General features: G+C 62.2%; 54 protein-coding genes (1 of these 54 cut by a window edge). 19 read left to right on the top strand and 35 right to left on the bottom strand.

What is annotated here, in order from left to right; genetic code table 11:
* Positions 1-548, bottom strand: partial view of a phosphonoacetaldehyde hydrolase gene (phnX, locus tag P3T25_RS28655; protein WP_154560769.1) — the 5' portion only. Its footprint begins 256 nt before the window's first position; the window shows 548 of its 804 coding nt (coding positions 1-548); the start codon lies at positions 546-548; its stop codon lies off the left edge, out of view.
* Between the two features lie 76 nt (positions 549-624).
* On the bottom strand, positions 625-1,854 hold the full coding sequence (locus tag P3T25_RS28650; RefSeq protein WP_171927295.1) for a 2-aminoethylphosphonate--pyruvate transaminase: 1,230 nt from the start codon (positions 1,852-1,854) through the stop codon (positions 625-627).
* Between the two features lie 118 nt (positions 1,855-1,972).
* Between P3T25_RS28650 and P3T25_RS28645 the strand changes: the two genes are divergently transcribed.
* Entirely contained in the window at positions 1,973-2,854 is an 882-nt protein-coding gene (locus P3T25_RS28645; RefSeq protein WP_171927294.1) for a LysR substrate-binding domain-containing protein, read from the top strand.
* Positions 2,855-2,982: 128 nt separating this feature from the next.
* On the opposite strand, the gene P3T25_RS28640 is transcribed toward P3T25_RS28645, so the two are convergent.
* The 3 genes from P3T25_RS28640 to P3T25_RS28630 all read right to left on the bottom strand — a co-directional run bounded on the left by P3T25_RS28640 (position 2,983) and on the right by P3T25_RS28630 (position 6,407).
* Positions 2,983-3,729: a glucose 1-dehydrogenase gene (locus P3T25_RS28640; RefSeq protein WP_171927293.1), complete on the bottom strand. Its 747-nt coding sequence runs from the start codon at positions 3,727-3,729 to the stop codon at positions 2,983-2,985.
* A gap of 265 nt (positions 3,730-3,994) precedes the next feature.
* Positions 3,995-5,017, bottom strand: coding sequence for a histone deacetylase family protein (locus P3T25_RS28635; protein ID WP_429360151.1), 1,023 nt, complete (start codon positions 5,015-5,017; stop codon positions 3,995-3,997).
* Between the two features lie 79 nt (positions 5,018-5,096).
* On the bottom strand, positions 5,097-6,407 hold the full coding sequence (locus tag P3T25_RS28630) for an MFS transporter (protein ID WP_429360149.1): 1,311 nt from the start codon (positions 6,405-6,407) through the stop codon (positions 5,097-5,099).
* Positions 6,408-6,546: 139 nt separating this feature from the next.
* Between P3T25_RS28630 and P3T25_RS28625 the strand changes: the two genes are divergently transcribed.
* Positions 6,547-7,506: a LysR family transcriptional regulator gene (locus tag P3T25_RS28625; RefSeq protein WP_429360229.1), complete on the top strand. Its 960-nt coding sequence runs from the start codon at positions 6,547-6,549 to the stop codon at positions 7,504-7,506.
* Between the two features lie 404 nt (positions 7,507-7,910).
* Positions 7,911-8,888 (top strand): PDR/VanB family oxidoreductase, encoded by a 978-nt coding sequence (locus tag P3T25_RS28620; RefSeq protein WP_171927290.1) that lies wholly within the window; start codon positions 7,911-7,913, stop codon positions 8,886-8,888.
* 54 nt (positions 8,889-8,942) lie between these two features.
* Here the strand turns inward: P3T25_RS28620 and catC are convergent, their stop codons facing one another.
* The 3 genes from catC to catB2 form a co-directional block, all read right to left on the bottom strand.
* A complete protein-coding gene (gene catC, locus P3T25_RS28615) occupies positions 8,943-9,233 on the bottom strand; it encodes a muconolactone Delta-isomerase (protein ID WP_154560763.1) in 291 nt (96 codons plus the stop codon).
* Between the two features lie 133 nt (positions 9,234-9,366).
* The gene (catA, locus tag P3T25_RS28610; protein WP_154560762.1) at positions 9,367-10,275 is read right to left on the bottom strand and encodes a catechol 1,2-dioxygenase; all 909 of its coding nucleotides are present in this window, start codon (positions 10,273-10,275) and stop codon (positions 9,367-9,369) included.
* Positions 10,276-10,322: 47 nt separating this feature from the next.
* Complete coding sequence (catB2, locus tag P3T25_RS28605; RefSeq protein ID WP_429360146.1) at positions 10,323-11,480, bottom strand: muconate cycloisomerase CatB2; 1,158 nt, start codon at positions 11,478-11,480, stop codon at positions 10,323-10,325.
* Positions 11,481-11,582: 102 nt separating this feature from the next.
* Between catB2 and P3T25_RS28600 the strand changes: the two genes are divergently transcribed.
* Positions 11,583-12,470 carry a LysR family transcriptional regulator gene (locus P3T25_RS28600; protein ID WP_154560760.1) on the top strand — a complete coding sequence of 296 codons (888 nt, stop codon included), beginning with the start codon at positions 11,583-11,585 and terminating at the stop codon, positions 12,468-12,470.
* Positions 12,471-12,557: 87 nt separating this feature from the next.
* Here P3T25_RS28600 and P3T25_RS28595 read toward each other — a convergent pair whose 3' ends face one another.
* Positions 12,558-13,400 carry a LysR family transcriptional regulator gene (locus tag P3T25_RS28595; RefSeq protein ID WP_266240332.1) on the bottom strand — a complete coding sequence of 281 codons (843 nt, stop codon included), beginning with the start codon at positions 13,398-13,400 and terminating at the stop codon, positions 12,558-12,560.
* A gap of 135 nt (positions 13,401-13,535) precedes the next feature.
* On the opposite strand from P3T25_RS28595, the gene P3T25_RS28590 reads away from it, so the two are divergent.
* Both P3T25_RS28590 and P3T25_RS28585 read left to right on the top strand, forming a co-directional pair.
* On the top strand, positions 13,536-14,267 hold the full coding sequence (locus P3T25_RS28590; protein WP_429360143.1) for a glutathione S-transferase family protein: 732 nt from the start codon (positions 13,536-13,538) through the stop codon (positions 14,265-14,267).
* 78 nt (positions 14,268-14,345) lie between these two features.
* Positions 14,346-15,227: an NAD(P)H-binding protein gene (locus P3T25_RS28585; RefSeq protein WP_429360141.1), complete on the top strand. Its 882-nt coding sequence runs from the start codon at positions 14,346-14,348 to the stop codon at positions 15,225-15,227.
* A 40-nt stretch (positions 15,228-15,267) separates the two neighbouring features.
* Here the strand turns inward: P3T25_RS28585 and P3T25_RS28580 are convergent, their stop codons facing one another.
* Together P3T25_RS28580 and P3T25_RS28575 are read right to left on the bottom strand one after the other, a co-directional pair.
* Positions 15,268-16,113, bottom strand: coding sequence for a DMT family transporter (locus P3T25_RS28580; RefSeq protein ID WP_154560756.1), 846 nt, complete (start codon positions 16,111-16,113; stop codon positions 15,268-15,270).
* 140 nt (positions 16,114-16,253) lie between these two features.
* Positions 16,254-17,174, bottom strand: coding sequence for a LysR family transcriptional regulator (locus P3T25_RS28575; protein ID WP_054041527.1), 921 nt, complete (start codon positions 17,172-17,174; stop codon positions 16,254-16,256).
* A 104-nt stretch (positions 17,175-17,278) separates the two neighbouring features.
* Between P3T25_RS28575 and P3T25_RS28570 the strand changes: the two genes are divergently transcribed.
* Genes P3T25_RS28570 through P3T25_RS28560 form a run of 3 tightly spaced genes read left to right on the top strand, consistent with a single transcriptional unit; the run spans position 17,279 to position 20,403 of the window.
* The gene (locus tag P3T25_RS28570; RefSeq protein WP_429360138.1) at positions 17,279-18,562 is read left to right on the top strand and encodes an aromatic ring-hydroxylating oxygenase subunit alpha; all 1,284 of its coding nucleotides are present in this window, start codon (positions 17,279-17,281) and stop codon (positions 18,560-18,562) included.
* Complete coding sequence (locus tag P3T25_RS28565) at positions 18,559-19,059, top strand: aromatic-ring-hydroxylating dioxygenase subunit beta (RefSeq protein ID WP_429360136.1); 501 nt, start codon at positions 18,559-18,561, stop codon at positions 19,057-19,059. Before P3T25_RS28570 ends, P3T25_RS28565 begins: the two co-directional genes overlap by 4 nt.
* Positions 19,060-19,086: 27 nt before the next feature.
* Positions 19,087-20,403: an MFS transporter gene (locus P3T25_RS28560; RefSeq protein WP_429360134.1), complete on the top strand. Its 1,317-nt coding sequence runs from the start codon at positions 19,087-19,089 to the stop codon at positions 20,401-20,403.
* Positions 20,404-20,410: 7 nt separating this feature from the next.
* On the opposite strand, the gene P3T25_RS28555 is transcribed toward P3T25_RS28560, so the two are convergent.
* Positions 20,411-21,901, bottom strand: a complete 1,491-nt coding sequence (locus tag P3T25_RS28555; RefSeq protein WP_429360132.1) for a PAS domain-containing sensor histidine kinase — start codon at positions 21,899-21,901, stop codon at positions 20,411-20,413.
* A gap of 251 nt (positions 21,902-22,152) precedes the next feature.
* Here P3T25_RS28555 and P3T25_RS28550 point away from each other — a divergent pair, with 251 nt between their 5' ends.
* Genes P3T25_RS28550 through P3T25_RS28530 form a run of 5 tightly spaced genes read left to right on the top strand, consistent with a single transcriptional unit; the run spans position 22,153 to position 26,181 of the window.
* The gene (locus tag P3T25_RS28550) at positions 22,153-23,343 is read left to right on the top strand and encodes an acyl-CoA dehydrogenase family protein (RefSeq protein WP_429360130.1); all 1,191 of its coding nucleotides are present in this window, start codon (positions 22,153-22,155) and stop codon (positions 23,341-23,343) included.
* Between the two features lie 48 nt (positions 23,344-23,391).
* The gene (locus tag P3T25_RS28545) at positions 23,392-23,769 is read left to right on the top strand and encodes a hypothetical protein (protein ID WP_074283434.1); all 378 of its coding nucleotides are present in this window, start codon (positions 23,392-23,394) and stop codon (positions 23,767-23,769) included.
* A 20-nt stretch (positions 23,770-23,789) separates the two neighbouring features.
* Entirely contained in the window at positions 23,790-24,305 is a 516-nt protein-coding gene (locus P3T25_RS28540; RefSeq protein WP_266240341.1) for a nuclear transport factor 2 family protein, read from the top strand.
* Positions 24,302-25,432 (top strand): amidase, encoded by a 1,131-nt coding sequence (locus tag P3T25_RS28535; protein ID WP_171927282.1) that lies wholly within the window; start codon positions 24,302-24,304, stop codon positions 25,430-25,432. The genes P3T25_RS28540 and P3T25_RS28535 overlap by 4 nt, the downstream gene beginning before the upstream one ends.
* A 5-nt stretch (positions 25,433-25,437) precedes the next feature.
* Positions 25,438-26,181 (top strand): SDR family NAD(P)-dependent oxidoreductase, encoded by a 744-nt coding sequence (locus P3T25_RS28530; protein ID WP_266240342.1) that lies wholly within the window; start codon positions 25,438-25,440, stop codon positions 26,179-26,181.
* Here P3T25_RS28530 and P3T25_RS28525 read toward each other — a convergent pair.
* The gene (locus P3T25_RS28525; protein WP_171927280.1) at positions 26,171-26,833 is read right to left on the bottom strand and encodes a response regulator transcription factor; all 663 of its coding nucleotides are present in this window, start codon (positions 26,831-26,833) and stop codon (positions 26,171-26,173) included. The genes P3T25_RS28530 and P3T25_RS28525 overlap by 11 nt on opposite strands.
* A gap of 269 nt (positions 26,834-27,102) precedes the next feature.
* On the opposite strand from P3T25_RS28525, the gene hpaC reads away from it, so the two are divergent.
* The gene (hpaC, locus tag P3T25_RS28520; protein WP_429360126.1) at positions 27,103-27,651 is read left to right on the top strand and encodes a 4-hydroxyphenylacetate 3-monooxygenase, reductase component; all 549 of its coding nucleotides are present in this window, start codon (positions 27,103-27,105) and stop codon (positions 27,649-27,651) included.
* 1,036 nt (positions 27,652-28,687) lie between these two features.
* On the opposite strand, the gene hypB is transcribed toward hpaC, so the two are convergent.
* The 19 genes from hypB to P3T25_RS28425 all read right to left on the bottom strand — a co-directional run bounded on the left by hypB (position 28,688) and on the right by P3T25_RS28425 (position 46,425).
* The gene (gene hypB / locus P3T25_RS28515; RefSeq protein WP_171929108.1) at positions 28,688-29,710 is read right to left on the bottom strand and encodes a hydrogenase nickel incorporation protein HypB; all 1,023 of its coding nucleotides are present in this window, start codon (positions 29,708-29,710) and stop codon (positions 28,688-28,690) included.
* Positions 29,710-30,039: a hydrogenase maturation nickel metallochaperone HypA gene (gene hypA, locus P3T25_RS28510; RefSeq protein ID WP_097392783.1), complete on the bottom strand. Its 330-nt coding sequence runs from the start codon at positions 30,037-30,039 to the stop codon at positions 29,710-29,712. Before hypA ends, hypB begins: the two co-directional genes overlap by 1 nt.
* 18 nt (positions 30,040-30,057) lie before the next feature.
* A complete protein-coding gene (gene hypE, locus P3T25_RS28505; protein WP_302273574.1) occupies positions 30,058-31,149 on the bottom strand; it encodes a hydrogenase expression/formation protein HypE in 1,092 nt (363 codons plus the stop codon).
* Positions 31,146-32,417: a hydrogenase formation protein HypD gene (hypD, locus tag P3T25_RS28500; protein ID WP_171929109.1), complete on the bottom strand. Its 1,272-nt coding sequence runs from the start codon at positions 32,415-32,417 to the stop codon at positions 31,146-31,148. The genes hypE and hypD overlap by 4 nt, the downstream gene beginning before the upstream one ends.
* Positions 32,414-33,130, bottom strand: coding sequence for a D-sedoheptulose-7-phosphate isomerase (locus P3T25_RS28495; protein ID WP_154565631.1), 717 nt, complete (start codon positions 33,128-33,130; stop codon positions 32,414-32,416). Before P3T25_RS28495 ends, hypD begins: the two co-directional genes overlap by 4 nt.
* A gap of 30 nt (positions 33,131-33,160) precedes the next feature.
* On the bottom strand, positions 33,161-33,478 hold the full coding sequence (locus P3T25_RS28490) for a HypC/HybG/HupF family hydrogenase formation chaperone (RefSeq protein WP_429360122.1): 318 nt from the start codon (positions 33,476-33,478) through the stop codon (positions 33,161-33,163).
* A gap of 129 nt (positions 33,479-33,607) precedes the next feature.
* Positions 33,608-36,019: a carbamoyltransferase HypF gene (hypF, locus tag P3T25_RS28485; protein WP_429360120.1), complete on the bottom strand. Its 2,412-nt coding sequence runs from the start codon at positions 36,017-36,019 to the stop codon at positions 33,608-33,610.
* Between the two features lie 24 nt (positions 36,020-36,043).
* Positions 36,044-36,145, bottom strand: a complete 102-nt coding sequence (locus P3T25_RS28480; protein ID WP_372342547.1) for a DUF6893 family small protein — start codon at positions 36,143-36,145, stop codon at positions 36,044-36,046.
* A 111-nt stretch (positions 36,146-36,256) separates the two neighbouring features.
* A complete protein-coding gene (locus P3T25_RS28475) occupies positions 36,257-36,808 on the bottom strand; it encodes a hydrogenase maturation protease (protein WP_429360117.1) in 552 nt (183 codons plus the stop codon).
* On the bottom strand, positions 36,805-38,253 hold the full coding sequence (locus tag P3T25_RS28470; protein WP_429360115.1) for a hypothetical protein: 1,449 nt from the start codon (positions 38,251-38,253) through the stop codon (positions 36,805-36,807). Before P3T25_RS28470 ends, P3T25_RS28475 begins: the two co-directional genes overlap by 4 nt.
* Positions 38,250-38,897 carry a DUF6084 family protein gene (locus P3T25_RS28465; protein ID WP_429360113.1) on the bottom strand — a complete coding sequence of 216 codons (648 nt, stop codon included), beginning with the start codon at positions 38,895-38,897 and terminating at the stop codon, positions 38,250-38,252. Before P3T25_RS28465 ends, P3T25_RS28470 begins: the two co-directional genes overlap by 4 nt.
* Positions 38,890-39,525, bottom strand: coding sequence for a DUF5947 family protein (locus P3T25_RS28460; RefSeq protein ID WP_154565637.1), 636 nt, complete (start codon positions 39,523-39,525; stop codon positions 38,890-38,892). The genes P3T25_RS28465 and P3T25_RS28460 overlap by 8 nt, the downstream gene beginning before the upstream one ends.
* Positions 39,522-40,124, bottom strand: a complete 603-nt coding sequence (locus tag P3T25_RS28455) for a NifU family protein (protein ID WP_154565638.1) — start codon at positions 40,122-40,124, stop codon at positions 39,522-39,524. The genes P3T25_RS28460 and P3T25_RS28455 overlap by 4 nt, the downstream gene beginning before the upstream one ends.
* Positions 40,121-41,935, bottom strand: a complete 1,815-nt coding sequence (locus P3T25_RS28450; protein WP_154565639.1) for a nickel-dependent hydrogenase large subunit — start codon at positions 41,933-41,935, stop codon at positions 40,121-40,123. Before P3T25_RS28450 ends, P3T25_RS28455 begins: the two co-directional genes overlap by 4 nt.
* A gap of 48 nt (positions 41,936-41,983) precedes the next feature.
* Positions 41,984-43,042 carry a hydrogenase expression protein HypE gene (locus P3T25_RS28445; RefSeq protein WP_171929114.1) on the bottom strand — a complete coding sequence of 353 codons (1,059 nt, stop codon included), beginning with the start codon at positions 43,040-43,042 and terminating at the stop codon, positions 41,984-41,986.
* A gap of 374 nt (positions 43,043-43,416) precedes the next feature.
* Positions 43,417-44,472 carry a HoxN/HupN/NixA family nickel/cobalt transporter gene (locus P3T25_RS28440; protein WP_266240346.1) on the bottom strand — a complete coding sequence of 352 codons (1,056 nt, stop codon included), beginning with the start codon at positions 44,470-44,472 and terminating at the stop codon, positions 43,417-43,419.
* A 159-nt stretch (positions 44,473-44,631) separates the two neighbouring features.
* Complete coding sequence (locus tag P3T25_RS28435) at positions 44,632-45,012, bottom strand: copper resistance CopC family protein (RefSeq protein WP_154565642.1); 381 nt, start codon at positions 45,010-45,012, stop codon at positions 44,632-44,634.
* A 30-nt stretch (positions 45,013-45,042) separates the two neighbouring features.
* The gene (locus tag P3T25_RS28430) at positions 45,043-45,939 is read right to left on the bottom strand and encodes a hypothetical protein (protein WP_266240348.1); all 897 of its coding nucleotides are present in this window, start codon (positions 45,937-45,939) and stop codon (positions 45,043-45,045) included.
* A gap of 105 nt (positions 45,940-46,044) precedes the next feature.
* Entirely contained in the window at positions 46,045-46,425 is a 381-nt protein-coding gene (locus P3T25_RS28425) for a DUF2946 domain-containing protein (protein WP_429360109.1), read from the bottom strand.
* Between the two features lie 207 nt (positions 46,426-46,632).
* On the opposite strand from P3T25_RS28425, the gene P3T25_RS28420 reads away from it, so the two are divergent.
* Positions 46,633-47,976, top strand: a complete 1,344-nt coding sequence (locus P3T25_RS28420) for a TAXI family TRAP transporter solute-binding subunit (RefSeq protein WP_154565645.1) — start codon at positions 46,633-46,635, stop codon at positions 47,974-47,976.
* A gap of 18 nt (positions 47,977-47,994) precedes the next feature.
* On the opposite strand, the gene P3T25_RS28415 is transcribed toward P3T25_RS28420, so the two are convergent.
* The 3 genes from P3T25_RS28415 to P3T25_RS28405 form a co-directional block, all read right to left on the bottom strand.
* Complete coding sequence (locus tag P3T25_RS28415) at positions 47,995-48,720, bottom strand: ProQ/FinO family protein (RefSeq protein ID WP_408518491.1); 726 nt, start codon at positions 48,718-48,720, stop codon at positions 47,995-47,997.
* 96 nt (positions 48,721-48,816) lie between these two features.
* Positions 48,817-50,181 carry a sensor histidine kinase gene (locus P3T25_RS28410; RefSeq protein WP_266240350.1) on the bottom strand — a complete coding sequence of 455 codons (1,365 nt, stop codon included), beginning with the start codon at positions 50,179-50,181 and terminating at the stop codon, positions 48,817-48,819.
* Complete coding sequence (locus P3T25_RS28405; RefSeq protein WP_154565648.1) at positions 50,181-50,840, bottom strand: response regulator; 660 nt, start codon at positions 50,838-50,840, stop codon at positions 50,181-50,183. The genes P3T25_RS28410 and P3T25_RS28405 overlap by 1 nt, the downstream gene beginning before the upstream one ends.
* Positions 50,841-51,054: 214 nt before the next feature.
* Between P3T25_RS28405 and P3T25_RS28400 the strand changes: the two genes are divergently transcribed.
* From P3T25_RS28400 to P3T25_RS28390, 3 genes are read left to right on the top strand one after another with little or no spacing between them, the layout of a single operon-like run.
* The gene (locus P3T25_RS28400) at positions 51,055-52,461 is read left to right on the top strand and encodes a TolC family protein (RefSeq protein ID WP_429360105.1); all 1,407 of its coding nucleotides are present in this window, start codon (positions 51,055-51,057) and stop codon (positions 52,459-52,461) included.
* Positions 52,451-53,578, top strand: a complete 1,128-nt coding sequence (locus P3T25_RS28395) for an efflux RND transporter periplasmic adaptor subunit (protein ID WP_171929121.1) — start codon at positions 52,451-52,453, stop codon at positions 53,576-53,578. The genes P3T25_RS28400 and P3T25_RS28395 overlap by 11 nt, the downstream gene beginning before the upstream one ends.
* On the top strand, positions 53,575-56,625 hold the full coding sequence (locus P3T25_RS28390) for an efflux RND transporter permease subunit (protein WP_266240352.1): 3,051 nt from the start codon (positions 53,575-53,577) through the stop codon (positions 56,623-56,625). Before P3T25_RS28395 ends, P3T25_RS28390 begins: the two co-directional genes overlap by 4 nt.
* Positions 56,626-56,806 lie beyond the last annotated feature (181 nt).

Raw genomic sequence — 56,806 nt, 5'->3', positions numbered from 1 at the left:
TCGACCTTGATCGCATCCTTCGCACGCCACACACCCAATTCCGGCAGCGTCTTGTAGATCATGTACGGCGACGGACGCCCTTCCGGCGTGTCACCCGTACACACGATGCTATCCGGCGAAAAACCCTGGGCCGCCGCGCCCGGCACGATCTCGGCCATGATTTCGCGCGTATAGCCGGTGGTCGTGCCGATCCGGATGTCGTCGCTACGCAGCGCGCTCGTCACTTCCGCCACGCCCGGAATCACCGAACTGTAGCTCGCGGCCACCGCGATATTCTTCGGCACGAAGACGTCGTACACGGCGTCGATGTCCGCTTCGCCCGGCTTGTGGCCGTACTTGTCGGCCCATGCTTGCGACACGCGCGGCAAGGCCATCAGCGCCGCGATATGCGGACGCTTGGCCATGCCCATCGGGCCACGTGCTTCGTCGATCGTGATCGACACGCCGAACTGCTCGAACGTCTCGACAAACGCACCCATCGGCGCCAACGAACCATAATCGACCACCGTGCCGGCCCAGTCGAAAATCACTGCTTTTACGTGTTTCATTTACTTCGATTCTCTGGAGGTTGTAAGGCTCGCGCGACGTGCCGCGCGTTTGTATTCCGCACTCAAGCCGCGCTGCTCAAGCCGCTTCGGCCAAAGTCTTGCGCTCTTCGAGCGCCGCCGCCGGCGGCGCGGCATGCGCGACGCCCATCGCTTGCAGCGACTGCGCGCAGGCCCGCACCACGCGGTGCATCACGCGCTCATCCACCTGACCGATGCAACCGATGCGGAAGCTGTCCACCACCGTCAGCTTGCCCGGATAGATGATGAAACCCTGCTTCTTCATCAATTCATAGAAGTGCTCGAATTTGAACGACGGATGCGCCGGCGCAAAAAACGTCACGATGATCGGCGAGCGCCAACGCGCGTTCAGCAGCGGCTCGAAGCCGAGTTCCTGCATGCCCGCGACCAGCACGTCGCGATTGTTCGCGTAACGCGCGAGACGCCCGGCCTGGCCGCCTTCGAGCTTGTGCAGACGCAATGCTTCGATAAACGCGGCGACGGTATGCGTCGGCGGCGTGAAGCGCCATTGGCCGGTGCGGTTCATCACGTCCCACTGGTCGTACACATCGAGCGAGAGCGAATGACTACGGCCCTTGGCCTCCTGCAACGCACGCTTGCGAGCGATCACGAAGCCGAAACCGGGCACGCCTTCGATGCATTTGTTCGCCGACGAGACAAACGCCTCGCAAGGAATCTGACGCACATCGAGCGGCACCGCGCCGAATGCGCTCATCGAGTCGATCAGCAGCTTGCGACCTTTTTTAGCGGTGGTGGCGGCGATTTCTTCGATTGGATTGAGAATCCCGGAGCTCGTTTCACAATGCACCGCGACCACGTGCGTGATGCGCGGATCGGCGTCCAGCATGCTTTCGACTTCGGCGCCGCGCGGCGGCAGGTAGTCGCCCTTGTCGAGCACCGTGCAGGCACGGCCGAGATAGCCGAGGGTGGTTGCGATGCGCTTGCCGTAGGCGCCGTTGGCCAGAACCAGGGCGTGGCCGTCGCGCGGAATCAGGCTGCCGAGCATGGCTTCGACGCAATAGCTGCCGCTGCCCTGAAGCGGTACGCAGTCGTACTCGCCGTCGCTGTCGCCGGCAATGTCCAGCAGGCTGCGGCGCAGTTGAGCGGTCATCGCACGGAAGTCGCCGTCCCACGAACCCCAGTCGCGCAGCATCGCTTCCTTGGTCGAGAGCGCCGTGGTCAGCGGTCCCGGCGTCAACAGATACGGCTCGCCCTGGGCCGGTGCGGCACACATCACGGTTGAAGGCAGTGCGGACACTGTCGGGGAGCTGTCGATCGCGCTTTCCATGGTCGGAATCTCCGATATCGCTGTTGCGGTCATGACACGGTACAGAAAGGCTGTCCATCGGTAAAATCGATATAATCGATGCAGGTATCGTAAAAACTTATCTCTCGATGAGGCAGACGTGCAATACGCGCAATTGCGGGCCTTTCATGCGGTCGCGGAACACGGCGGGTTTTCCAAAGCGGCGCAGGCGCTGTCGCTCACGCAGCCGGCGGTGTCGGATCACGTGAAGCGGCTCGAGCAGGATTACGGCGTCAAATTGTTCGAGCGCGGCCCGCGCGGCGTCGAAACCACCGAACTCGGCCTGCGTCTCTTCACCGTGACGCGGCAGATGCTTAGCTGCGAGCGCGACGCGCGGCAACTGCTCGAATCCGCGGGTGGGCTCGAGTCCGGCTCGCTCTCGCTGGTGGCGGACGCGCCCGATCTGGCCGTCGCGCTGATTGGCGCCTTTCGCAAGCTGCATCCGGGGATCGTCGTAACGCTCTCGATCGCCAATGCCGCGGATTGCATGCAGCGCGTGTTGTCGAGCGCGGTCGACGCCGCCATTACCGCCGCCCCGCAGGTGCACAGCCGGCTCGAGTCACGCGTGCTGCGGCGCGATCCGCTGGTGGCCATGGTGCCGGTGAGCTATCCCGTGGCGAAGAAACGCAAGCTGAGCTACGCGGAACTCGTGCAACAGCCGATGATTTTTCGCGAGCGGCAATCGGTCACTCAGCAATTGCTGGAAATCGAACTGGTGCGCGAGTCGTTGCAGGTCGAACCGGTGATGTACGTGGACGGGCGTGAAGCGCTGGAGGAAGCGGTCGCGCAAGGCATGGGGGTGGGCGTGATCGCGCGCGCCGAATTCAATGAATCGCGGCGGATCAGGATGATTCCGCTTCAGGATTGTCAGGTGCAGATGATCGAATCGCTCACGCGGCTCGCTGAAAGGCCGGGGTCGAATCTGTTGGACGCGTTGTTTGCGGTGGAGCTGACAAGCGCCGCTACTATGGCGGCGCAATGAAACAAAACGCCGCCGGGCAACGATTGCCCGGCGGCGTTTTCATGCGGTTCTGGCGCAGGGGGCGCGTGTCGAGGCAGTGCATGGCATCGCCATACGAACCCACCACTACACGCTGCTCGCCAATCCTTTTACCGCGAACCGCCGCTGGCGATCAGGCTTTCGCCGGTCATCCAGCGCGAGTCGTCGGAGGCAAGGAACACGGTGACGTCGGCGATATCGTCAGGCTGACCGATACGGCCAAGCGGTGTTGTGCTGACCGCCCAGGCCTCGAAGTCCGAGCCGATGAAGCCGGCAGTATGCGTGCCTTCCGTTTCAACCATGCCGGGATTCACAGAGTTGACGCGAATCTTGCGCGGGCCGAGTTCGCGTGCGAGCACGCCGGTGATGGCGTCCACCGCGCCCTTGGTGGCGGTATAGACCGAGCTGCCCGGCGGCGTGATGCGGCTGACGACCGAGCTGACGTTCACGATGCTGCCGCCTTCGCCCAGATGCTTCACCGCCGCTTGCGTGACCAGGAGCAGGCCCAGCACGTTCACGTCGAAGTGCTTGTGGAAGTGCGCTTCGGTGATGTCTTCGATCGGCGCCATCTCATACACGCCGGAATTGTTGACGAGAATGTCGAGGCGGCCATAGGTTTCGACTGCCGCATCGATGATGCCTTTCGCGTCCGCTGCCTTGGAAACATCGCCGCCAACGGCCACTGCTTTGCCGCCCGCTGCGGTGATTGCGGCGACCACGTCGTCTGCGCCGGCCTTGCTGGACGCATAGTTCACCACCACCGATGCGCCTTGCGCCGCCAATGCTTTCGCAATCGCTGCACCGATACCTTTCGATGCGCCCGTTACAACCGCAACCTTACCTGTGAGTTTGCTCATGATCGTTTCCTTTGGATGGAGTTCGCGCCGGCGTCGCTGTCGCGAAGATTCGCGGGATGGACGCCGATGAAGCGGGACATGCAGTGGCGCTGTCACTGGACACAATGTAGGCACACTGGCCGCATGGATAAAGCGGCTGGAAACGAATAGATACGTCGGATGAGCCGAACAATCGGAAAGACGTTGGGGGCGGAACGCACGAGGGAAGGTCAAACAAAGGCGCGGCGGGCACCGACGCGGACATCGACGCGACACCCGCCTGACTTCATCGCTTGGACACAAACCCGCCGAAAAACGACTGCGCGTTCGCATCGAGCGTTTCGATGTGATACCCGCCTTCCTGCACGATCAACGTCGGCAGTTTCAGCGCACCGACTTGGCCGCCGAGTTGGCCGAAGCCCTCGGTCGTCACCGCCACCATCGATTGCGGATCGTCCTTGTAGATGTCGAAGCCCAGTGCAACGACCAGCACATCCGGTTGAAAACGGGCGAGAACGCGCAGCGCCGCGTCGACTTGCTCGAAGAACACGGCTTCCGTTGAACCATGCGGCATCGGCAGATTGACGTTATAGCCCTCGCCTTTCTCCGTGCCGCGCTCGTCTTCAAAACCGGCTACCACGGGATAGAAATTCGTCGGATCGCCGTGGATCGACACGTACAACACATCGTCACGGCCGTAGAAAATCTCCTGAATGCCCTGGCCGTGATGCATGTCGGTATCGAGAATCGCGACGCGCCCGTACTTCTGCCGCAGCGCCTGCGCTGCAACCGCCGCATTGTTCAGATAGCAGAAACCGCCGGCCGCTTCGGCACGCGCGTGATGGCCCGGCGGGCGGCATAACGCGTACGCTTCACCCGCACCGTCGAGAATCGCGTGCGCGCCGGCCAGCGCGCTCTGCGCCGACCAGTAAGCGGATTCGTAGGTATCCGCGCCGACCGGACAACTACCATCGGCGAGATAGCGTGCCGCTTGCGCAAGCACGCCGCGCAACGGATTGTTCTCGCGGATATACACGTTAGACATCACTTCGTCGCCCCACTCCGCGGGGATCTTTTTCCATTCGCGGTGCGCTTCTTCGAGGAAGCGCAGATAGTTCATCCCATGCACCGCGGCGAGCGGCGCAGCACCGAAATCCGCCGGTTCCTGCACGTCGAAGCCGAGCTTCTTCACGGCTTCCACGAGGCGCAACGCACGTTCAGGCACTTCCTGCGGCGTGCGCATCTGCCCACGCGACAGATAGCTGCGCGGATGATGCTTCAACTGCGCCGGATGAAAAAACGTCTGCATATTCCAGTTCCTTTGCTTCAGGCGTAGGCCGGTACGGCCATCATCGCACGCGCCGGGAACGTCCTTGATTTCATTTGATTCAGCTTGCAGGCAGTGCTTCGGGGGCATCCGCACGACGGCGTTTCAGCGCATCCAGTGCGACGATGCACGACAACGAGATGCCGGCGAGGCACGTGTAAAACACGGCAAGCGGCCACCATTGCCCGGTAAATTTGTGCGCGAGCCATGTCCCCGCCAGCGGCGTCAAACCACCCGCAATCGCGCCGCACACCTGATACGACAGCGAGATCGCCGAATAACGCACCCGCACCGGAAACACGCCGCTGACAAAGCCCGCGATCACCGAATAGAAACTCGCCATGCACACCACGGCAAGCGCGATGCCGACAATCATCGATAGCCGGCTGCCGCTTTCCACGAGCGTGAACATCGGATAGGGCGAGAGCATCGCGGCGAATGCGGCCAACTTGAGGAAGCGCGCACCGCCGATCTTTTCAGCAAGCCATGCGGCGAGCGGTTGCGACAGAAACTGGATGATTGCGACCGCGAACAGGCAATCGAGAATCAGCGATTTCGACACGCCGATGTTTTGCGTGGTGTACGAAATCATGAAAGTGTTGGTGAAGTACACGCCCGCAATGCCTATCGTATTCGCGCCGATGCACAGCGCAACGAGCGCGCCGGAGGAACGGAACACTTCGGCAATCGGCAACTCGACGGTACGCTTCGCTGCTTTCTCGCGCTGGAATTCCGGGGACTCGTTCACACCGATGCGGATGAAGATGCCGACCGCGAGCAGCACCGCGCTCGCCAGAAACGGCAGACGCCAGCCATACGCGATGAAATCGTCGTGCGGCATCGACGTGACCGCGCGAAATGCGATCAGCGAGAGAATCAGCCCGGCCGGGCTACCCAGTTGAGCGAACGAAGCGAAGAACGTGCGCCGCCCTTTCGGCGCATGTTCGCCGGCCATCAGCACGGCGCCGCCCCACTCGCCACCCACCGCCACGCCTTGCACCACCCGCAGCAACACCAGCAGCACCGGCGCGAGCACGCCCACCTTCGTATAAGCCGGCAGCAAGCCGACGCACACGGTAGCGACGCCCATCATCATCAGCGTGGTCATCAACGCCTTCTTGCGGCCGATACGATCGCCCAGGTGGCCGAAGATCACGCCGCCCAGCGGCCGCGCGAAGAAGCCAACCGCGAAGGTCGCAAACGACGCCATCGTGCTGACAAACGGGTCATGTGAGGGGAAGTACAACTCGCCGAACACCAGCGCGGCGGCCGTGGCGTAGATGTAGAAGTCATACCACTCGATCATCGTGCCGATGAAAGCGGCGCTGGCCGCTCGCACGGGCTGACGGGTGGCTTGGGGTGAAGCGTTCATGGCGGCTCCTCTGTCGCGATGCCTGATATCAGGCCATCTTGTGAGGTGTTTTATCGCCAGCCATAAAATATTAGTCAAATTTCGGTTTATTATCCCGGCTATAAATCTGGCTAATGTTGAAGGTGATTCCATGACTCAGTTGCGCGCGGACGTCACGCGTTTTTTGAATGACCGGCTCGACTGGAACCTGCTGCGCACCTTCCTCGTCATCATGCAGGAGCGCAGCGTGAGCCGTGCCGCGGCGCGTTTGCATCTGACGCAACCGGCAGTTAGCCAGGCGCTTAAACGGCTCGAAGACACGCTCGGGCGCAATCTGATCCAGCGCCGCGGTCCGCACTTCGAACCAACCCGCGCCGGCGAGGAGGTGTACCGCATCGCCAGCGATATTTACGGCCACATGTCACGGCTGGAAACCGAACTCGACGACCGCAGCGACGACATCACCGGGTCGATCCGGCTCCTGTCGGTGAGCCGGATCGACTCCGGCGTCTACGACGAATTCCTGGCGGAATTCCACAAGACCTATCCGCGCGTGGATTTGCAGATCGAAGTGATGCGCTCGTCGGACATCATCTCGTCGTTGCTGCAAAAGACGGCCACGGCCGGGCTCGGCTTGTGCCGCACCCCCGTCGACAAACTCGAACAGCGCTGCTTTCTGCGGCAACGGTATGCGCTTTTCTGCGGGCGGCATCATCGGCTGTTCGGGCGGCATGCATTGTCGATCGATCAATTGCTGGCGGAAAACTTCGTGTCGTTCACCAGCGACCAGATCGGCGACAGCCTTTCGCCGCTTACCGTGTTTCGCGATCAGCGCGGCTTTACCGGACGCATCGTGGCGGCCTCGCCGAGCCTCGACGAAGTGCGGCGGCTGATCTTCGCGGGCTATGGCATCGGTTGTCTGCCGGAGCACATCGTGCGCGACGATCTCGCGCAGCAGCGGCTGTGGCGTCTGCCACCCGAAGAGGGTCTGGTCGACGTCGACATCGATCTGCTGTGGCTGCGCGCACGCAAGATGAACGCCGCCGAGCAGGCGTTTCTCGATGGAATGGGGCGCACGATGCAACGCTATGCGCTACCTGAGCGGCTTGCACCGCGCTGACCGAAGATGAACCAGGCGGTTCACCGATTTCCGCATTTGCGGATGAACGCGATCTGCGCGACCACACTTGCCAGCACAGCTAACGCGCCCAGCGTATCCAGAATAGTCGACCACACAATCCAGCCCTCCTGCTTCACGCTCGCCACTTCCTGATCAAACGAATGCGCGCGCCAGTAACTGAATCGACCGGATGCAAGGCGATCTCGGCGCGGGCATCTGGCGGGTGTCGAAGGATGACGAAGGCGCGTGGCTGACACCCTATTATCAATGTGATTTATTTCACAACTGATTTTTAATCGATTTGCCTGATTGTCGGCGGCTTCTTATCCTTGACGCACAACCGGCCGCCGCGCATTGCATGCGGCGTCCGCTCTGCCCCTCCCTGTCCTTTGGCCAGCAAGATCATGGAAAGAACCACCTTCAGCGTACGCGTCGACAGCGTGCGTGACGAAGCGCACGGCGTGCGCTCGTTCAGCATCTCGCGTCTGGACGGACGACCGTTCGACCGCTACGAGCCCGGCGCCCATATCGACGTCACCGTGCCCTCAGGCGTCACGCGGCAATATTCCTTGTGTGGCGACCCGGATCATCGTGAAGCGCACCTGTTTGCCGTCAAGCGTGAGGACGCGTCGCGCGGCGGCTCGCGCTCGCTGCATGACGACGTGACGGTCGGTTGCGAATTGACGATCGGCAAACCGCGCAATCTGTTCCAGCTTGCGTCAGGTGCGAGCGAGCACATTCTGATTGCGGCAGGCATTGGCGTCACGCCGCTGTTGAGCATGGCCTATCGCCTGCTCAAGCAGAACGAGCGCTTCGTGTTGCATTATTTCGCGCGCAGCGCGGAGCATGCGGCGTTCTTACCGTTGCTGTCGCGCGCACCGTTCAGTGATTTCGTGCGGCCTCATTTCGGCGTCGAAAAAGAACAGCTCGATGCAGTGCTGGCCGACTGCGTGGCAAGTGCGCGCGAGGGTTCGCACATTTATACCTGCGGCCCGGGACCCTTCATGGAGTGCGTGGTGGCGATCGGCGAACAGCGCGTGGCTGCCGAGGCGATTCACCTTGAACGCTTCGCCGCCGAGCCCGCTTCGGCGGCTAGCAGCGAATCAAACGCGCTCGATGCATTCGATGTACAGATCGCCAGCAGCGGCGCTACGGTTCATGTCGATAAAAATACGACGATCGTCGCGGCGTTGGCGTCGATCGGTATCGAAGTCGATACCTCATGCGGCGAAGGCGTATGCGGGACCTGTATGGTCGATGTGGTGAGCGGCACGCCCGAGCATCGCGACCATTGCCTGAGCAAAGCTGAAAGGGCAAGCGGCAAAGTGATCTGCTGCTGCGTCTCGCGCGCCACGTCACCGCTGCTGGTGCTCGATCTTTAAGGTTTTTTAGTGCCGGCCAGGTGCTGCATTCGCAGCACCTTCTTCCTTCCGTCTTTACCGGTCGTCGTCGCGAATCGACGATGCATGCCGGCACAGTGCGCGCACTTCGACATCCATATACGGAAACAGCGGTAACTGGCTCAGCACGTCATGCAGTTGCGCGGGGCTTTCCACATCGAACACGCTGATGTTTGCGTAGCGCCCAGCGATGCGCCACAAGTGCCGCCATACACCCTCTTCCTGTAGCTTCTGCGACATGGCTTTCTCATCGGATTTCAAGCGCGCGGCGCGCTCGGCGTCCATATCGAGCGGCAGGTTGACGGTCATCTCAACGTGAAACAGCATGTTGGCTCTCCTTTTCTGATCGGTAATGAAAAACCCCGACTACGCGGAATACTCCGTCGCGCAGCCAGGGTCGATAGATTCATGCGGTATGTGTATGCGTTTTCAGGCGTCGGCGCGTTAGAGCGCCACAGCCTCAGGCTTCAGCGCGCAGCCGTTCCACTTCGGCGCCCGGCAGGTTGTCGCGCTCCTTGAACAGCGTGAAGTCGAAGTCGATCAGCGCAAACTGGCCTTCCACGCCATAAGGCTTGCCTTCCGCGCCCTCGGCCTGCTTGACCGCCGGCACGAGGCCGTCGCGCGTGGCGAACGCAAAGTCGTCCCACAGATACGGATCGCCGTCGATGTTGATCTGCGTGGTCAGCTTGCGGCAGCCCGGCGCCGACACGAAGAAGTGGATATGCGCCGGACGATGCCCATGACGGCCCAACTGATCGAGCAACAACTGCGTCTGCCCTTGCGGCGGCACCGAGTAACCGACCGGCACCACACTGCGGAAGCTGTACTTGCCTTCGGCATCCGTGCGAATCGAGCGGCGCAGATTGAAAGCCGGCTGCGACTTGTCGAAGTACGAGTAGTTGCCGAGATGATTCGCGTGCCACACTTCAACCAGCGCATTCGCGAGCGGCTTGCCGTCTTCGGCAAACACGCGGCCACGCATCACCAGCGTCTGACCGGGATCGGTGCCGTCATCGAGTCGTGCATGCCCGTCGGACACCGGTGCACCCGCCACATACAACGGTCCTTCGATGGTGCGCGGCGTACCGCCTTCAATACCCGCCTTGGCTTCCGCTTCGTCCATACGCAGATCGAGAAAATGCTCGAAGCCGAGGCCCGCGGCCAACAGGCCGAGCTCACCGCTTTTGCCCGCGTCGCCGAGATAATTCAGCGCAGTCCAGAACTCGGCCGGTTGCACGTCGAGGTCTTCGATCGTATAGAACAGATCCTGGACGATGCGGTTGACGATCTGCTTCGTGCGCGGATTGCCTTCGCTGGTGGCACTGTCGTTGATTTTCTGCAGCAGTGCGTCGATAGCTTGCTTGTTCATGGGGTATCTCCTTCGTTTAATGTTCTCGGCGGTTAGCGGATGAACCGTCAGTTCGTGGTAACGCTTGCACCTTTGCGCGTATCGCGCCGCAGGCGGTCGATCTTGTCCCAGTCCAGCGTGATGCCGAGGCCGGGCCCTTGTGGAAGATGCAACGCAAAGTTTTCGTAGCGCAGCGGCTCAGTGAGAATCTCTTCGGTCAGCAGCAATGGCCCAAAGAGTTCAGTGCCCCACTTCAGTTCGCCGAAGGTGCTGAAGAGTTGCGCCGAGGCAATCGTGCCCACCGCGCCTTCGAGCATCGTGCCGCCATACAGGTCGATGTTCGCGGCGAGCGCAATCGCCGCCACCTGCGCGGCGCCAGTCAGGCCGCCCGATTGCGCGATCTTGATGGCGAAGACGTCGGTCGCACGCGCGCTGGCGATGGCGAACGCGTCCGCCGGGCCGTGCAACGCTTCGTCCGCCATGATCGGCACCTGAGCAAGATCCGTCAGACGTTTAAGGCCAGCGCGATTCTCCGCGGCAATCGGCTGCTCGATCAGCGCAACACCTGCATCGGCGAAGCGCTTGCCGGCCCAGATCGCTTCGGATTCGGTCCATGCCTGGTTCACGTCGACACGCACTTCGCCGCGGCCTTCCAGCGCTTTCTGAATCGCCACGACGTGCGCGACGTCGTCGACCAGCGCGCGCGAGCCGATCTTCAGCTTGAACACACGATGCCGCTTCGTTTCGAAAACACGCTCGGCTTCGTCGATATCGCGGGTCGTGTCGCCACTTGCGAGGGTCCACGCCACGTCCACAGAATCGCGTACTCGGCCGCCGAACAACTCCGACAGAGGCACGCCGAGACGCTGCGCCTGGGCATCGAACAAAGCGGTTTCAACTGCGGATTTCGCAAAGCGGTTGCCCTGAAACAGCGCGCGCAGCTTCGCCATTGCCGCGCCTGGACGGGTTGCGTCCATGTCTTTGAGCAGCGGCGCGAAGTACGTATCGATGTTGACCTTGATACTTTCCGGGCTTTCCTCGCCGTATGCGAGGCCGCCGATGGTGGTGCCCTCGCCCACGCCAACCATACCGTCGGCGCAACGGATGCGCACCAGCACGAGCGTCTGGCAATTCATCGTTGCAACCGAAAGCCGGTGCGGACGAATCGTCGGTACGTCAACGAGAATCGTCTCCACGCTCTCGATCTTCACGGGTGTTGCTATCATTCGTTGCTCTCCTGAACTGCTTTCATGAGAGCCCCATAGTAGAAACAACCCGCGAAGCAGTCCAACACCGATTCCGACTACTTCCATACCTTAGGGGTATGCATGGAACTTCGCCAACTCCGCTATTTCATTGCGGTCGCCGAAGAAATGAACATCACGCGGGCCGCCAATCGCCTGCATATGACGCAGCCGCCGCTTAGCCGCCAGATCCAGCAGATCGAGGAAAGCGTTGGCCTCGCGCTGTTCGAGCGTGGCTCGCGGCCGCTGCGGCTGACCGAAGCCGGCCGCATTTTCTATGCGCAGGCCAAGCGTCTGGTCGACGATGCCGACGAACTCGCGCCGCTCACGCGGCGCCTCGCGCAACTGGCCGAGCGCATCGTGATCGGCTTCGTGCCGTCCACGCTCTATGGCGCCTTGCCTGCAGTGATCCGCGCGTTTCGTGAGGCGGCGCCGCATATCGAGTTGTCGTTGATCGAAATGTTCACGATCGAGCAACTCGGCGCCCTCAAAGGCGGCCGTATCGACGTGGGTTTTGGCCGCTTGCGTTTCGACGATGCGCAACTGGCGCGCGAAGTGCTCGTCGAAGAACGGATGATTGCCGCGCTGCCGCAAAACCACCCGCTCGCACGCCAGAAGAAGCCGCTTACGCTTGCCGCACTCGCCGAGGAAACGCTGATCGTCTATCCGAGCACACCGCGGCCGAGCTATGCGGACCAGCAGCTATCGGCGATGCACGACCATGCGTTGGAGCCGAAAGCGGTCCATGAAGTGAGGGAGTTGCAAACCGCACTGGGGCTGGTTGCGGCGCAGGTCGGCGTGTGTCTCGTGCCGGAAAGCGTCGAGGGTTTGCGCGCACATGGCGTGGTGTACCGGCCGGTTCCGGCGGCCAATATCTCGTCGCCGATCATCATGAGCCGACGCTTGCAGGATGAATCGCCGACGACCACGTTGCTGTGTTCGCTGGCGCGGGAGTTGTTCAAGCGGGGTTGAAGGCGCGGAAGGAGGCTTGAAGCGGGCTCTAAGCGCCTCCTAATCCGCCGGCCGGCTCCGCGCCCGGGTAGCCGGCCACCCATTTGACTACTCGTGCCCGACGAATTCATCGGCGAGCTTTTCGGCGATTAAATCCATCACCACGCGTATAGCCGCATTCCGTCGCATATCGGTGTGAGCCACGAGATAGATGTCACGCGACAGCCTTTCTTCCGTGTCCAGAGCCAGCACGCCCTTGTCGGCCCCGGCGAAAAAACGCGGCAATACGGCGATGCCCAAACCCATGCGCACCGCGGCGAGCTGGCTCGTCAGATCATTGCTCCTGAACCGGATCCTTCGGCCGTCGGCAAAGCGGTAAAGCCACTCCTGTTCGGGCACATGATCGAGCGACGAGTCGTAAGCAATGAATTGCCACTCTTCGCTGGGCAGTTCGGTATAGCCCGGTGCCCCATACAGCCGATACGCCATCCTGCCGACTCTACGCGCGACATTGGTCATTTCGGTCGGTCTGGACAGGCGGACTGCGATGTCCGCCTCCTGGCGACCAAGCGAAATGAAGGACTGGTTGCCTAGCAGAACCAGATCGAGTTCGGGATGCCGCAAGCCCAGCTCTGTAATGCGCAACGCGAGGAAGGTGCTCGCGAGGGAAGGCGGCGCACTCACCGTTACCTTCGCGCGTGCTGTCGTTTTTCGCGCCCTCACTCCCCTTTCCAGCGCATGGGCCTGTGCCAGCATGCCTTCAGCCGCGCTAGCCACTTCGCCGCCCGCCTCCGTCAACTGCCACCGCCGCGCAAGCCGGTCTACCAGTCTTTCGCCCAACGCATGCTCGAGCGCCGCGATGTGCCGCGCGACGGTAGCGTGGTCCACCTTCATCGTCCGTGCCGCGCCGGACAACGTCCCGGCCTCCGCCAGGGCTATGAAATGCCTCATGTCATTCCAGTCGAACATCGGTGCAAATTCTCACAAGCAAGGTGAAATCTTGCCGGATTCCCGGCCGCCGGTCCCGCTGATACATTTTGCATCGCAATGACGATTCCCCGACACACACAATTGAAGGTGGTTCAAATGAAGATCCATGACATTGAAGGTTTCCCTAACCCGGCTCGCATTCGCATCGTGCTGGCGGAGAAGGGAATGGACTCGCTGGTGGAGTTTGTTCGCGTGAATCTCTACGATGCAGAGCATCAAAAAGGTCCATTCCGGGAAAAGAATCCGACATCGACGGTTCCCGTTCTTGAACTCGACGACGGCACGTTCATTGGTGAATGTGTTGCGATCGCGGAGTATCTCGACAACCTCGACGGAAACCCGATCCTCACCGGACGCACACCCCGCGAGAAAGCGGTGATCCACATGATGCAACGGCGCGCTGACCATCAACTGATCGACGGCATAGGCGTGTTTTTCCACCACTCGACGCCGGGCCTTGGCAAAGCCAATGAGGCCTTCAAAAGTGCCGACTGGGTCTTCCGCAAACAATGGGGCGACAAACACGGGGAACGGGCGATAGCAGGAATGAAATACTTCGACGGTGTTCTGCAGACTCAACCCTACGTCGCGGGCGACCAGTTCTCCGTCGCTGACATAACGGTGTGGGCAGCGTTGATGCATGGGGACTACGCAGGACTGACAGTCCCGGCCGATCACACCGCGTTGCTGGAATGGCGAGCCAGGATCAACGACCGTCCCAGTGTCAAAAACCGAAGCGGCCAGAACCTCAATGCCGAAGACCTACCGCATCTGGAGCCTCTGCTTGCCTATCTGAACAGCAAGGCCGCCACGTCGTCTGCGAGCTAACTCAGTGATTGTCTGCCTGCCGACAATCCCCCGCACTCGCGACGAGTATCCATGCCCTTTTTGTTTTGAGAATCCAACATGCCGCAACGCAAGTACCTGATCACCGGCGCCACCGGCAAAACTGGCGTCCACACGATTCGCCATCTTCTCAAAGACGGACACCTGGTTCGCGCCCTCGTGCGTCAGGAAGACGAACGCAGTGCATTGCTCCGGAGCGAGGGCGCAGACGTCTTCGTTGGCAATCTTCTCAAGCATGACGACGTGATACGCGCGATGGACGGCGTAACGGGCGCTTACCTGTGCTATCCCGTCCATCCAGGCTATATCCAGGCCACCGCGTATTTCGCGGACGCTGCGCAGCGCGCGGGTGTCGAAGTTGTCGTGGAAATGTCGCAAATTTCCGCCCGGGAAGATTCGAAGAGCCACGCCGCGCGCGACCATTGGATCGCAGAACGTGTGCTCGACTGGTCGAACGTACCGACCGTCCACATTCGCCCGACGTTCTTCGCCGAATGGCTGATTTTTCCATGGGTGCGCGATCCTATCGTGCAAGAAGGCAAGATCACGCTGCCCTATGGTACGGGGCGCCACGCGCCGATGGCAGCCGAGGATCAGGCTCGCCTGATCGCCTCCGTCCTCGCACAACCGTCCAGTCATATCGGAAAGACCTATCCGCTGTTCGGACCCGTCGAACTGGGCCAGCAAGAGATTGCCGATGAAGTCGGCAAGGTTCTGGGTCGCAAGATAGCCTATCGCCCGTCAACCATCGGGCAATATCGCGAGCATCTGGAGAAATACGATCTGCCGGAATTTTTAATCCAGCACTTCCTCGCGATCGCCGTCGACTACCAGAACGGAATTTTCTCCGGCGTAGATGGCGTTATCGGCGAGATCACCGGGCGAGCCCCCCAAACCGTCGGCGACTTTGTGAGAACCCATCGTCGAGCGTTCGAGCAGTAAATTCTTGCCAATGTGTTCTGTTCGCATGGTCGAAGTGTCGCTATTTGACCGTTTGCTTTTTGGCGACTACCAATGCAATGCCGCCAAGGATTGCGGCCGAACTGCCCAGCAAGCGCAGCGTCAATGGTTCGCCGAGCAACACTATCCCGCCCATTGCCGCGATGACCGGCACACTCAATTGCACGGTGGCAGCGGTAGCCGCTTTCAGTCCCCTTAGGGCCGCGTACCAGATGACATAGCCAACGCCAGAGGTCAATGCTCCGGAGAGCATGGCATACACGATTCCGGATCGTTCTAATGAGAGGTGCGCAAGTGTGAGCAGACTAACCGCTGCCGCAAACGGCACGGCTCGCAGGAAGTTCCCTGCGGTAGTCGTTGTCGGATCGCAAGAACGCCTGCCTCGCAACGAATAAATGCCCCACGCGACGCCCGCCCCCAGCATCAAAAGAGAAGGCTGCAGAGGTGGCGCCGAGATTCCGCGCAGAACGAGACCGATCAGACCGCTAAGTGCCAACAACAGTCCCGCCCACTGCCGTACGCGCAGGTGCTCCCCCGTCCAAAGGCCGTGTCCGATCATCGTAGCCTGCACAGAGCCGAAAAGAAGCAACGCGCCTGTCCCGGCCGGAAGACCGACGTATGCAAATGAAAACCCGGATGCATAGGCAAAAAGTGCAAGTGCCGAATACCAGTTGCCAGCGATACCCCGCGGACTACCACGTGCTCGCAGCATCAACCAGAGCGTGAGAGCGGCGGACACCACCCGCACCAACGTGAATGTTGCTGCATCGACCCCCGCGCCTTTCAGCGCCAGACGGCAAAGCAATGAATTCCCTGCAAAGGCGAACATTGCGAGGGTGGTAAGCAAGGCGATTCGCGTACGCGGCATGGAGCGTCGGCGTCAGTCACGCGCTTGAGGGTCTGTGACAGCTTAGTGTATCGCCCGCGAGGACGGCCAGGCGCCATCCTCGACGACTATTGGCCGCTCCCGCTCGACCCGCTTGCGCACGGTCCAGCCGCACTCCCGTCTCAACGCTCGTCAAATCGCCGCACGATATCGCCCATCAGATTGCGCAACCACACGTTGCCCTCGTCCTGATCGAAATGCTCGTGCCAATGCATCGTGACTGCCGCCATCGGCAAGGTAACGGGCAACTCGTAGAGCTGAAACCCGCCATCACGATTGAAAATCTGTGCAAGACGCCGCGGCAGCGTCGCGAACAGATCGGTCACGGCCAGCACACTCGGCAAGGCCACGAAGTGCGGTAATTCCAGCGCAATATGCCGGCCCACACCTTGCGCACGAAACGCATCGTCGAGTGCATAGTGGCTGTGCTCGACCGACGTGATCTGCACGTGCGACGCGTCCAGAAATGCTTTCATGGCCAGTTCTTTCGTGCGCGGCAAGCCGCGCCGTTTGCGCGTCATGCAAACGTAAGTCTCTTCGAATAACGCTTGATGACGCGTGCGCGCGGTCAACGTCGGCAGATTGCCGATTGCAAAATCGAGCCGGCTGCCACGCAGCGCATCTTCGATTTCTTCCACCGGCAGCGGTTCGATGCGCAATTTCACGCGCGGCGCCTGTTGGTGCAACGCCTCGCAAATCGGCGGCAAGTACGCCAGCTCACCCGCATCGGACAGCGATAACCGGAACGTCCGCGTACTGACCGCGGGATCGAAGTGCTCCGCATAACGCAGCGCTTCACGCACCGTATCCAGCGCCCGCGCGACGATGCCCGACAGTTCGAGCGCGATCGGCGTGGGCTGCATGCCGGCTCGCGTGCGAATGAACAGCGGATCGTCGAACAGGGTCCGCAAACGCCCCAGCGAATAGCTGATCGCCGGCTGCGACAAGGCAAGCCGCTGACCGGCCCGCGTGAGGCTGCGCTCCTCGACGATCGCCTGGAAAACGCGCAGCAGATTGAGGTCGACGTGGTCCAGCGAATTCATCGAGATATCCATGAGATTGATTTTATATTTTATTTTAGATCAATTTGACGCATATCAGTCGCTCAGCGAGACTTTGCTTCATCGACCACCCCACCTACACCACGATGAGCGATTCCTCATATCAGACCGTCGACACGAGCGCCTTGTACCAGCGCGCGCAGTCCGACCGCGTCGCCCCGTCGCTGTACTACGACCCGGCGGTTTTCGAAACCGAACTCGAGCGCATTTTCTACAAGACGTGGATCTGGGTCGCGCACGAAAGCGAACTGCCGAATCCGGGCGACTTCCGCACCACCACGATCGGCCGCCAGCCGGTGATCGTGGTGCGCGACAAGAGCGGCGCCGTCAATGTGCTGCAGAACCGCTGCCGCCATCGCGGCGCGACGGTGTGCGAGCAGCACAAGGGCAATGCGAAAGGCTTCACGTGCCCGTATCACAGCTGGACCTATGGCCTCGACGGCGCGTTGCGCGCACTGCCCTATGGCGACGGCTATGAAGGCGTGATCGACAAGACCGAGTTGCCGCTCGCCAGTTTGCGCGTGGGCATCTATCAAGGTCTGATCTTCGCGAGTTTCAATCAGGAGATCGAGCCGCTCGAAGATTTCCTCGGCGGCGCCAAACCGTGGATCGACCTCTTCATGAAGCAAGGCGCGGGCTATCCGATCAAAGCCAACGGCGAACATCGCTTCCGCTTTAACGGCAACTGGAAGATCCAGCTCGAAAACACCACCGACCTGTATCACTTCCCGGTCGTCCACAAGTCGTGGATGAAATCGATCGACGACGAAACGGCCGCGGCGATCACGAGCTTCATGACCAGCGACGAAGCCTTCTGCCGCTCGCTCGGCAACGGCCATAGCCTCGCTGTGCTGGTGCCGGAACTCGTCGATCTCGACAAGGACGACGGCACACCCATTCCTGAACGCTTCCAGGAACTCGCCGCCACGCTTGGCGAAAAGCACACGCCCGACGAAGTGCGCCGCATTGTGCGTTCGCTGATGGGCGTCGGCTTCAACCTGAATCTGTTTCCGAACCTCGCGCTCTCGATGGCGTTTTTCCGCGTGCTGCGGCCCATCTCCGCGAACGAGACGGAAATCCGTCACGTCGCCCTGGCAATGGACGGCGGCCCCGACGAAGCAAACCGTGTGCGCTTGCGCATTCACGAACACTTCCAGGGCCCGTTCGGTTTCGGCAGCCCGGACGACGCCGAAGCATGGGAACGCGTGCAGCGCGGCTCGCATGCCGGTCCCGATCTGCCGATCCTCGTGAACCGCGGCCTGAATCGCGAGAGCACCGCGCCGAACGGCGAAAAGACCGCACACGCCACCGACGAAACCGGGATGCGCGAAGCGTACGCGCAATGGCGCACGATGATGGAGCAAGCATGATGGATGACAGGAACACGCTGTTCTCGCAGCAGATCTTTGCCGGCGCGATCGAACTCATCTGGCGGGAAGCCGAATTGCTGGACCGCAAGGACTATCACGCGTGGCTTTCGTTGTGGGACCCGGCAGGCTTCTACGTGGTGCCGATCGATCACGACACCACCGACTTCGCCGCCACGCTGAATTACGCATACGACGATCAGGACATGCGCGAAAAGCGCGTGCAACGCATGACGTCCGGCTATTCGGCCTCGGCGAGCGACGCCGCCCGCACCGTGCGCACGGTTTCGCGTTTCACGCTGACGAGCGATACGAGCGACGAGGTCGAGGTGAGCTCGGCGCAGGTCATCGTCGCGTACAAACGCGGCAAGTCGACCCTGTTCGCGGCGGATCTCACGCATCGCATCAGTTTCGTAAGCGGTGAGCCGCGCATCGTGCAGAAGGTGATCCGCCTGATCGATTCGACCGAGGCGCTCAGCGCGATCGGATTCCTGTTGTAATTGACGACGCTACCTGCGAGCACGACGATGCCAAACGACACGCTTTCTCCCACGGCCGTATCAGCCGCCACGCCAGCGGCGCCTGCGACCTCGCGGACACTGCGGCGAATCATCGTCGCCTCCGTGATCGGCAATGCGCTGGAGTGGTACGACTTTTTTCTGTACGGCACGGCAGCGGCCCTGATCTTCGGGCCGCTGTTCTTCCCGCTGCACGGCGATCCGCTGATGGGCACCCTTGCCGCGTTTGCAGGCTTTGCGATCGGCTTCCTGGCGCGGCCGCTGGGCGGCATCGTGTTCGGTCATATCGGCGACCGGCATGGCCGCAAACGCGCGCTCGTCGTGACGCTGATGATGATGGGCGTGGCGACCTTCGGCATCGGTCTGTTGCCGACGTTCTCGCAAATCGGCTTCCTCGCACCGATCGCGCTCATCTGTTTGCGGGTCGTGCAAGGCATTGCGTCCGGCGGCGAATGGGGCGGTGGCGTGCTGCTCATCAGCGAGAGCGCGCCTGCGAATCGCCGTGGCTATTACGCATCGTTCAGTCAGTTGGGCGTGGCGGGCGGCTTTGTGCTGTCGGCGGCCGCGTTCTATCTGGTGCAGCGGTTACCGGTAGAGAGCTTCATGTCCTGGGGCTGGCGCCTGCCGTTTCTCGCGAGCGTGCTGATCTTCGGCGTCGGTGTCTATATTCGCCGGAGCCTGCCTGAGAGCCGCGACTTTACCGCTGCCAAACCGAAGCACATGCCGGTGCTGACCGTGCTGCGCAATCACCCGAAGCAGGTATTGCAGGCCATGGGGCTGCGTATCGCTGAAAACGGCGGCACGTATATCTTCCTCTCGTTCGTGCTGGTGTACGGCAAGACGATCGGTGTGCCGGTCTCGGTGATGCTTGGCGGCGTGATGCTAGCGATGCTGCTCGAACTCGCCACGATCGTGCTGTGGGGCCGGCTATCGGATGTGATCGGACGCCGGCCGGTGTATATGATCGGCGCGCTCGGCCTCGTCGTGATCGCGTTTCCCGCGTTCTGGCTGATCGATACGCATGAACCGCTGCTCGTGTTCCTCTCGCTCGCATTAGGTTTGCCGTTCTGCCACGCCGCGATGATCGGCACACAGCCTGCGCTGATGGGTGAACTCTTTCCCACCGAGGTCCGCTATTCGGGCATGGCGCTAGGCCATGAAATCGCCTCGGTGTTTTCCGGCGGACTCGCGCCTCTGGTCGCTATCGCACTGTATTCGAAGGTCCATGCGCCGTGGCCGGTCGCATTGATGTTGATCGGTTTCGGTCTCATCACCGCGATCACGCTCTTGACCATTCCGAAGAACATCAATACGACGCATGATTGAAATGCGATCAGCCGGCGGGAACGGCCACTATCGGCAGCGTAAAGCTGCATTGAAGCCCGCCGTGCCGCGCCGGTTTGGCCCAGATTTCGCCACCATGCCGCGTGACGATGTTTTTGCACAGCGACAAACCAATGCCGTTGCCACCCGCCTTCGACGAAGAGAACCCGTCGAACAGGCGGCCGTGCGCTTCGGCGGGCACGCCCGGGCCGTTGTCGACGACCTGCACGAGCGCATATTTCCCGCGCAGACTGGTGACAAGACGCAATTCACCGCGCCGTGCAGCAGCATTCGTGCATTCCGTCAGCGCCTCGATCGCATTGAAGGCCAGATTCAGCACCACCTGGCCAATCAGCACGCGCTCGCAATACACCGGCAACGCTTCGGGCGCCTGCTCGATCGTGACCGCAACGCCCGCGTCTCTCGCGCGCAATTCGATGAAGTACGCGACGTCCGCGATGACGTCGCGCAGGTCCGCATGGGTCTCGCTCGGTTCCCGCTTGACGATGTAATCGCGCACGCTTTTGATGATCACCGCCGCATGCTCGGCCTGACGATCGGCGCTGCGCAGGCCCCACAACGCATCGTCGACGGGTCCCGATTGCCCGAGCCGCAGAATCGCGCCCTCGATGAAATTGCGCACCGCGGCGAGCGGTTGACTCAACTCGTGTGCGATTGCGGTCGCCATTTCGCCCATCGCGTTGTAGCGCCCCGCGTATTCCAGCAGCCGCGCCTCGTTACGGCGCGCTTCTTCGACAGCGACTTCGTCCGTGATGTCGCGAAAGTGCAGCAGGCGCCCGTTGAGGTCGTCTTCGATCTCGATGCGTCTGCACGTGATGCGCAACCAGCCCGGCGTGCCGTCGCGGCGCGTGATGCGATAACGCTGCGGTGCCGAAGGCTGGATGCGCGGTGCTGCGGCGAGCTGTTCGAGCAGACGGTCGCGATCCGACTCGCTGCAATAGTCGAGCACGTCGCCCATTGGCGCGCCCTCTTCCAGACCCAGCACACGCCGTCCGGATTCGCTGACGAATTCCACTTCGCCCGCGGGCGTCAGCACGGCCACGCCCTCCCCCAGATCCTGCATGAACTCACGGAGCCGCGACTCGTAACGCCGCAGCGTTTGCTTGAGCGTGTCCTCGACGCTGATGTCGCGGAACTGCACCATCACCACCGCGCGCTCCTCCAGCGGCACGTAGGTTGCAATGGCTTCGGACAGCATATCGGCGCCCGTGCGCGAGCGGTAACACCACTCGTAGACCTGCGGGCCCTCGGTGATCGCACGGTCCATGGCCCCGACGCCGATCTCGCGCCGGTACTTCGGCACCGGGCGGGTCATGTCTTTCGCCTTGAGCGGCAGCATTTCTTCAAGCGTAAAACCCAGCGCCTCGCAAGCCGCGCGATTGGCCCACACGATCGCCTTCGTTTCGGCGTCGTGCAGCAGCACGCACAGCGTCAGCGCGTCGAGCAGGCGGTGGAAATCTTCTTCGGCGGGGAAATTCATCGGGCGAGGCTGCACAAAAGTTCGATCGCGTACGTGGAGGAACATAACACCAGTCGGCATGATTCGCGTCTGAAGATTTCTTTAGATACCCCCGGCGCGGTACCTAAAAACACCTCTCGCGTCCCAATTGAAGCGTTCTTTTTGCATTTCTAGACTGGCCTCACCCTGCACGCGCTGTCGCCGGCGTCTTTGCCCGCGACCAAAGCGTGCCTCGTGTTCCAGCCGATAACGAATCAAGGAGATGCCCCGCCATGTCAGACACCGCCATCGACACTGTTGCCGCCGTCGCAGAAGCCAGCCGCGATGCAACGCGTTTGCCGCTCGCCGACGTCATCGTCGAAATCGCCGCACGGCGCGAAGAGTTCGATCGCCTGTCGCATGTGCCGCGCGACGTCATCGTCAAACTCAAGCGTGCGGGCGTGTATCGCGCCGCAACGCCCAAGCGTTTTGGCGGCGATGCGCTCGCACCTACCGCGTTTCTCGACATGATCGAACGTATCGCGATAGCGGACGGCTCGGCGGCCTGGGTCGCGAGTTTCGGCTCGGCGAACGTGTATCTTGCGGCCTTGCCTCTGGCCACTCAGGCGCAGATCTACGCCGATGGTCCCGATCAGGTGTTCGCAGGCGGTCTGTTCCCGGTGCAAGCCGCTCAGCCTGCCGACGGTGGTTGGCGTGTAAACGGTACGTGGAAATTCGCGAGCGGCTGCAAGGGCGCGGATTGGCTCGGCGTCGGAATCGGTGCGGCCAGCTCAGGCTCGGGCGCCGCTGGTGCGCCCGGCAAACCACGCACCGCCGTGTTCCGCCCGCATCAGGTTGAGATCGTCGAGAACTGGGATGTGGTCGGCATGCAAGGTACCGGCAGCCACGATCTGCGCGTCACCGATCAGTTCGTCACCGACGACTGGACCTTCGTGCGGGGCGGCGAACCTTGCGTCGACGAACCGCTGTATCGCTATCCAACCATCGCCTACGCGGCGCAAGTGCTGGCCGTGGTCAACCTTGGCCTTGCACGCGCGGCGCTCGATGTCGCCAACCAGATGGCCGGCGGCCGCAAAACGACAACCGGCGCGCCGCAACTCGCCGACCGCGCGTACTACCGGATCGAATTGGCGAAAGCCGAAGCGCAATTGCGTTCAGCCCGCGCGTTCTTCTACGACACCACCGACGACGTCTGGCAATCGATCCTCGCCGGCAACCCCGTTACACCGGACCAGACCAGCCTGCTGCGGCTCGCCGCGACGCAGATCGCCCGCGAAGGCGCCGACGTCGTGCAGCGCGCTTACCGGCTCGGTGGCACGATGGCGATCTACGGCTCGCATCCGCTGCAGCGCCTGGTGCGCGACGCAATGGTGGTCACCCAGCACGCGTTCCTCGGCGAAGGCAACTTCGATGGCGCCGGTGCGGTGTTCGTCGGCGTGCCGCCGATTCCGGGCTACCTGTAAGTCATTTTCTGATTTTGCCGTTCAAACGATTTCATGGAGAACCACACGATGTCCGATAACCCGAAGCTGCCCTTGCGCGTTCTGTTCTGCTGCGGCGTGACGCAGAATTTCTTCGACTTGCCGCGCGAGAAGATCGGCGAAGTCTGGCAGGCTTACGGCAAGATGCTGGCGGCGGTCGAATCGATGGACGGCGTCAGCGTGCTCGGCATCATGGACGACGACCGCCTCACCGTCGGCAATGCTGACAACTCGCCGTGGACGTTCTACATCATGGCCGACGTGCGCGACTTCGATACCGCAGTGGCGGTGTGCAATCTGTATCGCACTACACCGGTCGGCGAATATAACCTGTGGCGCTACGGCAAGATCGAAGCGCGCGTTGGCCGCGCGCTGCAAGTGCCGCCGCAACACGCCAACGCGGCTTGAGCGTGCCGGAGCATGATGCGATGAACGAGAACACGGATACGCTTGCCCGGTTGACCGAACGGCTTGTCGCGCTCGAAGCCGAATCCGCCGTGCGCTGCACGATGGCGCGCTATATGGCGCTCTGCGACGTGCCTTCGGGTGTGCTGGAAGGCGAGACGCTTGCGGCCCTCTTCGCTGCCGACGCGATCTGGGAAGGCATCGGCCCGCAGTACGCGAGCAAGTTCGGCCGCCTCACCGGTCACGCGGAAATTCTCGCGATGCTCACGCGCTACTTGCCGCCGTCGCCGCATTTCTCGGTCAACGTGCATTTCCTCACGTCGGAAACCATCGAGGTGCAGGGCGCAACCGCGAAAGGCCGTTGGATCATGCTGCAAGCGTCCGGCTACGTCGACGCGCAAGCCGAGTTGATCTCGGCGCGCCTCAATGTGGATTTCGCGCCCGCCGACAATGGTCGCGACTGGCTCATCACGCACTTTCGCACCGAGCGTCTTTTCGATGCGCCCTGGCAAGTCAATGCAAGGAAACCGAACCCATGAACGAATTTATCCAGACATTGTCGATAGGCGGCACGGGCCCCAGCATCGCGATCAAGGACACGATCGATATCGCCGGCTATGCGACCACAGCGGCGAGCCGCGCGTTGGCCGATAGACCCGCTGCACAGCAGCATGCGGAAGTCGTTGAACGCTTGCTCGATGCCGGCTGGCACATCGTCGGCAAGGCGAATATGCACGAGCTGGCATTCGGCATGACTGGCATCAACGATTACACCGGCACGCCGCAAAATCCCCAGGACGCCTCGCGCATTCCCGGCGGCTCGTCGAGCGGTTCAGCGGCCGCGGTTGGTTTGAAGCTTGCCGATGCCGCGCTTGGCACGGACACCGGTGGTTCGATTCGTGGCCCCGCTGCGTGTTGCGGCGTAATCGGTTTGAAGCCGACTTTTGGACGCGTCTCGCGGCGCGGCGTTGCACCGCGTGAATCGACGCTCGATTGTGTCGGACCGTTCGCGCGCGAGATGCAGATGATCGTTGCCGCGATGCAGGCGATTACCGCAGACTTCGACACACATGCGGCCCAAGCGGCACGAAGCGGCGCGTGGAACGTCGGTATCGTGCAAGTCGACGCAATGCCGGAAATCCTTAAAGCCGTTACGCGCGCGGCGGACCAGGCTGATTGCACCGCTCGCACGTTGGAACTTGCAGGGCTTGCCGCCGCCTTCGAAGCGGGCCTCGCGATCATCAACGTAGAAACTTTTCATGCGTTCGGTCATCTCGTGGCAACCGGCAAGCTCGGTGCCGATCTCGATGCACGGCTGCGCGCCGCTGCGAATACAACCGCGGCGCAATGCGAGGCGGCGGAGTCGGTACGTCGGCAATTCACAGCCGCTGTCGATCACGCGCTTGAAAGCGTAGACGTATTGATTCTCCCAACCCTGCCCGCGCTGCCGATCACGCTCGACGAGGCACGCGGCGGCACGCCGGTCATCGCCATGTCGTCGTTGATCCGGCCGTTCAATCTGAGCGGCCATCCGGCATTGAGCTTGCCGTTGCCTATCGATGGCTCGCCGCTCAAGGCGGGCTTGCAGATCGTCGGACGCAAGGGGGCGGATGAGCAGGTGTGCGCGATTGCGGCGCGTTTCGAAGCCGCTCTTCTCACGGAGTAAAAGCAATGCAGAAAAGAGTCGTACTCGTCACTGGCGCCGCGCGCGGTCTTGGCGCCGCGATTGCCACGCGCTTTCACGCAGCGGGTTATGCGGTCGCCATCGGCGACATTGCGTTCGATGCCGCACAGGCTCTCGCCCGCGATCTGAGTGCCGACGGCTCGAGCGCCTTCGCACTGAATCTGGACGTCACCGCGAAGACCGCATTCGAATCCGCACGCGATGCGATCCTGCAACGCTGGGGCCGTATCGACGCACTGATCAACAACGCAGGCGCATCCAAAGTCGTACCCGTGATGGAGATCACCGCCGAGCAGTTCGATCAGGTGATCAACGTGAATCTGCGCAGCGTGCTGTTCGGCTGCCAGGTGTTCGGCCAGCATTTCGCCGACGCCGGCGCGGGCCGCATCGTCAATATTGCCTCGCTTGCGGGACAGAACGGCGGATCGGCCACCGGTGCGCACTATGCGGCAGCTAAAGGCGGCGTCATCACGTTGACCAAGGTGTTCGCGCGCGACCTCGGCACAGCGGGCGTAACCGTCAACGCGATTTCACCTGGGCCGATGGATCTGCCGATCGTGCACGAGAGCGTCGCGGCCGACAAACTGAAGGCGGTGATCGCCAACATTCCGGCGGGACGTCTGGGCTCAGCGGACTATGTCGCCGATGTCGCGGTCATGCTGGCTGCAGAGAACGCTTACTTTGCAAACGGCGCATGCTGGGACGTGAATGGCGGCTTATTCATGCGTTAGTGCCCGACGCGGCCACCTCCTGATCCCACACCGCCATCACGTCGCGCACCAGCATCGCGATGGACGCCGCGCCAAGTTTGTCTTTGATGCTCGCGCGATGCACGTCGACGGTCTTCACGCTGATGGACAGATCAGAGGCGATACGCTTGCTGCCCTTGCCGTCGATCACACCGCGCAGCACTTCTTTCTCGCGTGCCGTCAACGACGCCAGGCGCTTGCGTAACTCGCGCTGTTTCTGATCAGCGGCGTGACGTTGCGACGCAAGTTTCAACGCACGCTGCACGCGATCGAGCATCTGCTGCGAGTTATACGGTTTCTCGACGAAATCGATCGCGCCGTTCTGCAAAGCGCGCACCGACATCGGAATGTCGCCGTGACCGCTGACGAAAATGATCGGCAGCGTCGCACCTCGACGGTTCAACTCCGCTTGCACGTCGAAGCCGCTTTGCTCCGGCATGCGCACATCGAGCACAAGACACGCGGGCACGTCCGGATCAAACGCGCTAAGAAATTCACTAGCGTTGGCGAAACCCGCCGACTTCACGCCGACCGACTCGAGCAGCCATGCGAGCGAGGTGCGCATGCCGTTGTCGTCGTCGACGATATAGACGATCGGTGCGGGGGACAAAGCGGACTGAGGCTGCTGGGACATGGAGTCAGTGGAACGGTTCGGGATGGGTGCGATTCGAAGCGTCTTGCTGGCTCATGATAACCAGTGGAAAAAGCGCTGCAAAGCGATAATTACCCTGTAGCGCGGATTAAAGTCGCTCATACGCTGCACCGTGCCGACATGCATTGGGGAAACCTTTAGACGGACTGGGAAAGAGGCCTCTACGCGCACCGCTCGCGCTGATTTTTTTCCGTGCGTGGATTGATTACGCTTGAATCCAGATCCCTACCGCACCCCCCGGAACCCAGAACATGACGCCGAACCCACAAGCAACGCAAGCGACTCCTGTTGCCGACACCGAGCAGGCAGCCAGGCAGCAATTCCGTCAGGCCATGGCGCATCTATCCGCGGCCGTGAACGTCATCACGACCGCCGGTCCGCATGGACGCTGCGGCGTCACCGCGAGCGCCGTGTGCTCCGTCACTGATACGCCGCCCACGTTGCTTGTTTGCCTGAACCGCTCGAGCGCGATGCACGCTACTTTCGAACGCAACCGGCATGTCTGCATCAACGTACTGCCTGGCGAGCATGAACTGCTCGCGCGTCACTTCGCCGGCATGACGCAGGTGCCGATGGAGGAACGCTTTGGCTGGTCGATCTGGGACGACGGCACGCACGGTGTACCGGTTTTGCGCGACGCACTCGCGAGTCTGCAGGGCGAGATCGTCGATCTGAAGGAAGTGGGTTCGCACTCGGTCATGTTCGTCAAAACCACCTGCATCAGCGTGCGCACGGATGGTGATGGCTTGATCTATTTCGATCGCAATTTCCACCGCATCAAGCGCTCGGCATCGCATTGAGGTGCGACGGGAACGATTGAAACCAGCCGCGGCGCGTGGCCTGCTTAAATTACGCCCGCGCTATCGGTATCGAACTGAAACTGCGGCACCGCCGCGACGGCTTCAACGAAACAGTCGATCAGATTAAGGGAATGGGCCGTTGGCGCTGGGTGTGGGTTGTCTCGATGTCGCCAATCCGAATACTTTGTTCTTTGGCAGCACGGGTGGTCCTACGGCAGAAGTTCTGAATTCCTCTTTTGCCTGCGCGGCGCTCATTGTCAGTGTTCTTAGGGCTTTGGCCTTTCCTTGATCTGGCTTTGGTGCCTTTCCTTGCATTGTTAGTGGTCTATTAGTGTTGCCCCTGTGCGGGGCGGCACCTACTTCTCTTTGCCGGCTGCAAAGAGAAGTAGGCAAGAGAAAGCAGCTTAAACCGCTAATTCTAAGTGGGGCCCGTGGTCTGCCATGGGTAGTGGTGCATCTGGAATCCGTGTTCTCGCACATTCCGCGTTAGTGACAAGGGGCTCATCAGCTCCCACTCCGCACTGCGTGCGTCGCGGACGGGTCTGCATGGGAAACCACAGGCTTCGGTTCAAGTCTGCAGGGGGCCGTCGGCTTCGCCTCGGCGACGCGCTCCTGCATTCGCCCGAGAACCCCCGCTTCAAATGATACGTCGGTGCCCCTCAATCACGGTCACAGCTGCGGCGGTGCAAGGGCGAGCCACGGCCCGGTGGCGAGGCGTAGACGTTAAAACGTAGCGGGTGGTTTTATGAACTGCTCTTCGGCGCGCGCAGCGCCGCCGGAAGTATGACGCCCTTGTCACTGGCGTATGCAGGGGCACGAACCCAGATTCCAGATGCACCACTACCCGCAGCAGACCACGGTGCCCACTTAGCATTAGCGGTTTGAGCTGCTTTCTCTTGCCTACTTCTCTTTGCAGCCGGCAAAGAGAAGTAGGTGCCGCCCCGCACAGGGGCAACGCTAATCGACCACTAACAATTCAAGGAAAGGCCAACGCCCCAGGAACACTGACAAAAGCGCCGCGTAGGCACAAAAACCCCTACCGCATCGCCCGAAGCCACGCATACCAGGCGTCCATTCCTTCACCGCTCTGCGCCGACACCCGCAAAATCTCAATCCCAGGATTGACCTTCCGGGCATAGCCAATACACTGCTCGACATCAAACCGCAAATACGGCAACAGATCGATCTTGTTCAACAACAACAACGAACAAGCCCGAAACATATGCGGATACTTGATCGGCTTATCCTCGCCTTCCGTGACGGAAAGAATCAACACCTTGGCCCCTTCCCCAAGATCGAACAACGCGGGACACACCAGGTTGCCGACATTCTCGATCATCACAACCGAATGCATCGGCGGATCGAGCTGCGTCAGTGCTCGCGACGCCATCTCCGCATCCAGATGACATCCCGTGCCGGTGTTGATCTGAACCACACGTGCTCCCGTTGCGCGAATCCGCTCGGCGTCGTTGAGCGTCGCCTGATCGCCTTCGATCACCGTGAGCGGCAACGTCTCGCCAAGATCGTGGATCGTGCGCTCGAGCAATGTAGTCTTGCCCGCACCCGGTGAACTCATCAGATTCAGCGCGAGAATCGATCGCCCCGCCAGCCAGCCGCGATTGCGTTCGGCCAGCAATTGATTCTTCGCCAGAATGTCCTGTTCCAAAGTGATTGACGTGACGTGCTCGCTCCCATGGTTGTGCGGGTGACCATGCGTGTGGGTATGACCGTGCGCGTGGTCGCCGTCATGTGAATGCTCATGCGGATGTGAATGCGCGAGGACACCGTCGTGCGAATGTTCATGTTCGTGATGGTGCGGATGCTGCGAGTCGTGTGAATGTGGCTGGCCGTGCACGTGCGAGTGGATCTGCGGATGCAGGTGTGCATGGCCCTGCTCATTTCCACTCACTCGCCGATACGACGGTTCACGCGTGCCGACTACCGCGCCTTCTCGCGTAGCTTGCGATTGCGATTCCGCTTCCGCCTGCGCCGCCTCCTCCGCATCCAGATCGGTCACCGCCGCGCCCTGCGTATTCGAGCATCCGCATGTCGTACACATCACACCACCTCCATCTGCCGGATCTTCAACTGCTGGCCCGAAATCAGTTCGAGATTGTCGCTCCCGCATTCGCACTGCCCGAACGGCACATCGATGTCGAGCGTCTCGCCGCACGCGAGGCAACGTGCCTGCCCAGGCATCTCGATGATTTCCAGGGTCGCGCCCTCCACCGCCGTGTCCTTCGCGCAGACGTCGAAGCAAAACCGGATCGCGTCCGGCATCACCGCCGACAATCGCCCGATCTCCAACGTCACCCTTCTCACGCGCGCGCCGTTGGCCTGTTCCGCACAAATCTCGACGACGCTGTTGGCAATGCTCAACTCATGCATGGCGCACTCCTCCAGCGATCAGCAGATGCGCGGCAGTTGCTCGCCCACCAGCATGTCGACAATGCGCTGCCCGCCGAACACCGTCTGCATGACGACAAGACCACCCGCGCCCACCTCGCCCACCTCCACCGTGCCAATTGCCGCCGCCTCGCGCCCCGCCGGATGCGCGCGCATGGCAGCGAGCACCTGCCCGGCTGCATCGGCGGGCACGACGGCCACCAGCTTGCCTTCGTTAGCCAGATACAGTGGGTCGAGGCCGAGAATCTCGCACGCGCCCTTGACCTCTTCCCGCAACGGCAGGTCCGCTTCGCGCAGCCGTATCGTCACGTTCGAACTCTGTGCAAACTCGTTCAACACAGTCGCGACGCCGCCACGCGTCGCATCGCGCAAACAGTGAATCTGCGGGCACGCATCGAGCATTGCCGCGATCAGGCCGTTGAGGGGACAACAATCGCTTTCCACATCGGCTTCCAGGGCAAGTTGCTGGCGCGCGACCAGAATCGCCGCGCCATGATCGCCGAGATAACCGTTGACGATCACAACGTCGCCAGGGCGCGCGTTGCGAGCCGAAATCGACACGTCGCGGCGCACCACGCCGATGCCGGCGGTGTTGATAAAGAGCTTGTCCGCGCAGCCGCGTTCGACCACTTTGGTATCGCCCGTCACGATCGCGACGCCCGCTTCGAGCGCGACCCGCTGCATGCTCGCGGCAACACGTCGCAAGATATCGACGGCAAGGCCTTCTTCGATCACCACTGCGCATGAGAGATATAACGGTGTTGCACCGCATACGGCCAGATCGTTGACCGTTCCCGATACAGCCAGAGTGCCGATGTCGCCGCCTGGAAAGAACAATGGATCGACTACGTAGCTATCGGTCGTAAACGCGAGACGGTCTCCATGCGCAGCAAGATCGGCGAGCGCGAAAACGGCCTGATCTTCCAGCGCCGCGAGCGTGGGATTGTCGAAGGTCGAGACGAATACGTCTTCGATCAGATCCCGCATCGCGCGGCCACCGCCGCCATGTGCGAGATTGACGGAAGCGTCGCGTATGTGCGCCACGCGGCGGGGTGCCATCGGCTGCTGAGGATCGGGCACGCGGTCGTTCATGAATGGCCTCGCGTGGTGGACGCATAGGCTGCATCGTCGATCAGCGCAGGCACATCAGGCATAACGGCCACGCCGCTTGCGCCAAGGCACGCCGGGGCCGTCGCGTCGGCTGATTTCACGCTCTGCCGCGCAACGCGCCGCTCATCGATCCGCGACGTATCGATACGCCCATAGTTGTAGTAAGCCGCGCAGGCGCCTTCGCTCGACACCATCAACGAGCCGAGCGGAGACTCCGGTGTGCAGGCGGTGCCGAACACTTTGCACTGATGCGGTTTGATCACGCCCTTCAACACCTCACCGCATTGGCATGCTTTCGGGTCCGCGATCTTCAGGTTTGGCACGTCGAACTTGCGCTCCGCGTCGAAAGCGGCAAACGTCTCACGGACCCTGACCCCCGAGTGATCGATAGAACCCAGTCCGCGCCATTCGAAGAACTCGCGCGTCTCGAACACGCGCATCACCGCCGACAAAGCCTGCGCATTGCCGTCCTCGGTCACGATCCGGCCATACTGGTTCTCCACCTCGCAGCGCCCTGTTTCGATCTGCCGCAACACCATCCACATCGATTGCAATATATCGAGCGGCTCGAATCCCGCCACCGTGATCGGCTTGCGATAGTGCCGGGCGATAAAATCATAGGGCCGTGTGCCGATCACCATGCTGACGTGCCCCGGGCCAAGAAAGCCGTCGAGATGCAAATCGGGCGAATCGAGAATCGCCTTGATGGTCGGGATGATCGTGATGTGATTGCAGAACAGCGAGAAATTGTGGATCTTTTGCGCATGCGCCTGCAGAACCGTCATCGCGGTGCTGGGCATGGTCGTCTCGAAGCCTAGACCGAAGAAGATCACCTCCCGGTCTGGGTTTTGTTGCGCGATCTTCAAGGCGTCGAGCGGCGAATAGACCATCCGCACGTCCGCGCCGTCGGCTTTCGCTTTCAGCAGGCTCTTCTTCGAACCGGGTACGCGCATCGCGTCACCAAAGGTCGTGAAGATCACCTCCGGACGCTCGGCTAACGCGACGCAATCGTCGACGCGGCCCATCGGCAGCACACACACCGGACAACCTGGGCCATGCACGAACTCCACCGTATCGGGCAGCATTTGCTGAATGCCGTAGCGGAAAATCGTATGCGTATGGCCGCCACACACTTCCATGATTTGCAGCGGCCGTTGTTTGGCACGCTCGATGCGGGACACCAGCGCGCGGATTTCCTTCTCCAGCGTTTTCGCTTTGTGCGGGTCACGAAACTCATCGACGTATTTCATGGTGCACCTCCCTCCGCCGAGCTGGCCAGGCCAGCCGAACCGGCGAGGCCGCCGCGGTCGTCGGCAAGCAGCGTATGCACGAGGTCCCACAGAATGTGATAAATCGCGACGTGGGTCTCCTGCACGCGATGAATGCTGTCACTCCTCACCACAAGGCAATGATCGACAGCGGCACTGGTGGCCATGCGTCCGCCATCGTGACCGGACAATCCGATAGTCAGCAGACCCATCTCTTTCGCTTTCGCAAAGGCAGTCAGCAGGTTTTCGGAATTTCCGCTGGTCGACACGCCGATTAGCGCGTCGCCACGCCGGCCTTGCGCCACCAGCTGCCGCACGAAAATATGGCTAAAGCCGACATCGTTGCCGACCGCGGTCATCATGGCCGTGTCAGCCACGAGGTTGATGGCGGTGAGTGCCGGGCGACCCGTGGTCACCGGATGCAAAAATTCGACGGCGATATGCGAGGCGTCGCAACTCGAACCGCCATTGCCCATGGTGAAGAGCCTGCCGTCGCGGCGGTACATCTCGGCAAGCGCGTGAGCAATTCGCACCACTACTGGGCCGTTTTCGTCGAAGAAGCGTTGTTTGGTGTCGACGCTGTCCTTTGCTTTCAGACGCACTGAATCGAGCAGCGCCGCGTCGAGCTTGTCCGCGTCCTGGCGTGCGCCGTGCAGGAACGGATACAGCGTCTGCAGGGATTCATGTTCGGGCATGCCGGCCTCCGTTGGCTTCCGATCAGACGCTTAAGGCGCGCTGCGCAATTCTTCGCGCAGTTCGTCCCGCAGTTCGCCCATCCCGGCGATGTCATTCATCTCGCCCTGCGCGACGCCCAGTTCGTGCAATAACGCGAGCGTGCGCGCCGCTTCCTGCTCGTCGAGCCGGCTCATCGCGAAGCCCACGTGCACCAGCACCCATTCGCCGATGCACGAGTTCGCCGTCCGTCCCTCGCCGATCACGAAGGCAATGTTGATCACGCGCCGCACACCGCCGACGTTGACGAGCGCGAGATCGTTCGCCGCGTCGGTCACTTCGACGATCTGTCCCGGGATGCCCAAACACATGGTGTTCTCCCATCAGCCCGCTTTTGTGCTGCTACTTTTGCACCGCTACTTCCGCCCAGCGACCTCTGCACCGCTACTTCCGAACGGCCGGCTCTACATCGCTACTTCCACGCCGCCTCTACACCACATTCAAAACCCCTCGCGCCCCTGGGCCGCCGCCACAACCGCCTGCCCTAGCGACAACCCGCCGTCGTTGGCCGGCACCTGCCGGTGCGTCAGCACCCGAAAACCCGCAGCGCCGAGCCGCCCGGCTACCTGTTCGAACAGGATACGATTCTGGAAAACACCACCAGACAACACCACACTGCGTGCATCGACCGGGCCTGTCAGCAGGTCGGCCAGGCATTCGACCATTCGGACGATCGCAATGGCCAGCCCCTTGTGAAACCGCGCCGCGACGACCGGCACGGATGTGCCGCGCAACAGGTCGTCGAGCAAGGTCTCCCACATCGGCCGCGGCTCGATGCAACGCAGACCGTCCGGCATGGTGCTGATGATTTCAAACGGGTACGCATGGGCGTCGCTGTCGTTCCGCAGCGCGTTCAGATCGACCAGCGCCTCAAGTTCGATAGCCGCCTGCCCTTCGTAAAGCACGCGTTCCCGGCACACGCCGAGTGTCGCCGCCACAGCGTCGAACAGACGGCCCACTGAGCTTGCCAGTGGACTATTGACGCGTTGCGCGATCATCGTATCGAGCGCGTCGCGCGGACGGCTGCTGAGGAACTGCTGTACGTCGAGCCCAGCGTATTGCCGCGTGAAGCCGCGCCAATCGAATGCCGCCATCAGATGCGCGTAAGCATTGCGCCACGGTTCGTCGATCGCGCGTGTGCCGCCGGGCATCGCAACGGGTTTGAACATGCCGAGACGCGTGAAACTGCGGTAATCCGCCAGCATGAATTCTCCGCCCCACAGCGTGCCGTCGTTGCCATAACCGAGACCGTCGAGTGCGACGCCGAGCATCGGCAGCGCATCGAGCGCCACGCCGTTTTCCGCCATGCACGCGGCGAGATGCGCGTGATGATGCTGCACTTCGACCACCGGGACCTGCCACGTTTGTGCGAGTTCATAGCCGATCTTGCGCGACAGGTACTCGGGATGAAAGTCGAGCGCCACCGCCTGCGGCTCATGTTCGAACAGGCGCAGATACTGCGCCACCGAGCGACGATAGTCCGCATAGGTCAACGCGTCTTCCAGATCGCCGAGATGGTGCGAGACGATCGCCTGTGCATTGCCCGCAAGACAGAAGGTGTTCTTGAGTTCGCCGCCCATTGCCAGCACCGCCGGCGTTTCGGCGAAACCCGCCGGCAACCGCAACGGTGCCGGCGCATAGCCGCGCGCGCGCCGCAACACACGCGGTTCGCCCTGCACCACGCGGGCCACCGAATCGTCGACCCGGCGTGCGATATCGCGATCGTGCATCAGGAAGACATCGGCAATGCGGCCGAGACGTGCTCGGGCATCGGCGTTATCGATGCACGGCGGCTCGTCGCTCGTGTTGCCGCTCGTCATCACGAGTGCCGTGTCGATCGACTCCATCAGCAAACGATGCAACGGCGTGGACGGCAGCATGAAACCGAGCGTACCCACACCCGGCGCGACGCCAGGTGCAACGCACTCCGCGCCGTCGGCACGCAGGATGACGATGGGTCCGGCCGCGCTATGCAGCAACGCGAGTTCCGTCTCGTCGGGTTTGCAATAGCGGCGTACGGCCTGCAGATCGCGCGCCATCAACGCGAACGGTTTGCGCTCGCGCCGTTTCAATTGACGCAGACGGGCGACCGCGGCCTCATCGCAAGCGTCGCAGGCAAGCTGAAAGCCGCCCAGCCCTTTGATCGCGACGATCGAACCATGCCGCAACAGCAGGCTTGCCGCACGACAGGGATCGTCGCCGTCAGCCCGTGCGCCGTGCCGGCTTTCCAGCCAGGCACGCGGGCCGCATACAGGACACGCGACCGGTTGCGCGTGAAAGCGCCGGTCGGCGGGATTCTCATACTCGGCGCGGCACGCTTCGCACAGGTCGAACGCGGCCATGGTTGTGTTGGCGCGATCGTAGGGTATGGCCTGAACGATCGAAAGACGTGGCCCGCAATGCGTGCAGTTCGTAAACGGATAACGGTAACGGCGATTCGCCGAATCGGCGATCTCGGCGGCACAGTCCGCGCAGATCACTGCGTCAGGCGTGACACCGGTCTGCACATGGCCGGTCTCGCTTGCCACGATGCGGAAATCGCTGCCCTGGGCCGCTTCACTCAGTTGATGCCGCTCGATCGCGTCAATGCGTGCGAGCGGCGGACACTCCGCGCTCAGGCTTTCGATGAAGCGCTGCAGCGTCCACGCATCGCCCCACGCATGAATCAGCACGCCGTCGCTATCGTTGCGCACGTCGCCGACCACGCCGCACGCATGCGCAAGCCGCCATACGGTCGGGCGAAAACCGACGCCTTGCACCAGTCCGCGCACACGGATTTCCTCGCCGAGCGGTCCGTGGACCGCCGGGAGTGGAGGTGAAGACTGTCCGGCAGGTTGTGTTTGCGTGCTCATGGCCACCTCCCTGACTGTTGTCGCCTACATGTTGCGGATACGGATATAGCGCTTGATGTCCTTCATATTCGCGATCACGCCGAGCACCAACGCCGGCAACAAGAGGTACTTCAGAAAGCCTTTCATGACGCCTCCCACTTCAGTTATTTCACACCGTATCCGTGACGGCCCACCGCTTAGTCGCTCCATCCATCAGCGCGCGCGGACGCCCACTCAACCGCCCGGCTGCCCGTTCGCTCAAGCGACCCGTGCGGACAACCGCTCCATCCTTGCCATCACAAGCGTCACAGCGAGTTCGACCGCCTGCTCGACCACCGCCGCCACCGTGCCGCTCAACCCCATCCTGCCTTCCTCGCCATCCTCGAACCCGAAGTCTTGCGGCTCGCAACCGAGCACGACAATGTCCTCGCAGCCACCGCCCAGCATCCGTACCGTTTGCAGCACTTTGGCCGGATCCATTTCGTGCGGCGACATCAGGATCGGCACCGCATACGGATCGCCGGGTTCATCGCCGACGGCCTCTTCAACGGACGGCTCGATCACATAGAGCGTGCCCGGCGCACCGCCGCGCTGCGCCGTGTCGATCAGAATTGCGCTGTCCACGCCGTCGAGCAGCGCATAGCAGAGATCGATGCCGCGAATGCCGAAGTCCGCCACGCTCACGCCGTCAGCGAACGCCGGCAACTCCCCGGCACTAAGTTTCTCCCGCAGACGGCGCACCACTTCGACGCCGAAACCATCGTCGCCGAGAAACACATTGCCGATGCCCGCCACCAGAATCGCGCTCATGCGTGCCCTCCTTTACGACTGGCGTGACTGGACGGGCCGAATGGCCTGGACGGGCTGGCCCCATTGACCAGCGGCTCGATCTCGTCCGGGCCGAAGAAGAAGCGATGTCCGGGCATGCGCTGCAGGCCGAAGTCTTTGCCAGGGTCGTCGTCGACCGTCACGGCAACGTGCACGTGATCGTCGAAATCGCGCTCGATCGATTCGATCGTGGCAACCATGCCGCTCAGCGCGATATCGAAGATGTCCGCGCGACCGCGTGGGCGCAAGCGCACCTGATCGCCGATCCGGATCTCGACGCCCGCCACCCGCACGCAGGCCAGATGCGGCCGCGCGTCGAGTTCCGCCCATGGCGACACCGGCATGGCGGGCGTTTCCAGCGGTGAAAATCCGCCGACACTTGCCCCGTCGAGTGCGCGCACCTGCCGCAACGTGCCATGCAGCTTCTCCATCTGCTCGGCACCGAGACTTTCGGTACGTGCAAGCAAGGCACGCGCGCGCTCGTCCGTGGCGATCATTTCGCGCTTTTCGTCGTCGGTCATGGTGAGAATACGCAGCGTGAGGATTTCGTCGATCTCCGTGGAGTCGAATAGATCGCCGGCACTTTCAGGCGCAATCTGCGGGAAGTCGTAGAGAATGATCGGCGAGGCGAGCATCGTGTCGGGCTGTTGTTCGTCACCCACGAGAACTGGCCACACGCCGATATTGCGGCTCGCGGCGGCGGCCGCGGCCAGCTCCGTGGGCGGATCGATAGAAGAAATCCAAGTGCCGCCCGCGATGGTCAGCACCGTATGACAGGACACCAGCGCGTACAGCGAAGCCGCATCGCGCTTCAAGCCGTGGGCATTGTCGAGCGGTGTCTCGTTGACGATGCGCACCGTCAAACGATAAACCCCGGCGGCCACACTCGCGGCGCTCAATTCGACGTGGCCTTGCAGCGAAGCGCGGATACGGCGCAGAGCGCCACGCAGCGTGCCTTGCCTGTCCGCGAGCGGTTCGAGATCGCTGGCGGCGTCGAACGAAAACGCGATCTGCAGCGGTGCGTCAAGCAGTTCGCCCATCACCAGAACCGGTACGGCGATGTGCCGCTCTGCCGCTTCCTGCCATGCGGTGTAGCGCCGCTCGTCGATATCGAGCACAGGCACGGTGCGCCAGGCCGGCTCACCCGACTCCGGCCGCGCGGCGGAACCCTCGTCCACGTCGAGCACCATTCGCTCGATCACCTGCAGAAAACCGGGCCGCACGGCCACGCGGGTGTGCTTGTCGCCGCGCAGCAGACACTCGGTTTGCGTCACCCACGGATCGCTACCCGACGCCTCGGCATAGTCGCGTGGATACACGCCGCCGAAGGTCCAGCGCTGCCGGTTCTTTACCGAGGTCGGCCGGTACGGATACAACATGTAGCCTTCGTACAGCACCGCCTGAACCACGCTCTCGACCGCATTCACGATATGTCCTCCTCGACGCCGTCAAGCAGGCTCGCCACCGCCTGCTCCCAGCTCGTGAGACCCCGCCTGCTTTTGTAACGCGAGAGGCGATCGAACACATCCCGGTGCAAACACAGCCAGGCGCCGTTCGGGTAGTAGCGGGTCATCATGTCGCGCCATAGCGCAACGGGTAGCCGGTACGCCGCTTCCTTGTGCCAGGGAATCGGCGCGGCCTGCAACGCGCCGTCGTCTTCGCGATAGAACACCGTGCCGCTGAATTGCAGCATCAGCGGAATCTCGCCTTCTTCAAGGCCGTGAAAATATTTGGTTGCGGCCACATTGAAGTCGTAGCTGCATGGCACCGGCAAATCGAGCGTGCATTCGCCGGCAAACGGTGGCGCGACTATCGACGTATGCGCCCATAGCAGCGTACGCAGCGTCTCGCCCCAACGCGGCGGCGAACCGAACAGGTCTTCGAGTCCGTACTGCTCGGCGGGCGCGTAGCGGCGCTGCGTCGCTTCGATCTGGATCTGGCATTGCAACGTGATGCTGGCGATCTCTTCCTGCGCCGGCGTATTGGCGATACGCAGCCTGAACGTTAGCAGCGGTGCTGCGGCGAACGGCACGACTTCCGCCGACTCGACAGTGAACCCGAGATCAGGCATGGAGCAAGCCCTCCGGTACCCGGCCATGGGTCTTCAGCGCGGCGAAGAATCGATGAATCGAATCCCACGCCTCCCTGCCGCCGGACAGTCCGCGCCAACGCGCGCGGATCACGCCGGTTAGCGCGTAACACTGGTCGATCGGCACACGGTAATAATCGCGCGCGCCTTCGCTGCGGTTGACCAGCAGCGCTTCGACGTCGGGTTGCAGTTGCGCGAGCAACGGATTTTCCGCGACCAGCTCATCCCACGCCTGCAATTCCAGTAGCGATTGCGTGCCGCCGGCCGGTCCGGGATACAGCGCCACGACGCGTTGCGCCGCGCTGTCATGAAAGAAGAAAGCGATATCGATGGGAATCGCCAGCGCGTCCCATTGCGCATCGCTCATGCGAAAGCCGCCGAGATAGTGCGCGTCGCGCGGCACCGGACGATAGCGCGCATTCTGCTGACTGCCGAACAGCAGCGCGCACGCGCGGCAACAGCAAAAGAGCTGCCGTTTGGCGGTTTCGAACAGATGCGGATGATCGGATAGAAGCGGCAGGCCGCACAACTCGCACTGGATGTCGTCGGCTTTTCGCACGAATTGGCGCAGCCGCGCGACCCAGCCGCGTGTCGGTGCGGCGGGCGTCATTGAGCGCCGGCCTCGGTCCGGCTTGCTACCTCATTTGCCACATCCTTTGTTACGTCATTCACCGACTCGGCGTGATGCGGCACAAAGCGCAGTTCATGCACATTGACGTCCGGCAGACCTGCGATCTCGACGCGCATCGCTTCCGGCGCCGCTTCGAAAATCGAGCGTTCGATTTCCTGCTGCAATTCGCCTACTGAGTTGTGCTTGCCCTGCAGCCGGCCGGCCACGCGCACACGCACGGCCTCTTCCGCCGCGTCGAGCAACTCGATCTGGATGCCCTGTACGCCAAGCAACGGCCGCATCTTTTCGACCGCACGCGACACGCGCGTCGGTAGGTCCTGCGGATGCAGGCCGTGCAACAGCAGCAACGCCGACACGCCGGCGTCGCGCTCGAACGCTTCGATCATGGCGACGTCCATCACGCCCGCCTCCGACACGATCTCCATCAGCCGTGCGAGCCCGTTCGTATGCAGATCGAGAACGACCTGCAGCAGTTCTTTGGCAGGCTCACGCGCGCGCGGATCCTCAAGCGCTTCCAGCGCCGCAATCAATTCGTCGATGCGGCGTTGCTGGGCGACGACCGCGCTCTCGTTGCTCACGTGTGCGCTCCCTGCATCACACCAAAGGTCGGCGAGTGCGACGTATCGATCGTCTTGCCATTGCCGACGTACATATGAACGCCGCACGGCAGGCACGGGTCGAAGCTGCGCACCGCGCGCATGATGTCGATGCCCTTAAACTTGTCCGGTCCGTTCTCTTCGAAGATCGGCGTATTCTGCACCGCGTCTTCATACGGTCCGGGCGTACCGTAGATATCTCGTGGATTGGCATTCCACGGCGTGGGCGGATACGGGTGATAGTTGGCGATCTTGCCGTCGCGGATCACGAGGTGGTGCGAGAGCACGCCGCGCACCGCTTCGTGGAAACCGCAACCGATGCTCTCTTCCGGCACCGTGAAGTCGCTGAACGTGCGAGTGCGTCCCGCGTGCAACTCGGCCAGCGCCTGCTCGGCAAAGTACAAGGCCGCAGCCGCTGAATACGCCTGAAAATAGGTGCGGGCACGATCGCGTTCGATCGCGTTGCTCCACTTCGGAATCTTCCATTCGAATTCGACTTCGGGCTTGAGCGCGGTCTTCGGCAAGTAGATCTTCACGCTGTGACCAGTCGCCTTGATATACCCGATATCGACCAGCCCCGCCAACGCGGTGGCCCACAAGCGCGCGATCGGTCCACCGCCGGTATCGAGCGCAAGGTGATCGCCGGTGCGCTTGTCGAGCCAGCGCGGCGACATCACCCACGTGTAGTTGCCGTCGAATTTCCGCTTCTGCGGATGCGGCAGCGTGGTCTGATTCCACGGATGCTTACGGTCCACCGGATTGCCGAGCGGATCGTTCTTGACAAAGGTCTCTTCGTGATCCCAGTCGTCGTAATAGGAACTGCCCAGCAGGATGCGGATATTCAGGTTGATATCGACGAGATCGGTCGTCACCAGTTCGCCGTCCACCACCACGCCGGGCGTGACGAACATGCCGCGGCCCCATTGCGTCATCGTGTTGTAGTTGTAGTCGCACACGTTCGGGTCCTGGAAAGACCCCCAGCACCCGAGCAGAACGCGACGGCGGCCGACCTCTTCGTAACCCGGTAGCGCTTCATAGAAGAAGTCGAACAGATCGTCATGCAACGGCACGACTTTCTTCATGAACTCGACGTACTTCATCAAGCGCGTGATGTAATCCGTGAACAACTGAATGGTCGGTACTGTGCCCACACCACCCGGATAAAGCGTCGACGGATGCACGTGACGTCCTTCCATCAGGCAGAACATCTCGCGCGTATAGCGGCTAACCATCAACGTCTCGCGATAGAACTCGCCGGTGAACGGATTGAGCGCAGTCATGATGTCCGCGATGGTTTTATAGCCGTGCTTGTCCGCGTGCGGCGCGGGTGTTTTCTGCGCCTTGTCCCACACGCCGGGATTGGTCTCCTTGACCATCCTCTCGCAGAAATCCACGCCCACCAGGTTGTCCTGGAAGATGTTGTGGTCGAACATGTATTCGGCCGCTTCACCCAGATTGACGATCCATTCGGCGATCGCCGGTGGCTTCACACCGTATGCCATGTTCTGCGCGTACACGGAACAAGTCGCGTGATTATCGCCGCAGATCCCACAGATGCGGCTCGTGATGAAATGCGCGTCGCGCGGGTCTTTGCCCTTCATGAAAATGCTGTAGCCACGAAAGATCGACGACGTGCTGTAGCACTCCGCCACACGGCGGTTCGCAAAATCGATCTTGGTGTAAATCCCCAGACTGCCGACGATCCGCGTAATCGGATCCCAGTTCATGTCGACCAGCTTGCCCGGCGCTGCCTGGGTACTGGTGGTCGCTTCAGGTGCGGTACTAACGGCCATGACCTTCTCCCTGCTGACAAGTCGAATTCCGCCAACTACGCCGCCAGATCAGCGACGGTAGCCGGTAGTGAGTTTCGAACCGTTGTGACGCCATTTCGGCTCGTCGTTGAGCGTGTTGTTGGTCAGCTTGCGCAGACTGCGAATCAGCGGCCCATAACTCTTGATGAGATTCGACGACAGCACCGCTCCCGGCGGCTCATCCATGAACGGCATGAACTTGTCGGGAAAGCCTGGCATCGTGCAACCAATGCAGATGCCTCCCACATTCGGACAGCCGCCAATGCCGGCCATCCAGCCGCGTTTGGGGACGTTGCACTGCACGACCGGCCCCCAGCAGCCCAGCTTGACGATGCAATTCGGGCTGCCGTATTCGGTGGCGAAGATCGCCTGTTCGTAGGAGCCCGCGCGATCGCAACCGTCGTGAACGGTGCGCGTAAACAACCACTTCGGCCGCAGTGCCTCGTCGAGCGGAATCATCGGCGCGAGACCCGCCAGTTGATAGAGCAGGTAGAGCAGCGTCTCCATGAAGTTGTCCGGCTGCACCGGACAGCCCGGCACGTTGACGATCGGCAGGCCCGCTTTCGATTTCCAGTCCCAGCCCAGATAGTCGGCGAGACCCATGCAGCCGGTCGGATTGCCTTCCATCGCGTGAATGCCGCCGTAGGTCGCGCAGGTGCCCGCGCCGACCACCGCCAGCGCGCGCGGCGCAAGCCGGTCGAGCCATTGCGGAATCGTGATCGGTTCCTGCGTATCGGGGTCGGTGCCCAATGCGGCCCAATATCCTTCGCGATTGATACGTTCGTTTGGAATCGACCCTTCCATTACCAGCACGAAGTTCTCAAGCTCGCCACGCGCGGCCTGGTGAAACGGCTTGAGAAACTCGTCGCCGTTTTCATACGCCAGTACGGGATTATGCAAATGCACCTTCGGTAGGCCGGGAATCGCACCGAGAATCACGTCCTCGATGCTCGGCTGAGTCGCCGCGGTAATTGATACCGAATCGCCGTCGCAGCCGAGGCCGGCGGTAATCCAGATGATGTGCACTTCCTTGAGAGCCGGCGCGTGCTGAGTCTTGCGCCCATAGGGGACGTTGTCTGCTTCTGCCATGATGAGTGTCTCCACTGCGAACCACGTTCTTTTCAGGTCAGGCAAAGATACGTGGCGAGTGCCGCACGGCAGTCACGTGTCCAGCAATCGATCGATAACGGTTCCGCCCGATGCGGTTAAAAGGATCGGATTTGCTGCATGTATTGTTGGGGATAGGTGCCCACCGTGATGAGCCCGAAAAACTTTTTTGAGTATAGTTCAGCGATACGAAATAACCCAATTTCCGTAACTAACTCACTAAACATCGCGCAGCGTATTGGGTCGATAAGGATTCGAGCGGCGCGCTTGTTGAAATTCTCTGACGATAGCCCTTACGGGTTCAGGTCATTGCCGCGTAAGCGCCATCAATCGCAATCGTTGATATGCCGCAACGCTCATGAGCGGATCTCGAGTTCTTCGAATCGCATCCATTTGTAAACCGCGACCGACAATAACCAGCTCGCCAGAAATACGCCGATGATCGCGTAGCCGATCATGCCGAAGTTCTCATTCAGACTGCCCACCGCCTGCCAGAATCCGCCATTCAGATGCAGCCTGTCCGCGAGTAATCCGAGGCCCTCTATGCCGCCGACAAGAAGCGCGACGAGCACCGAGATTGTCGTGATGGTGACGTTGTAGTAGAGCTTGCGGACCGGCTTCACGAAGGCCCATCCATAGGCGCCCAGCATCAGGATGCTGTCGGTCGTGTCGATCAGCGTCATGCCGGCCATGAACAGCACCGGAAACACCAGGATCGACCAGATCGACATGCCTTGCGCGGCGCCGGCGGCGGATATGCCGAGCAGCCCGACTTCCGTTGCGGTATCGAAACCCAGCCCGAACAGAAAGCCGAGTGGGTACATGTGCCAGCTCTGGCTGATCAGGCGGAACAACGGCCGGAAAATACGCGCGAGAAAGCCGCGATCGGCGAGCAGCATGTCGAGATATTCATCGACGTAAGGCTCGCCTCGGCGGACGCGCCGAAAAGCGCGCAGCACCGAGCGCAGCACGATCAGATTCAGAAGCGCGATGGCGAACAGGAAGAACGTCGACACCAGTGTGCCGATCATGGCGCCGGTTTCCTTGAAACCACTCATCCGGCTTTGCAACGCCATGGCGGTCGCCGCAATGCCGATGGTCGCGAGAACGACAATGGTGGCGTGTCCAAGCGAGAACATCAGCCCGACCGTCACCGGACGCTGGCCGGACTGCATCAGCTTGCGCGTCACGTTGTCGATGGCCGCGATATGATCCGCGTCCACCGCATGCCTCAGACCAAACGAGTAAGCCAGCAGGCAGGAGCCCATCAGCAGCGGATAACCGCGGAACGCCACAAAGGCCGCCACCCACGCCGCGATATTGAAAGTAAGTAGTAACGCGTAGAGCCATCCGATCTGCCGGCGCTGATGGCCGTTTTCCTCGCCGAGGAGCGCCTTAACAAACTCCGCCATGGGTTCTCTCCCGGGAGGCCTGGGCCGGCTGCGTTGCACAGCCAGGCGCTTGAAGCCTGCATTCGATGATAGTACTTTTCCCGCGCATCCGATCCCCGGCGAGATTGGACACGCCGCGCCATCATTCTTGCGATGACGCGGCGCGGCACGGTTTCAGCGCTACTTCACGTTGAATGCATAGTCGCCATGCGTGCGATGCCCGTCGGAGGCCACCGCCACCCAGTGCACTGTGTAGTGGCCCGCCGCTAGCGGCGGCAGCGGCACCGCCATCACCGCCGCCTGATGCGTGTCGACCGCGGATTTTTCCGTGTTGACCTGCTTGCCGCTCGCGTCGGTCACCGTCAACGAACTGAATGACGGCTCGAGCGGCCCGTCGAATATCACGCGCACCTGAGCGGGCGACGCCACCGTCGCGCCCGCGCCCGGCTCTTGCTTCTGCGGAAATACATGGGCGAAAGCGGCGCTCGCGAACGCGAACCCGGCAATCAGCAACGGCACCTTCACCGCGGCGCGCAGCCAGTCATATCGATCGTTTTTCATCGCGTGCTCCTGCGTTATGGTGTTGATGCGTTACTGGAAAAGAGGTTTGCCGATCGTGGTCGGCGCGACATCGTCGAAGAAGATATGCGCCTGAACCAGAATGCCCACATGCGAGCCGCTTGCGTGGTTGATCGGGATTTGCGCTTCAACGCCGAACTGGCCATAACGGTTGATCCAGATGAAGCCCGGATTGACCGTGCCGGTTGTCTGGCCCTGGCTTCTCGAGAGCGGAATTTCCACCAGCGGAATCACGTTCGCCAATGGTTGCGGCAAGCCGATGTCATGCACGTGCTGCTGCAGATACGGCAGGCTGTATTGCACCGTGAAGCCGTAGTTGAACGCGTTCGGCTGCCCCGCACCGGTGGTCAGTGCCGGGCCGGCTTCACCCGTGATCGCGATCGGCCGCAGATAAGCGAGCGATGCCGGAAGATCGCCCATACCCTTGCCGGCGAAAATCGTCGGCGAGATCGTCGAAAAGTTGCTCGCGATCGCGCGGCTTCCCGTGCCGCCAAGTTCGGCGTTCACACCGACCGAGGTCATGAATTCGTGTTCATCGTTGACGTACAGCAGGTACTTCAAACCGACGCCGAAGTTGTCGAAACCGCGCGCCTTTGGATTGTTTTGCATCGCGTACGTGCCGTCTACCGACACCGCCAGCCGCGGCGTGATCAGCTTGTCGTACTCGAAGTCGAAGGTATTGATGCTTTGATCGCCGGCGTCGCCCGGTACGCGCTGGTGGCCGTATTCGAGGTTGGCTTCGTCGCCGACACCGGGATCGTCGACGGCCATCGTCGCCGGAAAGATGCGATTACCCGCAATCGCGTGAGCACTGGCGAGTGAAGGAGCGAAGAGAAATACGCCGGCGGTAGCCGCAACGAGCGACGCCGCGCGCAGCGGTATCGCGCTGCGCGTTGTCTGGGTTTGCATGGTTCATCCTGTTCATAGGTTGTGACAATGCCGGCACACGCCTCGACAGACGGACGTGCGGCGGCATCGCGATGCGGTCATGGCATCGCAACGGTATGACTCGAATCAGGATGGGAACGGAGGAGCGCGAGGCTGCGCGAAGGTGAGCGGTTCGACGCGGCGAAGCCGCTCGAAGCGGGTCGCGACGGTGTGCTGGACAGCACGGACGGTGACAAAGAACAGCGCCTCGACACTGGGCACCGCCGGCATGTGGGCGAGCAGACTGCAATAGCCGCAGGCGTCGCCGTCGGACATGGCAGCGTGTTGAGCGTGTTTGCTGCCGGGGTCGTCCGATGCCTGATCCTGCATGGAGGGCATCGAGGACATGGCGTCCATTCCCGGCATGGAAGCCATCGAAGGCATCGAGCAATGCTCGCCTTCCATTCCGGCTTCACCGCCGTTGCGTGCGGCGAGCGAATGCGAGATCGTTGGCGCGAGCGTGGCCATCAGGATCGCAAACAATCCCAGCCAACTGCCGATCTTCCGATGGAAACGACTCAAGATGCGCCCGGCGACACGATTAGAAGCTGTCGTGGATTATGCCATGGCCTATCGCGTGTCCTGGCCGGCAAGGCGCCGGTTATGCCGAACATTTCGCCTATATGCTGCAGACAGTGGACAATGCCTCATTCCGGCTATCGGCATGGAGTGCCCATGAAAGCGCATCGCCCGCGTCTCCCGCACTTACCCGGCGATCATTCGCATGTGGAGTGGCGCGATCACACCCTGCCTTACGTCATCGTGGCAGCGCTTTTCGTGCTGATGGTCACGCTGATCGTCTGGCTGGTCGATCCGGCGCCGCCGAAAACCATCACGATGAGCGCGGGCCCGCACGACAGTTCGTTCCTCGTCACCGCGGATCAGTACAAGAAGATCCTCGCCCGCAACGGCATCACGCTGAAGGTGCTGGAATCCGACGGCTCGGTGCAGAACCTGCATCGTCTGCTCGACCCGAAACAGCATGTCGATCTCGCGCTCGTGCAAGGGGGCGTGGCCGACGGGCTCGACACGTCATCGCTGATGTCGCTCGGCAGCGTTTTCTATATTCCGGTGGTGGTGTTCTATCGCGGCACGGGTATCAGCGAGCTTTCAGAACTGGAAGGCAAACGGATTGCAATCGGCCGCGAAGGCAGCGGCACGCGCCTCCTCTCGCTCAAACTGCTGGAAGCAAATGGCATCAGACCGGGCGGTGACACCGTGCTGGTGCCGAGCGACGGCATGCAGGCCGCCACGCAACTCGTGGCGGGCGATGTTGACGCGGCGATCCTGAACGGCGACTCGGCCACGCGCGGCTTGATGCTGCGGCTCCTGAAAGTGCCCGGCATCTCCGCGATGAATTTCGACGAAGCCACCGCCTATACGCGCCTCTTTCCCTATCTCGAGGAGCTCGACCTACCGCCCGGCGTGCTGGATCTCAAGCGCAGAATTCCGCCCGACACCATTCATCTGATCAGTCCAACGGCCGAACTCGTGGCCCGGAGCAATTTGCATCCGGCCATTTCCGACTTATTGATCGAGGCCGCGCAGGAGGTGCATGGCATGCCAGGGCTGTTGCAGCACGCGGGGGAGTTCCCGAGCCCGGTTGCCCATGAATATCAGATCAGCGAAGACGCCCAGCGCTACTACAAGACCGGCAAGAGTTTTCTGTACCGCGCGCTGCCGTTCTGGCTCGCGAGCATTGGCGACCGCACGCTCGTTCTGCTGCTGCCGATGGCAGTGCTGCTGTTTCCGGCGATGCGGCTGATCCCGGCGCTGTACCGCTGGCGCGTGCGCTCGCGCATCTATCGCTATTACGGTGCGCTGATTGCGATCGAGCGCGGCGCGCTCGCCGACTCGACCGAGGAGGAGCGCAAGCAGCTTTTCGCGGAGCTCGATCAAATCGAGGTGTCGCTTAACCGCTTGCGTATGCCGTTGGCATACGCCGACGCGTTCTACGTGCTGCGCGAGCACGTCGGCTTCGTGCGGGTCCGGCTGGCGGCACAAGGCAGCGCCCCTTAACGGGGCGGCCGGCCTTATTTACGCTTCGGCAGTGGCCGACGGTGCTGCCGGCGGCGTTGTCGATTCAGCGGCGGGGGTGTCCGGCGATGCAGCCTGCGGCTGGCTCTCCGCCTCGGCTTGCGGGGTGGCCGCTGCTTGCGCCGCATCATCAACCGAAACGACCGAAACGACCGATGCAGCAGAAGCATTGGCGGACGCGTCAGCCGACGAAGCCGCAGCTTTCGCCGCGCCCCGACCCGCACGATGCGCCTGCAGACGCTGCGCGCCGGCCGCTTCCTGGGCCGTCACCTTGCCTGCTTCGCCACCCGTCAGATCGACGCGCGCGGCGCCTTCAACCAGGCATTTCCAGTAGCGGCTGCCACGGCACCAGGTCTTGATCGCGTCGCGCAACTCGGCTTCGCTCAGCGACAGCTCCTTCGCGTGAACCACGAGATCCTCGAAGATGCCGACCTTCAGCGGCAGCTTGGGCGCCGGATTCTTCGGGAAAACATTCGGGAAGCGCTTTTGCAGTCTCCCGATCGATTTCACCACCGGGTCCACCGGCTTCGCGTCGGCCGCGGGCCTGGCGTCAGCCGCCGGCTTGGCGTCGGTCGCTGGCTTGTGACCAGGCGCGGCACGACGCGGCGGCGACGGCTTGCGCGCAGGCTTCGCACCGGGCTTGGCGACCGGCTTGGCCGCAGGCGCAGCTTCGGCGCGTGCCGCAGCCAGTTGCTTCTTCAATTCAGCGAGTTGTTCGAAACCCATAGCGCACAATCAATCGAGAAAGACAAGATTGTAGCAGCGTGTTGAAACATGCTCGTGAGAGGCCGCGCGGCGCCGTGGGCCAGCCGTGGCGAACGGTCAGCTTCTAACCGCCACAGGCGCCGCAACCTCAACCGCCGTCAGGCCAAAAACCGACACGCACAAGCCGGGCCGGCCGGTGTTGTTGCGCAGGGAAAGCCGCAGTTGATGCCGTGCGGCGATCCGCGCCACAATCGCCAATCCAAGTCCGCTGCCCTCGCCCTTCGCCTCTTGCCCTCGATAAAACCGGTCGAAAACCCGTTCGATCTCAGCCTCCGGTATCCCGGACCCGCTGTCCACGACATCAAATCCCACCCGCTCGCCCGACCGTTTCAGAATCACGTCGACACGCCCACCCCGCGGCGTATGCCGGATCGCATTGTTGATCAGGTTGCCCAACAGAACACTCATCCCATGCGGCTCAGCCAGCGCCGTATAGACATCGTAGTTCGCTCGAGCGTCTTCACACACAAGCCCGAGATCGATCTCCTTCGTCTCCGCGAGCAGCGAAAAATCGCCGACGACCTGCTCGCCGATCCGGCGCAAACTCACCGGCACCATCGACGTCACCGGATGCGCGTCCTCACGCGCCAACGTCAACAATTGCTGCACCAGGTGAATGATCCGGTTGACCCGCCCCTCGACGCGCTCCAGCGTTTGCCCCTCGCCCTTTAGCGAGCCGTCACGGGAAGCCGCCTGCAATTGCAGCTTCAGCGCCGCAAGCGGCGAGCGCAACTCATGCGCGGCATCGGCGATAAACGTGCGCTGCGCCTGCGAAGCAACGTTCAGACGTTGCAGCAGATCGTTGAGCGCTTGTACCAGCGGCTTGATTTCGACCGGCACGCTGCCGTCCAGATGCAACGGTTCCAGCGAATCGAGCGAACGGGTCGTCAGCGCGCGCGTCAGCCCGCCGATCGGCGCCAGCCCCCTTGCCACCACCAGCAGCACCAGCACGATCGTCACCGGCACCAGCAGGCCGAGCGGCCAGAGCGTATGCAGCGCCAGAGTCAGCGCAAGGTCCTCGCGCACGGAGATCGGTTGCGCAACCTGGATATAACGGTCACGCTGTTCCAACCCGAACGCGCGCCAGTGACTCTCGCCGCGCTCGACCGTGCTGAAACCCGCAGGCAAACGCGAGAACACCGGCGCCTGCATCGAGTGATAGATGAGCTTGCCGGACCGGTCCCAGATTTCGATCACGACCCGGTCGTCGGCCAGATCGCCCAGGTCGGGATTGCTATGCTCGCCGTCGCCCGCACCGGCCAGATTCGACGGCAACGACAGCGCCACGGTATGCAGTTCGTAGTCGAACAGTTCGCCCGCTTCTTCGCGCGCGGTGTGAAAGATGCCGAAGCCGGCCACGCCCGAGGCCGCGGCCAGCCCGAAAATCAGCCAGCCCAGCAGCCAGCGGCGAATCGACGTCATCAGCACCTCTTCAGACGGTAGCCCACGCCGCGCACGGTCACGACCTGCTCCGCGCCGATCTTGCGCCGCAAGCTGTGTACATGCACTTCGATGGTGTTGCTGCCCACCTCCTCGCCCCAGCCGTATAGCTTCTCTTCCAGCTCAGGCTTGGTGAACACGCGCGTGGGCTCTTCGATCAACGCCTGCAGCAGGGCGAACTCGCGCGGCACGAGCGGCAGCAGTTCGCCGCCTTTGGTGACTTCGTGCGCCGCGGGATCGAGCGTGAGCTCGCCGTGCGCATAGACGGGCTGCTTCTGCCCGGTGCGCCGCCGCAAGAGCGCGCGCACCCGCGCGGCCAGTTCGTCGAGGTCGAATGGTTTGATCAGATAATCGTCGGCGCCCGCATCGAGGCCGCGAATCCGCTCGTCGACCGCGTCGCGTGCGGTCAGGATGATCACCGGCGCGGCGCCTCCGCTCTTGCGGTAGGTATTGAGCACGTCGATGCCGTCCTTCTTCGGCAGGCCGAGATCGAGCAGCACGAGGTCGTACACGCCGTTGCCCAGCGACAGCTCCGCCGCACGGCCGTCTTCGGCCCAGTCGATCGCGTAGCCCGAGCGGCGCATCGCGCCCAACACCGTCTCCGCAATCATGTCGTCGTCTTCGACCAGTAGCAGACGCATGGCCTCTCCTCTCTCCAGTTTGCCCGCATTGTCCGGCCCGTTAGCTTAACGCTTCCTTATGCGCTCCTTATCGGACGCTTAGGTGACGCTGAAGGGAGGCTTAGGGGACGCTTAATGTCCGTTAAGCGTTCCTTAAGCTCCATATCAGCAGAATCGGCACCTGTTCTGCGACATCCGCTCGCGGCTGCCCCATCTATTGTTCAGGAGCCGGATTTTGCCCGTTTTCAACGCCGCCGCAGCCGCACGGTTGCGCGTGCTCGTGCCGATCTGCGCGATGCTGCTCGGCGGGTGCTCGTGGTATCACCGCGAGCCACTCGCACCGCAGGATACGTCGACCTCGGCCCGCTCGCTCGAGCGCATCCAGATCGATCCGTCCACCATGCCGCTGCCTGAACTGGCGGCGCATCGCTTCGATCCGTCCGACGGGCTCGACATCGACGAAGTCGCGATGCTTGCAGTGGCGAACAATCCCGACCTGAAGCTGGCACGCGACGATCTCGGCATCGCCCGGGCGCAGGCCTATTCAGCCGGACTGTTGCCCGACCCGCAACTGAGCGTATCGAGCGATTATCCGGGCGCAGCCGGCGCGACACGCGCGTTCAATTACGGCCTGAGCATCGACGTGATGGCGATCGTACTGCGCAGCGCCAACAAGCAATCCGCCGACGCGACGGTCGCCAAAACCGATCTCGGCCTGCTGTGGCAGGAATGGCAGATCGTCGCCCAGGCGCGGCAGTTGTTCATCAAGACGCGCTTCCAGCAGGACACGCTGCCGCTGCTGCAACAGCAGCGCGACCTCGCGCGCACGCGCTACGAACGCATGGCCGAAGCGCGCCGCGACGGCAATCTGACCGACGACACGCTGACCGCGGCGCTCACCGCCTACAGCGACGCACGCAAGCAATACACGGACGCCGAACGCGCCGCGGAACAGACGCATCACGATCTGAACGCGCTGCTCGGCCTCTCGCCGGAGGTGCAGTTGCAGCTCACCGGCAACGAAGACGCGACCGAATTGCCCGATGCGACGCTCGACGCGGCGCTCGCCAAACTCGCACAGCGCCGTCCGGATCTGATTGCGCTGCAGGCGGGCTACGAAGCGCAGGAGCAGAAATACCGTGCGGCGATTCTCAGCCAGTTTCCGAGTCTTTCCGTGGGTTTCGTGCGGGCGCGAGACACCTCGAACATCTACACCAGCGGCTTCCAGATCAATCTGAGTTTGCCGATCTTCAACCGCAATCAAGGCAACGTCGCGATCGAGAAAGCGACGCGTCAGCGCCTGCGCGACGAATATCAATCGCGCCTGAACCAGGCTTATGCCGATGTGGCCCATCTGCGCGCGGACGGCGTGATTCTCACACGACAGTTGCAGCAGACCGAGGCCGCGCTGCCCGATGTCGACCTTGCCGCGCAGCATGCAGCCACGGCCTACGCGCAGCACGAACTCGTGCTCGGTGCCTACACCGATGCAGAAAGCGCCGCGCTCACCAAACGTGTCGACGTCGCCACGCTGCGCGAATCGCTCGCCGAACAACGCGTCGGCTTGCAGGCATTGCTGGGCAGCGCGATCCCCGACGCCTTTTCCTCCGCTCAGACCTTCACCGACACTCATGCGAAATAGTCCACTTGCGGCGCGGCGACCGCGCATTGCCACTTATGCGACTTCTCTCGCCTGCGCTGCACTGATGAGCATCGGCGCGCATGCGGCCGGTGCGGCCAGTGCGTCCGCCGGCGACGATGCGGCCGACCAATCCGTCGTATCTGTGCAAACCGTGCGGGTGCAGCGCGCCGTCATCGCGCAACCGGTCCGCGCGTATGGCATCGTCGCGGCGTCCGCGTCGAACCTGACCACGGTTAATCTGCCGTACGTCGCGCGTATCGCGCAAATGCGCGTGCAAGCCGGACAGAGCGTGACGCGCGGCACGCCGCTTTTCGTCGTGCAGGCCGATCCAGCCGCAGTGCTCGCCGCCACCCAGGCGAAAAGCGCGGTAACGCTGGCGCAAGGCGAACTGGCGCGCACGCAATCGCTGTACGACAAAGGGCTCGCCACGCAATCGCAACTCGCCACGGCCCGCAAGGCTGCCGAGGACGCGCAGCAGGCGCTCGCGGCGCAAAACCAGACCGGTGTCGCGGGCGGCAACAAGATCATCGCGGCGCCGATCGATGGCGTGGTTTTGCAGGTATCGGCGGCACAGGGCGATCAGGTGCAGCCCGGCGCCGCGATCCTGCAACTGGCCGGCGGTAACGGCAAGGATGCGCGCGCGAACGTCATGCTCGGCGTCGAACCTTCGGACATCCCTGCTATCCATGCCGGCGACACGGTCACGTTGCACGGCCTGTCCACCACGCTCGCGAAGACCGCGGCAGACGGCCACGTGGTGCTGGTCGGGGCGTCGGTCGATCAGCAAAGCCAGCTCGTTAACGTCGGTGCGAACGTTCCGCTCGGACAGAGCGCATTCATTCCGGGCACGCGTGTCAGCGCCGACATCGCGACCCGCAGCGGCACGCATTGGGTGGTGCCGCGTGCCGCCGTGCTGAAAGACGACAAAGGCGCGTACGTCTTCCAGATCACGCCGCAAAACAAGGCGCGCCGCGTGGCCGTGGTCACGCAGGTCGAGAACGGCGACCGCTACGGCGTGGACGGCCCGATCGACGGCGCAGAAGGCCTCGTCGTCAGCGGCAACTATGAGTTGAAGGACGGCATGGCGGTGCGGGCTGCTGGAGGCGCGCCGCGATGAATTTCGGTCAATGGATGCAGAAGCACCGGCGTTCCCTGCTGTTCGTGATCGCGCTGCTGGCGATCGCAGGCGCGCTGACCGCGTTTCGTCTGCCGATCTCGCTGTTCCCGAACGTCGCGTTTCCACGCGCCGTCGTCGCGCTCGACGCGGGCGACCGCCCCGCCGAACAGATGGCCACGCTTGTCACGATGCCAGTCGAAGAGGCGCTGCGGCGCGTGCCGAACGTCCGCGACGTCGAATCGACCACAAGCCGCGGCTCGGCCGAAATCTCGATCAATTTCGACTGGGGCACCGACATGGCGCAAGCCACGTTGCAGGCGCAGTCGGCGATCAGCGAGATCCTCGCGACGCTGCCGCAAGGTACCTCGATGCAGGTGCGGCGCATGGACCCGACCGTGTTCCCAGTGCTCGCGTATAGCCTGACGTCGGACCAGCAGTCATTGTCGGCGCTGCACGATCTTGCGCAGTTCCAGATGCGGCCGTTGCTGTCGTCCGTGGAAGGCGTTGCTCGCGTCGAAGTGACCGGTGGCGCGCAGGACGAATTCGAAGTCGCGATCGATCCGGCGCGCCTCGCCGCCTACAAGGTCTCGCTCTCGGACGTGTCGAAAGCGATCGGCGCGAGCAACGTGCTGATGGCCACCGGCCGCATCGAGGATCACTACAAGTTGTACCTCGTGATTGCCAACACCACGATCACGCAACTCGAAGAACTGCGCAACGTGGTGGTGTCGACCAACGGTGCAACGCAAATCCGCCTCGGCGACATCGCGACAGTCCGTCAGGGTGTCGTGCCGCAATGGATGCGCGTCACGGCCGATGGCCACGACGCCGTGTTGCTCAACGTCTTCCAGCAGCCAGGCGCGAACAGCGTGGCGATGGCCAAGGCGATCCGTGCGAGGCTCGCTGACTTCCAGCATCAGATGCCGGCGGGCGTGCATCTCTCGAACTGGTACGACCAGAGCGAACTGGTGATCGCCTCGGCGACCAGCGTGCGCGACGCGATCATGATCGGCGTGGTGCTGGCCGCGTTCACGCTGTTTGCCTTCCTGCGCAACTGGAAGATCACCGCGATTGCGGTCGCGCTGGTGCCGGTCGTGATGGCCGCGACGATTCTGCTGCTCGACGTGTTCGGCATGGGCTTCAACATCATGACGCTTGGCGGGATGGCGGCCGCGGTCGGCCTCGTGATCGACGACGCCATCGTGATGATCGAGCACATCGTGCGACGCATGCGCGAAGGCGGCGCGCACAAGTTCCATGGCCGCGTGATGGCGGCGGCGCTCGAATTCACGCGGCCGCTTGCCGGGTCGTCGGCGGCGACGCTGATCATTTTCGTGCCGCTCGCGTTTCTGTCGGGCGTGACGGGCGCGTTCTTCAAGGCGCTTTCGGTGACGATGGCAAGCGCCCTGTTCATTTCGTTTCTCGTCACATGGCTCGCGGTGCCGATTCTGTGCGACCACTGGCTGAAGCCGAAGGACGCCGAGGAACACAAGGAAACCCGCTTCGCTTCATGGATGAACCGGCGCTACGGCTATCTGATTGAGCACGTCACGGCACGTCCGATTCTCGTGCTGCTCGGCCTGCTGCCGCTGATCGTGGTGGCCGCGTTCGCTTTCACGCGAGTAGGCAGCGGCTTCATGCCGAGCATGGACGAAGGCGGTTTCGTGCTCGACTATCACACCGAGCCGGGCACGTCCGTCACGGAAACCGACCGCTTGATGAAGCAGATCGAGGGCATCATCCGCGCGAATCCGAACGTTGCAACTTACTCTCGCCGCACCGGCGCCGGTCTCGGCGGCGACCTGAACGAGCCCAACAAGGGCGACTTCTTCGTGCGCTTGAAATCGACTGGCCGCGAGCCGATCGAAACGGTGATGGAAGAAATCCGCTCGAAGGTCGAAACGCAGGTGCCCGGCGTGAATATCGAGCTCGCGCAACTGATGGAGGACCTGATCGGCGACCTGACCGCGGTGCCCCAGCCGGTGCAGATAAAAATCTATTCCGACGATCAGAACACGCTCGACACCACCGCACGCAAGGTAGCCGCGCAGATCGGCAAGATTCAAGGCGTGGTGGACGTGAACGACGGCATCAATCCGGCGGGCGACGCGCTCGAATTGCACATCCGGCCGGAGGCCGCGGCGGCCGAGGGCATGGACCCGCAGTCGATTGCACAGGCCGTGTCCGACATGGTGGAAGGCAACGTTGCGACGCAATTCCAGACCGGACCGAAGACGGTGGGCGTGCGGGTGCGCGTGGCGGGCGCACTGAAGCTAACCGATACGCAACTGGGGCTGTTGCAGATTCGCGCACCGGACGGCCATCTGTTCGCGCTGAACCGTGTTGCCGATCAGGTGACGGTGACTGGCCAGCCGGAGATCAGCCGCGACAACCTCAAGCGGATGGTGGCGGTGACGGCGCGTATCGATGGCCGCGATCTGGGCTCGACGATCGCTGACGTACAGAAGACGCTGAGCGACAAGAGCTTGTTGCCGACCGGTGTGTATTACGAACTGGGCGGTTTGTACCAGCAGCAGCAGATTGCTTTCAAGGGTTTGTTGACCGTGTTTGGTGCTGCGATTGCGTTGGTGTTTGGGTTGCTGCTGTTTCTGTACGAACGCTTCCGGGTTGCGTTGGCGGTGATGGCGATGCCTTTGCTGGCTGCCGGTGCGGTGTTTATTGGGCTGTGGATGACCGGTATCGAGTTGAACATCTCCGCAATGATGGGGATGACGATGATTATCGGTATCGTGACTGAGGTGGCGATCTTTTATGTATCGGAGTTGCAGGGGTTGATACGGGATGAAGGTATTGGGTTTGAGGAGGCGCTGATCGCGGCTGGGCGGAATCGGTTGCGGCCGATTGCCATGACCACTATTGCGGCTATTTTGGCGCTGTTGCCGCTTGCTTTTGCCCTCGGGCAGGGGGCTGCTATGCAGCAGCCTTTGGCGGTTGCTATTATTTCTGGGTTGATTGTGCAGTTGCCGTTGGTGTTGTTGTTGTTGCCTGTTTTGTTGAAGTTGTTGATGAGGAAGGGGCCCATTTAATGGGCGGGTTTTTGCCTTCGCGGCGCTTGTTGTCCGTGTTCCTGGGGTGTTGGCCTTTCCTTGATTTGTTAGTGGTCTTTTAGCGGTGCCCCTGTGCGGGGCGGCACCTACTTCTCTTTGCCGGCTGTGTATAGACCGGGGACATGGTTGACAGACGTGCGGGGACATCATTGACACTTTA

Origin of the sequence: Paraburkholderia sp. GAS32 (assembly GCF_050434225.1) — a bacterium.
Lineage (GTDB): Bacteria > Pseudomonadota > Gammaproteobacteria > Burkholderiales > Burkholderiaceae > Paraburkholderia > Paraburkholderia madseniana.
The sequence above is the reverse complement of the archived record's forward strand: the minus strand, read 5'-3'. Positions and strand labels throughout refer to the sequence as shown.

Coding starts and splice junctions, on each gene's coding strand:
- P3T25_RS28650 (WP_171927295.1), bottom strand. CDS start 1,854: ATGGAAAGCGCGATCGACAGCTCCCCGACAGTGTCCGCACTGCCTTCA.
- P3T25_RS28640 (WP_171927293.1), bottom strand. CDS start 3,729: ATGAGCAAACTCACAGGTAAGGTTGCGGTTGTAACGGGCGCATCGAAA.
- P3T25_RS28635 (WP_429360151.1), bottom strand. CDS start 5,017: ATGCAGACGTTTTTTCATCCGGCGCAGTTGAAGCATCATCCGCGCAGC.
- P3T25_RS28630 (WP_429360149.1), bottom strand. CDS start 6,407: ATGAACGCTTCACCCCAAGCCACCCGTCAGCCCGTGCGAGCGGCCAGC.
- P3T25_RS28620 (WP_171927290.1), top strand. CDS start 7,911: ATGGAAAGAACCACCTTCAGCGTACGCGTCGACAGCGTGCGTGACGAA.
- catC (WP_154560763.1), bottom strand. CDS start 9,233: ATGCTGTTTCACGTTGAGATGACCGTCAACCTGCCGCTCGATATGGAC.
- catA (WP_154560762.1), bottom strand. CDS start 10,275: ATGAACAAGCAAGCTATCGACGCACTGCTGCAGAAAATCAACGACAGT.
- catB2 (WP_429360146.1), bottom strand. CDS start 11,480: ATGATAGCAACACCCGTGAAGATCGAGAGCGTGGAGACGATTCTCGTT.
- P3T25_RS28600 (WP_154560760.1), top strand. CDS start 11,583: ATGGAACTTCGCCAACTCCGCTATTTCATTGCGGTCGCCGAAGAAATG.
- P3T25_RS28595 (WP_266240332.1), bottom strand. CDS start 13,400: ATGAGGCATTTCATAGCCCTGGCGGAGGCCGGGACGTTGTCCGGCGCG.
- P3T25_RS28590 (WP_429360143.1), top strand. CDS start 13,536: ATGAAGATCCATGACATTGAAGGTTTCCCTAACCCGGCTCGCATTCGC.
- P3T25_RS28585 (WP_429360141.1), top strand. CDS start 14,346: ATGCCGCAACGCAAGTACCTGATCACCGGCGCCACCGGCAAAACTGGC.
- P3T25_RS28580 (WP_154560756.1), bottom strand. CDS start 16,113: ATGCCGCGTACGCGAATCGCCTTGCTTACCACCCTCGCAATGTTCGCC.
- P3T25_RS28575 (WP_054041527.1), bottom strand. CDS start 17,174: ATGAATTCGCTGGACCACGTCGACCTCAATCTGCTGCGCGTTTTCCAG.
- P3T25_RS28570 (WP_429360138.1), top strand. CDS start 17,279: ATGAGCGATTCCTCATATCAGACCGTCGACACGAGCGCCTTGTACCAG.
- P3T25_RS28565 (WP_429360136.1), top strand. CDS start 18,559: ATGATGGATGACAGGAACACGCTGTTCTCGCAGCAGATCTTTGCCGGC.
- P3T25_RS28560 (WP_429360134.1), top strand. CDS start 19,087: ATGCCAAACGACACGCTTTCTCCCACGGCCGTATCAGCCGCCACGCCA.
- P3T25_RS28555 (WP_429360132.1), bottom strand. CDS start 21,901: ATGAATTTCCCCGCCGAAGAAGATTTCCACCGCCTGCTCGACGCGCTG.
- P3T25_RS28550 (WP_429360130.1), top strand. CDS start 22,153: ATGTCAGACACCGCCATCGACACTGTTGCCGCCGTCGCAGAAGCCAGC.
- P3T25_RS28545 (WP_074283434.1), top strand. CDS start 23,392: ATGTCCGATAACCCGAAGCTGCCCTTGCGCGTTCTGTTCTGCTGCGGC.
- P3T25_RS28540 (WP_266240341.1), top strand. CDS start 23,790: ATGAACGAGAACACGGATACGCTTGCCCGGTTGACCGAACGGCTTGTC.
- P3T25_RS28535 (WP_171927282.1), top strand. CDS start 24,302: ATGAACGAATTTATCCAGACATTGTCGATAGGCGGCACGGGCCCCAGC.
- P3T25_RS28530 (WP_266240342.1), top strand. CDS start 25,438: ATGCAGAAAAGAGTCGTACTCGTCACTGGCGCCGCGCGCGGTCTTGGC.
- P3T25_RS28525 (WP_171927280.1), bottom strand. CDS start 26,833: ATGTCCCAGCAGCCTCAGTCCGCTTTGTCCCCCGCACCGATCGTCTAT.
- hpaC (WP_429360126.1), top strand. CDS start 27,103: ATGACGCCGAACCCACAAGCAACGCAAGCGACTCCTGTTGCCGACACC.
- hypB (WP_171929108.1), bottom strand. CDS start 29,710: ATGTGTACGACATGCGGATGCTCGAATACGCAGGGCGCGGCGGTGACC.
- hypA (WP_097392783.1), bottom strand. CDS start 30,039: ATGCATGAGTTGAGCATTGCCAACAGCGTCGTCGAGATTTGTGCGGAA.
- hypE (WP_302273574.1), bottom strand. CDS start 31,149: ATGAACGACCGCGTGCCCGATCCTCAGCAGCCGATGGCACCCCGCCGC.
- hypD (WP_171929109.1), bottom strand. CDS start 32,417: ATGAAATACGTCGATGAGTTTCGTGACCCGCACAAAGCGAAAACGCTG.
- P3T25_RS28495 (WP_154565631.1), bottom strand. CDS start 33,130: ATGCCCGAACATGAATCCCTGCAGACGCTGTATCCGTTCCTGCACGGC.
- P3T25_RS28490 (WP_429360122.1), bottom strand. CDS start 33,478: ATGTGTTTGGGCATCCCGGGACAGATCGTCGAAGTGACCGACGCGGCG.
- hypF (WP_429360120.1), bottom strand. CDS start 36,019: ATGAGCACGCAAACACAACCTGCCGGACAGTCTTCACCTCCACTCCCG.
- P3T25_RS28480 (WP_372342547.1), bottom strand. CDS start 36,145: ATGAAAGGCTTTCTGAAGTACCTCTTGTTGCCGGCGTTGGTGCTCGGC.
- P3T25_RS28475 (WP_429360117.1), bottom strand. CDS start 36,808: ATGAGCGCGATTCTGGTGGCGGGCATCGGCAATGTGTTTCTCGGCGAC.
- P3T25_RS28465 (WP_429360113.1), bottom strand. CDS start 38,897: ATGCCTGATCTCGGGTTCACTGTCGAGTCGGCGGAAGTCGTGCCGTTC.
- P3T25_RS28460 (WP_154565637.1), bottom strand. CDS start 39,525: ATGACGCCCGCCGCACCGACACGCGGCTGGGTCGCGCGGCTGCGCCAA.
- P3T25_RS28450 (WP_154565639.1), bottom strand. CDS start 41,935: ATGGCCGTTAGTACCGCACCTGAAGCGACCACCAGTACCCAGGCAGCG.
- P3T25_RS28445 (WP_171929114.1), bottom strand. CDS start 43,042: ATGGCAGAAGCAGACAACGTCCCCTATGGGCGCAAGACTCAGCACGCG.
- P3T25_RS28440 (WP_266240346.1), bottom strand. CDS start 44,472: ATGGCGGAGTTTGTTAAGGCGCTCCTCGGCGAGGAAAACGGCCATCAG.
- P3T25_RS28435 (WP_154565642.1), bottom strand. CDS start 45,012: ATGAAAAACGATCGATATGACTGGCTGCGCGCCGCGGTGAAGGTGCCG.
- P3T25_RS28430 (WP_266240348.1), bottom strand. CDS start 45,939: ATGCAAACCCAGACAACGCGCAGCGCGATACCGCTGCGCGCGGCGTCG.
- P3T25_RS28425 (WP_429360109.1), bottom strand. CDS start 46,425: ATGGCCACGCTCGCGCCAACGATCTCGCATTCGCTCGCCGCACGCAAC.
- P3T25_RS28420 (WP_154565645.1), top strand. CDS start 46,633: ATGAAAGCGCATCGCCCGCGTCTCCCGCACTTACCCGGCGATCATTCG.
- P3T25_RS28415 (WP_408518491.1), bottom strand. CDS start 48,720: ATGGGTTTCGAACAACTCGCTGAATTGAAGAAGCAACTGGCTGCGGCA.
- P3T25_RS28410 (WP_266240350.1), bottom strand. CDS start 50,181: ATGACGTCGATTCGCCGCTGGCTGCTGGGCTGGCTGATTTTCGGGCTG.
- P3T25_RS28405 (WP_154565648.1), bottom strand. CDS start 50,840: ATGCGTCTGCTACTGGTCGAAGACGACGACATGATTGCGGAGACGGTG.
- P3T25_RS28395 (WP_171929121.1), top strand. CDS start 52,451: ATGCGAAATAGTCCACTTGCGGCGCGGCGACCGCGCATTGCCACTTAT.
- P3T25_RS28390 (WP_266240352.1), top strand. CDS start 53,575: ATGAATTTCGGTCAATGGATGCAGAAGCACCGGCGTTCCCTGCTGTTC.